Annotated in this window: 55 protein-coding genes, 1 tRNA gene and 2 pseudogenes (2 of these 58 only partly in view); 33 read left to right on the top strand and 25 right to left on the bottom strand. The window is 73.4% G+C overall.

The features are described from left to right. On the top strand, window positions 1-377 hold the 3' end of the coding sequence (locus ACZ3X1_RS01380; RefSeq protein ID WP_467275495.1) for a UbiA family prenyltransferase. 493 nt of this gene lie to the left of the window's left edge; only the last 377 of its 870 coding nucleotides appear in the window; the start codon falls outside the window, past its left edge; it ends in the stop codon at window positions 375-377. Between the two features lie 130 nt (window positions 378-507). Here ACZ3X1_RS01380 and ACZ3X1_RS01375 read toward each other — a convergent pair whose 3' ends face one another. Continuing rightward, on the bottom strand, window positions 508-1,542 hold the full coding sequence (locus tag ACZ3X1_RS01375; RefSeq protein WP_467275493.1) for a PHP domain-containing protein: 1,035 nt from the start codon (window positions 1,540-1,542) through the stop codon (window positions 508-510). A 62-nt stretch (window positions 1,543-1,604) separates the two neighbouring features. Continuing rightward, on the bottom strand, window positions 1,605-2,093 hold the full coding sequence (locus tag ACZ3X1_RS01370; protein ID WP_467275491.1) for a MarR family winged helix-turn-helix transcriptional regulator: 489 nt from the start codon (window positions 2,091-2,093) through the stop codon (window positions 1,605-1,607). Between the two features lie 131 nt (window positions 2,094-2,224). Here ACZ3X1_RS01370 and ACZ3X1_RS01365 point away from each other — a divergent pair, with 131 nt between their 5' ends. Together ACZ3X1_RS01365 and ACZ3X1_RS01360 are read left to right on the top strand one after the other, a co-directional pair. Further along, on the top strand, window positions 2,225-2,635 hold the full coding sequence (locus ACZ3X1_RS01365) for an organic hydroperoxide resistance protein (RefSeq protein ID WP_356815798.1): 411 nt from the start codon (window positions 2,225-2,227) through the stop codon (window positions 2,633-2,635). Window positions 2,636-2,754: 119 nt separating this feature from the next. Further along, entirely contained in the window at window positions 2,755-4,395 is a 1,641-nt protein-coding gene (locus ACZ3X1_RS01360) for an FAD-dependent monooxygenase (RefSeq protein WP_467275489.1), read from the top strand. A gap of 96 nt (window positions 4,396-4,491) precedes the next feature. On the opposite strand, the gene ACZ3X1_RS01355 is transcribed toward ACZ3X1_RS01360, so the two are convergent. Continuing rightward, window positions 4,492-4,857 (bottom strand): DUF6204 family protein, encoded by a 366-nt coding sequence (locus ACZ3X1_RS01355; protein WP_356815801.1) that lies wholly within the window; start codon window positions 4,855-4,857, stop codon window positions 4,492-4,494. 104 nt (window positions 4,858-4,961) lie between these two features. Between ACZ3X1_RS01355 and ACZ3X1_RS01350 the strand changes: the two genes are divergently transcribed. The 3 genes from ACZ3X1_RS01350 (at window position 4,962) to ACZ3X1_RS01340 (ending at window position 8,458) form a co-directional block, all read left to right on the top strand. Continuing rightward, window positions 4,962-6,242 (top strand): VWA domain-containing protein, encoded by a 1,281-nt coding sequence (locus ACZ3X1_RS01350; protein WP_362631956.1) that lies wholly within the window; start codon window positions 4,962-4,964, stop codon window positions 6,240-6,242. Then, window positions 6,242-7,048, top strand: a complete 807-nt coding sequence (locus ACZ3X1_RS01345) for a hypothetical protein (protein WP_467275485.1) — start codon at window positions 6,242-6,244, stop codon at window positions 7,046-7,048. Before ACZ3X1_RS01350 ends, ACZ3X1_RS01345 begins: the two co-directional genes overlap by 1 nt. A gap of 219 nt (window positions 7,049-7,267) precedes the next feature. Continuing rightward, window positions 7,268-8,458, top strand: coding sequence for a S8 family peptidase (locus ACZ3X1_RS01340; RefSeq protein WP_467275483.1), 1,191 nt, complete (start codon window positions 7,268-7,270; stop codon window positions 8,456-8,458). Window positions 8,459-8,571: 113 nt separating this feature from the next. Here ACZ3X1_RS01340 and ACZ3X1_RS01335 read toward each other — a convergent pair whose 3' ends face one another. Continuing rightward, window positions 8,572-11,184, bottom strand: a complete 2,613-nt coding sequence (locus ACZ3X1_RS01335) for a D-alanyl-D-alanine carboxypeptidase family protein (protein ID WP_467275482.1) — start codon at window positions 11,182-11,184, stop codon at window positions 8,572-8,574. A gap of 222 nt (window positions 11,185-11,406) precedes the next feature. Between ACZ3X1_RS01335 and ACZ3X1_RS01330 the strand changes: the two genes are divergently transcribed. Next, entirely contained in the window at window positions 11,407-12,066 is a 660-nt protein-coding gene (locus ACZ3X1_RS01330) for a lysophospholipid acyltransferase family protein (protein WP_362631950.1), read from the top strand. Window positions 12,067-12,073: 7 nt separating this feature from the next. Here ACZ3X1_RS01330 and ACZ3X1_RS01325 read toward each other — a convergent pair whose 3' ends face one another. Next, the gene (locus ACZ3X1_RS01325; protein ID WP_467275480.1) at window positions 12,074-12,814 is read right to left on the bottom strand and encodes a hypothetical protein; all 741 of its coding nucleotides are present in this window, start codon (window positions 12,812-12,814) and stop codon (window positions 12,074-12,076) included. A 118-nt stretch (window positions 12,815-12,932) separates the two neighbouring features. Continuing rightward, the gene (locus tag ACZ3X1_RS01320) at window positions 12,933-13,364 is read right to left on the bottom strand and encodes a GNAT family N-acetyltransferase (RefSeq protein ID WP_467275478.1); all 432 of its coding nucleotides are present in this window, start codon (window positions 13,362-13,364) and stop codon (window positions 12,933-12,935) included. A gap of 143 nt (window positions 13,365-13,507) precedes the next feature. Here ACZ3X1_RS01320 and ACZ3X1_RS01315 point away from each other — a divergent pair, with 143 nt between their 5' ends. The 3 genes from ACZ3X1_RS01315 to ACZ3X1_RS01305 all read left to right on the top strand — a co-directional run bounded on the left by ACZ3X1_RS01315 (window position 13,508) and on the right by ACZ3X1_RS01305 (window position 15,488). Continuing rightward, window positions 13,508-13,924 carry a YciI family protein gene (locus ACZ3X1_RS01315; protein WP_356815224.1) on the top strand — a complete coding sequence of 139 codons (417 nt, stop codon included), beginning with the start codon at window positions 13,508-13,510 and terminating at the stop codon, window positions 13,922-13,924. Between the two features lie 48 nt (window positions 13,925-13,972). After that, window positions 13,973-15,226, top strand: coding sequence for an RNA polymerase sigma factor (locus ACZ3X1_RS01310; protein ID WP_467275476.1), 1,254 nt, complete (start codon window positions 13,973-13,975; stop codon window positions 15,224-15,226). Window positions 15,227-15,305: 79 nt separating this feature from the next. Then, complete coding sequence (locus ACZ3X1_RS01305; RefSeq protein WP_467275474.1) at window positions 15,306-15,488, top strand: hypothetical protein; 183 nt, start codon at window positions 15,306-15,308, stop codon at window positions 15,486-15,488. 77 nt (window positions 15,489-15,565) lie between these two features. Here ACZ3X1_RS01305 and ACZ3X1_RS01300 read toward each other — a convergent pair whose 3' ends face one another. Beyond that, window positions 15,566-16,576 carry an alpha/beta hydrolase gene (locus tag ACZ3X1_RS01300; RefSeq protein ID WP_467275473.1) on the bottom strand — a complete coding sequence of 337 codons (1,011 nt, stop codon included), beginning with the start codon at window positions 16,574-16,576 and terminating at the stop codon, window positions 15,566-15,568. Between the two features lie 268 nt (window positions 16,577-16,844). Here ACZ3X1_RS01300 and ACZ3X1_RS01295 point away from each other — a divergent pair, with 268 nt between their 5' ends. After that, entirely contained in the window at window positions 16,845-17,411 is a 567-nt protein-coding gene (locus ACZ3X1_RS01295; RefSeq protein WP_356815220.1) for a hypothetical protein, read from the top strand. 65 nt (window positions 17,412-17,476) lie between these two features. Here the strand turns inward: ACZ3X1_RS01295 and ACZ3X1_RS01290 are convergent, their stop codons facing one another. Beyond that, window positions 17,477-17,767 (bottom strand): hypothetical protein, encoded by a 291-nt coding sequence (locus ACZ3X1_RS01290; RefSeq protein ID WP_390074369.1) that lies wholly within the window; start codon window positions 17,765-17,767, stop codon window positions 17,477-17,479. A gap of 43 nt (window positions 17,768-17,810) precedes the next feature. Beyond that, the gene (locus ACZ3X1_RS01285; RefSeq protein WP_467275471.1) at window positions 17,811-19,325 is read right to left on the bottom strand and encodes an AMP-binding protein; all 1,515 of its coding nucleotides are present in this window, start codon (window positions 19,323-19,325) and stop codon (window positions 17,811-17,813) included. Between the two features lie 118 nt (window positions 19,326-19,443). On the opposite strand from ACZ3X1_RS01285, the gene ACZ3X1_RS01280 reads away from it, so the two are divergent. Together ACZ3X1_RS01280 and ACZ3X1_RS01275 are read left to right on the top strand one after the other, a co-directional pair. Beyond that, window positions 19,444-20,181 carry a class I SAM-dependent methyltransferase gene (locus tag ACZ3X1_RS01280; protein WP_467276274.1) on the top strand — a complete coding sequence of 246 codons (738 nt, stop codon included), beginning with the start codon at window positions 19,444-19,446 and terminating at the stop codon, window positions 20,179-20,181. Window positions 20,182-20,285: 104 nt separating this feature from the next. Further along, on the top strand, window positions 20,286-20,699 hold the full coding sequence (locus ACZ3X1_RS01275; protein WP_356815215.1) for a rodlin: 414 nt from the start codon (window positions 20,286-20,288) through the stop codon (window positions 20,697-20,699). A 210-nt stretch (window positions 20,700-20,909) separates the two neighbouring features. Here the strand turns inward: ACZ3X1_RS01275 and ACZ3X1_RS01270 are convergent. After that, window positions 20,910-21,171, bottom strand: a pseudogene (locus ACZ3X1_RS01270) (cyanase); the annotation flags it as partial. Window positions 21,172-21,212: 41 nt separating this feature from the next. On the opposite strand from ACZ3X1_RS01270, the gene ACZ3X1_RS01265 reads away from it, so the two are divergent. The 3 genes from ACZ3X1_RS01265 to ACZ3X1_RS01255 all read left to right on the top strand — a co-directional run bounded on the left by ACZ3X1_RS01265 (window position 21,213) and on the right by ACZ3X1_RS01255 (window position 23,333). Beyond that, entirely contained in the window at window positions 21,213-21,710 is a 498-nt protein-coding gene (locus ACZ3X1_RS01265; protein WP_467276271.1) for a LysR substrate-binding domain-containing protein, read from the top strand. Between the two features lie 86 nt (window positions 21,711-21,796). Further along, window positions 21,797-22,084 (top strand): hypothetical protein, encoded by a 288-nt coding sequence (locus ACZ3X1_RS01260; protein ID WP_356815214.1) that lies wholly within the window; start codon window positions 21,797-21,799, stop codon window positions 22,082-22,084. Between the two features lie 139 nt (window positions 22,085-22,223). After that, window positions 22,224-23,333: a serine hydrolase domain-containing protein gene (locus ACZ3X1_RS01255; protein WP_356815213.1), complete on the top strand. Its 1,110-nt coding sequence runs from the start codon at window positions 22,224-22,226 to the stop codon at window positions 23,331-23,333. Window positions 23,334-23,707: 374 nt separating this feature from the next. On the opposite strand, the gene ACZ3X1_RS01250 is transcribed toward ACZ3X1_RS01255, so the two are convergent. The 4 genes and pseudogenes from ACZ3X1_RS01250 to ACZ3X1_RS01235 all read right to left on the bottom strand — a co-directional run bounded on the left by ACZ3X1_RS01250 (window position 23,708) and on the right by ACZ3X1_RS01235 (window position 25,631). Further along, window positions 23,708-24,538, bottom strand: coding sequence for a class I SAM-dependent methyltransferase (locus ACZ3X1_RS01250; RefSeq protein ID WP_467275467.1), 831 nt, complete (start codon window positions 24,536-24,538; stop codon window positions 23,708-23,710). Window positions 24,539-24,690: 152 nt separating this feature from the next. Continuing rightward, complete coding sequence (locus tag ACZ3X1_RS01245) at window positions 24,691-24,921, bottom strand: antitoxin MazE7 (RefSeq protein WP_356815232.1); 231 nt, start codon at window positions 24,919-24,921, stop codon at window positions 24,691-24,693. Between the two features lie 156 nt (window positions 24,922-25,077). Beyond that, a pseudogene (locus ACZ3X1_RS01240) lies at window positions 25,078-25,257 on the bottom strand (mannosyltransferase family protein); the annotation flags it as partial. Window positions 25,258-25,557: 300 nt separating this feature from the next. Beyond that, window positions 25,558-25,631, bottom strand: a tRNA-Met gene (locus tag ACZ3X1_RS01235). A 288-nt stretch (window positions 25,632-25,919) separates the two neighbouring features. Between ACZ3X1_RS01235 and ACZ3X1_RS01230 the strand changes: the two genes are divergently transcribed. After that, window positions 25,920-26,123, top strand: coding sequence for a cold-shock protein (locus ACZ3X1_RS01230; RefSeq protein ID WP_030384970.1), 204 nt, complete (start codon window positions 25,920-25,922; stop codon window positions 26,121-26,123). A 108-nt stretch (window positions 26,124-26,231) separates the two neighbouring features. Here ACZ3X1_RS01230 and ACZ3X1_RS01225 read toward each other — a convergent pair whose 3' ends face one another. Further along, window positions 26,232-27,545, bottom strand: coding sequence for an MFS transporter (locus ACZ3X1_RS01225; RefSeq protein WP_467275465.1), 1,314 nt, complete (start codon window positions 27,543-27,545; stop codon window positions 26,232-26,234). 50 nt (window positions 27,546-27,595) lie between these two features. Here ACZ3X1_RS01225 and ACZ3X1_RS01220 point away from each other — a divergent pair, with 50 nt between their 5' ends. Further along, window positions 27,596-28,003 (top strand): MerR family transcriptional regulator, encoded by a 408-nt coding sequence (locus tag ACZ3X1_RS01220; RefSeq protein ID WP_356814537.1) that lies wholly within the window; start codon window positions 27,596-27,598, stop codon window positions 28,001-28,003. A 14-nt stretch (window positions 28,004-28,017) separates the two neighbouring features. Further along, entirely contained in the window at window positions 28,018-28,713 is a 696-nt protein-coding gene (locus ACZ3X1_RS01215) for a ribonuclease H family protein (RefSeq protein ID WP_467275463.1), read from the top strand. A 324-nt stretch (window positions 28,714-29,037) separates the two neighbouring features. Here the strand turns inward: ACZ3X1_RS01215 and ACZ3X1_RS01210 are convergent, their stop codons facing one another. After that, the gene (locus tag ACZ3X1_RS01210; protein ID WP_356814535.1) at window positions 29,038-29,796 is read right to left on the bottom strand and encodes a LamG domain-containing protein; all 759 of its coding nucleotides are present in this window, start codon (window positions 29,794-29,796) and stop codon (window positions 29,038-29,040) included. Between the two features lie 150 nt (window positions 29,797-29,946). On the opposite strand from ACZ3X1_RS01210, the gene ACZ3X1_RS01205 reads away from it, so the two are divergent. From ACZ3X1_RS01205 to ACZ3X1_RS01190, 4 genes are all read left to right on the top strand, one after another. Then, complete coding sequence (locus ACZ3X1_RS01205; protein WP_467275461.1) at window positions 29,947-30,180, top strand: GNAT family N-acetyltransferase; 234 nt, start codon at window positions 29,947-29,949, stop codon at window positions 30,178-30,180. 86 nt (window positions 30,181-30,266) lie between these two features. After that, a complete protein-coding gene (locus ACZ3X1_RS01200) occupies window positions 30,267-31,118 on the top strand; it encodes a hypothetical protein (RefSeq protein ID WP_362631905.1) in 852 nt (283 codons plus the stop codon). After that, window positions 31,118-33,277 carry a protein kinase domain-containing protein gene (locus ACZ3X1_RS01195; protein WP_467275459.1) on the top strand — a complete coding sequence of 720 codons (2,160 nt, stop codon included), beginning with the start codon at window positions 31,118-31,120 and terminating at the stop codon, window positions 33,275-33,277. The genes ACZ3X1_RS01200 and ACZ3X1_RS01195 overlap by 1 nt, the downstream gene beginning before the upstream one ends. A 6-nt stretch (window positions 33,278-33,283) precedes the next feature. Continuing rightward, a complete protein-coding gene (locus ACZ3X1_RS01190; RefSeq protein WP_467275457.1) occupies window positions 33,284-35,437 on the top strand; it encodes a bifunctional serine/threonine-protein kinase/ABC transporter substrate-binding protein in 2,154 nt (717 codons plus the stop codon). A gap of 47 nt (window positions 35,438-35,484) precedes the next feature. Here ACZ3X1_RS01190 and ACZ3X1_RS01185 read toward each other — a convergent pair whose 3' ends face one another. Continuing rightward, window positions 35,485-36,105, bottom strand: coding sequence for an L-threonylcarbamoyladenylate synthase (locus tag ACZ3X1_RS01185; RefSeq protein ID WP_030819830.1), 621 nt, complete (start codon window positions 36,103-36,105; stop codon window positions 35,485-35,487). 184 nt (window positions 36,106-36,289) lie between these two features. On the opposite strand from ACZ3X1_RS01185, the gene ACZ3X1_RS01180 reads away from it, so the two are divergent. From ACZ3X1_RS01180 to ACZ3X1_RS01165, 4 genes are all read left to right on the top strand, one after another. Continuing rightward, on the top strand, window positions 36,290-38,422 hold the full coding sequence (locus ACZ3X1_RS01180; protein WP_356814530.1) for a SpoIIE family protein phosphatase: 2,133 nt from the start codon (window positions 36,290-36,292) through the stop codon (window positions 38,420-38,422). Between the two features lie 43 nt (window positions 38,423-38,465). Further along, window positions 38,466-39,695, top strand: a complete 1,230-nt coding sequence (locus ACZ3X1_RS01175) for a serine hydrolase domain-containing protein (protein ID WP_467275454.1) — start codon at window positions 38,466-38,468, stop codon at window positions 39,693-39,695. 35 nt (window positions 39,696-39,730) lie between these two features. Next, window positions 39,731-40,255 carry a GNAT family N-acetyltransferase gene (locus ACZ3X1_RS01170; protein ID WP_467275452.1) on the top strand — a complete coding sequence of 175 codons (525 nt, stop codon included), beginning with the start codon at window positions 39,731-39,733 and terminating at the stop codon, window positions 40,253-40,255. Window positions 40,256-40,446: 191 nt separating this feature from the next. Then, window positions 40,447-40,845: a Cif family virulence factor gene (locus tag ACZ3X1_RS01165; protein ID WP_356814527.1), complete on the top strand. Its 399-nt coding sequence runs from the start codon at window positions 40,447-40,449 to the stop codon at window positions 40,843-40,845. A gap of 12 nt (window positions 40,846-40,857) precedes the next feature. Here ACZ3X1_RS01165 and ACZ3X1_RS01160 read toward each other — a convergent pair whose 3' ends face one another. Further along, window positions 40,858-41,148, bottom strand: coding sequence for an amidohydrolase family protein (locus ACZ3X1_RS01160; RefSeq protein WP_467275450.1), 291 nt, complete (start codon window positions 41,146-41,148; stop codon window positions 40,858-40,860). Between the two features lie 435 nt (window positions 41,149-41,583). On the opposite strand from ACZ3X1_RS01160, the gene ACZ3X1_RS01155 reads away from it, so the two are divergent. Continuing rightward, on the top strand, window positions 41,584-42,474 hold the full coding sequence (locus ACZ3X1_RS01155; RefSeq protein ID WP_467276265.1) for an aminoglycoside phosphotransferase family protein: 891 nt from the start codon (window positions 41,584-41,586) through the stop codon (window positions 42,472-42,474). A gap of 42 nt (window positions 42,475-42,516) precedes the next feature. Here the strand turns inward: ACZ3X1_RS01155 and ACZ3X1_RS01150 are convergent, their stop codons facing one another. Next, window positions 42,517-43,122 carry a sigma-70 family RNA polymerase sigma factor gene (locus tag ACZ3X1_RS01150; RefSeq protein WP_467275448.1) on the bottom strand — a complete coding sequence of 202 codons (606 nt, stop codon included), beginning with the start codon at window positions 43,120-43,122 and terminating at the stop codon, window positions 42,517-42,519. Window positions 43,123-43,200: 78 nt separating this feature from the next. On the opposite strand from ACZ3X1_RS01150, the gene ACZ3X1_RS01145 reads away from it, so the two are divergent. Continuing rightward, a complete protein-coding gene (locus tag ACZ3X1_RS01145) occupies window positions 43,201-44,034 on the top strand; it encodes an alpha/beta fold hydrolase (protein ID WP_467275446.1) in 834 nt (277 codons plus the stop codon). Window positions 44,035-44,196: 162 nt separating this feature from the next. Here ACZ3X1_RS01145 and ACZ3X1_RS01140 read toward each other — a convergent pair whose 3' ends face one another. The 3 genes from ACZ3X1_RS01140 to ACZ3X1_RS01130 all read right to left on the bottom strand — a co-directional run bounded on the left by ACZ3X1_RS01140 (window position 44,197) and on the right by ACZ3X1_RS01130 (window position 47,330). Beyond that, window positions 44,197-45,381, bottom strand: a complete 1,185-nt coding sequence (locus tag ACZ3X1_RS01140) for a cytochrome P450 (RefSeq protein ID WP_467275444.1) — start codon at window positions 45,379-45,381, stop codon at window positions 44,197-44,199. After that, window positions 45,371-46,078, bottom strand: a complete 708-nt coding sequence (locus ACZ3X1_RS01135) for a cyclodityrosine synthase (protein WP_356814521.1) — start codon at window positions 46,076-46,078, stop codon at window positions 45,371-45,373. Before ACZ3X1_RS01135 ends, ACZ3X1_RS01140 begins: the two co-directional genes overlap by 11 nt. A 283-nt stretch (window positions 46,079-46,361) precedes the next feature. Then, window positions 46,362-47,330: an endonuclease/exonuclease/phosphatase family protein gene (locus tag ACZ3X1_RS01130; RefSeq protein ID WP_467275442.1), complete on the bottom strand. Its 969-nt coding sequence runs from the start codon at window positions 47,328-47,330 to the stop codon at window positions 46,362-46,364. A gap of 252 nt (window positions 47,331-47,582) precedes the next feature. On the opposite strand from ACZ3X1_RS01130, the gene ACZ3X1_RS01125 reads away from it, so the two are divergent. After that, window positions 47,583-48,527 carry a TAXI family TRAP transporter solute-binding subunit gene (locus ACZ3X1_RS01125; protein ID WP_467275440.1) on the top strand — a complete coding sequence of 315 codons (945 nt, stop codon included), beginning with the start codon at window positions 47,583-47,585 and terminating at the stop codon, window positions 48,525-48,527. On the opposite strand, the gene ACZ3X1_RS01120 is transcribed toward ACZ3X1_RS01125, so the two are convergent. The 3 genes from ACZ3X1_RS01120 to ACZ3X1_RS01110 form a co-directional block, all read right to left on the bottom strand. Then, a complete protein-coding gene (locus ACZ3X1_RS01120; RefSeq protein WP_467275438.1) occupies window positions 48,524-49,942 on the bottom strand; it encodes a sensor histidine kinase in 1,419 nt (472 codons plus the stop codon). The genes ACZ3X1_RS01125 and ACZ3X1_RS01120 overlap by 4 nt on opposite strands. Further along, the gene (locus tag ACZ3X1_RS01115; protein WP_467275436.1) at window positions 49,939-50,616 is read right to left on the bottom strand and encodes a response regulator transcription factor; all 678 of its coding nucleotides are present in this window, start codon (window positions 50,614-50,616) and stop codon (window positions 49,939-49,941) included. Before ACZ3X1_RS01115 ends, ACZ3X1_RS01120 begins: the two co-directional genes overlap by 4 nt. Window positions 50,617-50,680: 64 nt before the next feature. After that, complete coding sequence (locus tag ACZ3X1_RS01110) at window positions 50,681-52,114, bottom strand: MFS transporter (RefSeq protein ID WP_390074397.1); 1,434 nt, start codon at window positions 52,112-52,114, stop codon at window positions 50,681-50,683. 312 nt (window positions 52,115-52,426) lie between these two features. On the opposite strand from ACZ3X1_RS01110, the gene ACZ3X1_RS01105 reads away from it, so the two are divergent. The 3 genes from ACZ3X1_RS01105 to ACZ3X1_RS01095 form a co-directional block, all read left to right on the top strand. Continuing rightward, window positions 52,427-53,767, top strand: coding sequence for a phytase (locus ACZ3X1_RS01105; RefSeq protein WP_467275434.1), 1,341 nt, complete (start codon window positions 52,427-52,429; stop codon window positions 53,765-53,767). 108 nt (window positions 53,768-53,875) lie between these two features. Then, window positions 53,876-54,208 (top strand): hypothetical protein, encoded by a 333-nt coding sequence (locus ACZ3X1_RS01100; protein WP_467275432.1) that lies wholly within the window; start codon window positions 53,876-53,878, stop codon window positions 54,206-54,208. A gap of 75 nt (window positions 54,209-54,283) precedes the next feature. Then, on the top strand, window positions 54,284-54,288 hold the 5' portion of the coding sequence (locus ACZ3X1_RS01095) for a PaaX family transcriptional regulator C-terminal domain-containing protein (protein WP_467275430.1). Its footprint extends 391 nt past the window's final position; the window shows 5 of its 396 coding nt (coding positions 1-5); the start codon lies at window positions 54,284-54,286; its stop codon lies beyond the right edge, outside the window.

Genomic DNA, 54,288 nt, shown 5'->3' with positions numbered 1-54,288 from the left:
CCCTCGGCCTGCCCGGTGCGCCCTGGCCGCCGCCGTGGCTGATGGCGGCCGCGGCCCTGCTCGGCGCGGGCGCGCACTTCGCCAACGTCCTGCCCGACATCGACGACGACCTGGCCACCGGCGTGGTGGGACTGCCCCAGCGGCTCGGTGCCCGGCGCTCGGCCGCCCTGGCCGGGCTGCTCGTCCTGGGCTCGGCCGCGGCCCTCGTGGCGGGACCGCCGGGGCGGGTGACGGCGTACGGCTGGGCGCTGCTGGCCGCGACGGCCGCGGCCCTGCTCCTCGCATCCCGCAGACCCGCGGGCAGGATCCCCTTCCGCACGGTGATGGCGGTGGCCGGAGCCGATGTCATCCTGCTGGCGGCCGAACTCCGCCCCTGAGCGTCGTGCCACGGGAACGCGTCGCGCAGCGGCAGGGTGAGACCCCTGGCTCGTGTCGTCAAAGTCCCGCCTGGTCGGCGGGGCGCCGACCCCGCCCTTCGGGCGGCCGACGCCACTTCGACGACACTCCCTAAGGCGCGCGCCGGGTGCGGGTCCAGGCCAGGAGGTCGTCCGCCGGCCAGGTGTTGACGACGCGTTCCGTCGGGACACCGCATTCCACGGCCCGTTCGCAGCCGAGGACCTGCCAGTCCAGCTGGCCCGGGGCGTGCGCGTCCGTGTCGATCGCGAAGAAAGTTCCGGCCGCCACGGCCAGCCGCAGCAGCCGCCGCGGCGGGTCCAGACGTTCGGGCCGGCTGTTGATCTCCACGGCGGTACCGGCCTCCGCGCAGGCCGCGAACACCGCCTCGGCGTCGAACTGCGACTCCGGACGGCCGCGGCCGGTGACCAGCCGGCCCGTGCAGTGGCCCAGGACGTCCATCAGCGGATTGCTTACGGCCGCCACCATCCGCCGGGTCATCGCGGGCGCGTCCATCCGCAGTTTCGAGTGGACCGAGCCGACGACGAGATCGAGCCGTTCCAGCAGCTCCGGCTCCTGGTCGAGCGCCCCGTCGTCGAGGATGTCGCACTCGATCCCGGTCAGCAGCCGGAAGGGCGCCCAGCCGGCGTTGAGCTCGGCCACCACGTCGAGCTGTTCGCGCAGCCGGTCCGGGGAGAGGCCCCGGGCGACCGTCAGCCGCGGCGAGTGGTCGGTCAGCACCGCCCACTCGTGGCCCAGACCGGCCGCCGCCCGGCCCATCGCCTCGATCGGGCTGCCGCCGTCCGACCAGTCCGAGTGCAGGTGGCAGTCCCCGCGCAGCGCCGCCCGCAGCGCGGCGGCGGCGGGCGGGGCCGCAGGCCCCTCGGGAAGCGCGGCGGCCTCGTCCTCCAGGGCCTGCAGATAGGACGGCACCGTGCCGGCGAGAGCCTCCTGCACGACCTTCGCCGTCTTGGGGCCGAGGCCCCTGACTGCTTCCAGGGAGCCGGCGGCGGCCCGCTGGGCCACTTCCTCCCGGCCCATGCCCGCGACGACGGCGGACGCCGTCCGGAAGGCCCGCACCCGGTAGGTGGGTGCCAGTGAGCGCTCCAGCAGGAACGCGATCCGGTCCAGCGCCGCAACCGGGTCCATCGGCCACCTCCTGCCGCACGCCGCTCGGGTCGGGTGGCCCCAGTGTCCGTCGCGGACGGCGGCTACGCCTCCCGTGCCTCCTCAGTGGGCACCGCGGCGTCCAGCGCGGCGGTGAGGCGGCTCAGCCGGGCCTGGAGGTCGACGACCTCGGCCAGGTCGAAGCCGGTGGCCGCCGCGATCCGCCGCGGCACCTCCACCGCACGGGCGCGCAGCGCCGCGCCCTCCCCGGTCAGCCGGGCGCGCACGGAGCGCTCGTCCTCGGTGCTGCGCTCGCGGCTGATCAGCCCGGCCGCCTCCAGTCGTTTGAGCAGGGGCGACAGGGTGCCCGAGTCCAGCCGCAGGTGCCGGCCGATCTCCTTGACCGGCATCTCGCCGTGCTCCCAGAGCACCAGCATCACGAGGTACTGGGGGTACGTGAGCCCCAGATCCTTGAGGACCACGCGGTAGAGGGCGCCGAAGGCGCGGCTAGCGGCGTTCAGCGCGAAGCAGATCTGGCCGTCGAGGCGCAGGAAGTCCTGGTCGGCGCGGGTCGTGGTGGGCTGCTCGGTCATGTCCGCCAGTGTACCGGGGCGAAGCTTGAGCGGCATTGAATTGCGCACAACTGAATTGCGTGCTCTACTGGTGGAGCGCGGTCGGGAACCACCGGCCGCCGCCACGGTTCATTTCTGCGAGAGGAACTCTCATGGACGCGCTCTACACCGCTGTCGCCACCGCCAACGGCCGCGAGGGCCGCACCGTCAGCTCCGACGGCCAGATCGACCTCGCCCTGGCCATGCCCCCGGCGCTGGGCGGCAACGGGCAGGGCACGAACCCCGAGCAGCTCTTCGCCGCCGGCTACGCCGCCTGCTTCGCCAGCGCGCTCGGCCTGGTCGGCCGTCAGGCCAAGGCGGACACCAGCGAGGTCTCGGTCACCGCGGAGGTCTCCATCGGCAAGGACGGCGCCGGCTTCGGGCTCGGGGTCACCCTGCGTGTCGAGCTCCCGGACTCCCTGGCCGGCGAGACGGGCGCCCTCCTGGTGAAGCAGGCCCACGAGGTCTGCCCGTACTCCCGCGCCACCCGCGGCAACATCGACGTCGAGCTCGTCGTCGAGTAACCGACACCGTACGAAGACCGCACGAAGATCGAAGATCGCACGGAGATGCCGGACGCCCGGCGGACGGCCACCATGGAGTCAGACCGACTCTGACGGGGGCCGCACGCCGGGAGACGCCAGTGGGGCACAGCAGCACGACGGACGTTCTGGTCGTAGGCGCCGGCCCCATCGGGCTGACCGCCGCCGCGGAGCTCCGCCGGCGCGGCGTCTCCTGCCGCATCGTCGACCGGCTCCCCGCCCCGCTGCCGTTCGCCAAGGCCGTGGGCATCCAGCCGCGCACCCTGGAGATCTTGGACCGCATGGGGACGGTCCGCGCCGTCCTGGACGCGGCCGTCCCCATGCGCGGACAGATCACGTACGTCAACGGCGCCGAGCAGCCCCGGATCGACCTCGTCCTGCCGCCCGAAGTGCCCTACCGCTTCGCGGCCCTGCCGCAGTACGAGACCGAGCGCATCCTCGCCGAACACCTGGGCCGCTGGGGGACCGCCGTCGAACGCGGCACCGAACTGGTGTCCTTCAGCCAGGACACCGACGGCGTCACCAGCAGGCTGCACACCCCCTCCGGCGCCGAGGAGGAGCTGCGCACCCGGTACCTCGTGGGCTGCGACGGCGCCCACAGCATCGTCCGCAAGGGGCTCGGGCTCTCCTTCGAGGGCGGCGCCTTCCCCGAGGAGTACATGCTCGCCGACGTCGAGGCCGACTGGGACCTGCCGTACGGATACTCCCTGCGCGCCATGCACCTGGACGGCGCCGGCGCCGTCGACGACGTCCTCGTGTGCATCCCGCTGCCGGGCCGCGGCCGCTACCGGATGTCCATGAAGGTGCCTCCCGAACTGTCCACCGCCCAGCAGGCGGCGGCCGCCGCCGACGGTGTCGTCCACGGCCTCCAGGGCGGACGGGCCCCGCAACTGGCCGACATCCAGACCGTCCTGGACCGCCTCTCGCCGACCCCCACCACCGCCTCCGACATCCGCTGGTCATCGGTCTTCCGCATCAGCCACCGGATCGTCGACCGGTACGGCCACGGCCGGGTCTTCATCGCCGGGGACGCCGCGCACATCCACCCGCCGACCGGCGCCCAGGGCATGAACACCGGCATCCAGGACGCCTGGAACCTCGCATGGAAGCTCGCCCTGGCCGTCGACGGCGCCGCCCACCCCGGCCTCCTGCCCAGCTACGACACCGAACGCCGGCCGGTCGGCGAGGAGGTCGTCGGCCGCACCGTGCGCCACGCCTCCGCCCAGGGCGTCCAGTCCGACCCCGAGGACGCCGACACCCTGATGCTGCGCGAGGCCCAACTGCTCGTCGGCTACCGCGGAAGCCCCGTCGTCGACCCGCCCGGCGAGGGCCCCGGACCCCGCCCCGGCGACCGGGCCCCCGACTGCGGCGGCCTCACCTCACCGATCGCCGCCGTCCCGCTCCGCCTCGCCGACCTCCTGCGCGAGCGCGAACACGTCCTGCTGCTCTACGGGACCGGCCTCGACGAACTCGCCCGGACTGCCCGGGAATCCTCCGGCGGCCGCGTCGGGACGTGTGTCGTCCTGCCGGCCGACACCCCGCCCGACACCCCTGCGGGCCCGGCCGCACTGGCGGCCTACCACGACACCGGCGGCGAATTCGCCCGTGTCTACGCGGCCGAACAGCCGACCGCCTTCCTCGTCCGCCCGGACGGACACCTCGGCGCCCGGCTCTGCCCTCCCACCCCGCAGCGACTGGCCGCACACCTCGCGACCGTCTTCGCCCCGACCGCCCGGCACTGACCGTCCGTCACCGGCTGCTCGGCACTGACAGTCCGTCACCGGTCGCTCCGTCACTGTCCGTCCGTCACCGGCCGCTTTGGCCGGTTCACGTCGCGGTCAGGCCTGCGCCGCGCCGCGCGCGGCCTCCCGGCGCTGCCGCTTGCCCAGCGGAGCCAGCGAAAGGTCCTGGGCCTGCGACCGCAACTGCTTGAAGCCGTATCCGCGTTCCGTCAGCCAGCCCTCCGCGGCCAGCTCCGCGCGGGCCGTCGCGTCGAGGACATCCTCCTCCGCCTCGCCGGAATCCAGGAAGCGGAAGGTGAAGAACGGACGGGCCGCCAGGTCGTATGTGAGGTGCCCCTCGGCGGTGAACTCCGCACGCAGCATGTCGTGCGCGGGCGCGGCCGCGAGCAGCTCGGCCCGCTGGTCGTCGGTCAGCCCGTCGAACGCGCCGCGGACGGTGATACGGAAGGTACGGCTACTCATCCGGGCAGCCTAGGCCGCGGGCTCCGTCCCGCGCATCTGGATATCGACCGGTCCGCGCCGCCCCGATTTTTGGATTGCCGGACGATCCTCAATACGATCCGGCGATGATCACTAGAAAACGGCTTGCGGCCAGGGCGTGCGGCCTGTTCGCCGCACTGGCCGTCGGGCTCTTCCCGGCGGGCGCCACAGCCGCCGACGCACCGACGGCGAAGGAACCCCCCAAGGTCGACCTCGTCCTGGACGTCAGCGGCTCCATGCGGGCCAACGACATCGACGGCGGGTCCCGCATGGCCGCTGCGAAGCAGGCTTTCAACGAGGTCATCGACGCCGTACCCGCCGAAGTCCAGCTCGGCATACGGACCCTGGGCGCCGACTACCCCGGTGACGACCGGACGCTCGGCTGCAAGGACACCAAGCAGCTCTACAAGGTGGGCCCCCTCGACCGGACCGAGGCCAAGACCGCCGTCGCGACGCTCGCCCCGACCGGCTGGACCCCCATCGGACCGGCCCTGCTCGGCGCGGCCCAGGACCTGGAGGGCGGCAACGCCACCAAGCGGATCGTGCTCATCACGGACGGCGAGGACACCTGCGCCCCGCTCGACCCGTGCGAAGTCGCCCGCGACATCGCGGCCAAGGGCATCCACCTGGTCATCGACACCCTCGGCCTGGTCCCGGACGCCAAGACCCGGGCCCAGCTGACCTGCATCGCCGAGGCCACCGGCGGTACGTACACCTCCGTGCAGCACAAGGCAGAACTCTCCGGCAGGGTCCGCCAACTCGTCGACCGGGCCGCCGACCCGGTCGTCAACCCCGTCGCGACCGAGGGCGCCAAGCAGTGCGAGGGCGCCCCGCAGTTGAAGGCCGGCCTCTACAGCGACCGCGAGACCTTCGGCGAGCACCGCTGGTACCGGGTGGACGTCCTGCCCGGCCAGGAACTGCGCGCCTCGGTGAGCATCGGCGCCGACCGGGCCGTCAACAACGACTACGGCGTCCTGCTGCGCGCCACGACCGTCCACGGGCGGGAGATCGTACGCGGCTCGGAGGCGGGCGACGGCCGGACCGACGTCCTCTCCACCGGCCTGCGCTACCCCAAGGCCGAGACCGACGACGACTCGGACTCGGACGCGAAGCCCGCGGCGGAGACCGTCTGCCTCCAGGTCAGCAACTCCTTCTCCGCTCCCGCGTCCGTCAAGACCACCCCCGGCATGCCCGTCGAGCTGACCATCGACCTGGTGAACGGTCCCGACAGTGCCTCCGACGCCGCGGCATTCGGCCTCGGGCGCGGCTGGTGGACGCTGGCCGTGCTGGTGCTGGCCGGACTGCTGGCCGGTCTGGTGTGGGGATGGATCTCGCGCTGGCGCATCTCCGTCTGGAGGACCAACTGATGCGTACCGTACGCACACTGACCGCGGGCCTGCTCGCGGCGGCCGCCGCCCTCGCTGTGGCCGGTACGGCCGCTGGCACGGCCTTCGCGGACACCCCGTCGCCGAGCGCCACCACCGGTAAGGGCGGCGCCGGAGCCGAGTCCGCCCCGACCGAGGCGGGCACGAGCTTTCGTACCGCCACGCCGTTCCGGCCCGGCCAGAAGGCCACGGCCGGCGCCTCCAGCGGCGACTACCTGTACTGGGTGCTCCCGGTCGACGCCCAGCAGCGCGTCACCGTCAAGGCAGCCGTCACCCTGCCCGAGTCCGCCGCCCGGCACGGCGCCTCGACCTGGCAGCTCGACGTGTACGACGGCCTGCGCCGCCGACAGGCCTGCACCTACGGCACGCAGAGCCGGTCGGCGGCCAAGGACGCCGCCTCGGTCGAACTGTCCTGCACCCTGCGCACGGTCCGCGCCGGAGCGGAGCCGTGGGCCAACGACCCGCTCCCCGGCAGCTACTACGTCCGGCTGACGGTAGTGGACCTGCCCGAGGAGGACCTGGGCCTGCCGGTACGCGCGGCCGTCGAGGCCGACGAACATGAGGCCGGAGGCGCCTACGCGGTGGACGGGGCCCTCGCCGCGCCGCTGGTCGCCGGCACTGTGACCGGCTCCCTGCGCGAGCCGGAGGACGGCTGGTCCGGCGGCCGGTGGTCGGACCGCTGGCTCTGGACCGCGGCCGGGGGAGTACTCGGCGCCCTCGCGGGCATCTTCGGGTACTGCCTGACGCGCGGCACGGGCCGCCCGTCCCGGGTGCCGCCCGGCGCCTGACCCGGCGCACCCGGCCGGGCAGGGCGGTCACGGACTGTGCCGTGACCGCCCTGCCCGCAGCCGCGGCGGCGGACGGGTCCGGCGGCAGGCGCTGGGCCATGTGAGGACCGGCTGCTCAAGCGTTCCCGGACCCCGTCCGAAGGAGAGGGAGGCCGCGACCGACCACGGCGAGGACGCGGCCGTCTCCTGACGACCGCCGACCTCCCGGGGAGTACCTCCATGCGCCTGCTCGCACGTCTGACCACCGCGGCCCTGATCGCGGCGGCCCCCGCACTCGCCGGCGCCGCGGCCGCGGACGTCCCGGAACCCGTGCGGGCTCCGCTCCTCGTGTCCACCGCCGCCGTCCCCGGCAAGTACATCGTCAGCCTCGACGAGGGCGTGGACGCCACCGGGCTCGCGGAACGGCTGCGGCTGGAGCCCACGTTCGTGTACGGGTCCGCGATGAACGGCTTCGCGGTACCGCTGACCCCGCAACAGCTCGACGACGTCCGTACGACCCCCGGCGTCCGCTCGGTGGAGGCGGACGCGGAAGTCTCCGCCCCGCCGACCCCGGCCGGCCCCGCAGCCCTCTCCGCCGCCGGGGTTCCCGCCGCGACCTGGGGCTTGGACCGCATCGACCAGCGGACCCTCCCGCTCGACGGCGGCTTCTCCACGGCCGGCGACGGCGCCGGGGTGACCGCGTACATCCTCGACACCGGGATCGACTACGACCACGCCGAGTTCGAGGGCCGCGCCGAGCCCGGATTCGACGCCGTCGGGGACGGCGGCAACGGCCGGGACTGCGAGGGCCACGGCACGCACGTCGCGGGCACGGTCGGCGGCCGGACCTACGGCGTCGCACGCGCCGCCCGCCTGGTCAGCGTCCGCGTACTCGGCTGCGACGGGCGCGGCGAGTACTCGGCGGTCGTCGCCGGCCTGGACTGGGTGGCGGAGAATGCCAGGCAGCCGGCCGTCCTGAACGTCTCCCTGGGCGGGAGCCGCTCCGATGCCGTGAACAGGGCCGCGACCGCCGTGGCCGAGTCGGGCACCCTGCCGCTCATCGCCGCGGGCAACTCCGCGGCCGACGCCTGCACGGTCTCCCCCGCCTCGGCCGACCGGGTGGTGACGGTGGCCGCGAGCAACCAGGCCGACGAGCAGTCCGGATTCTCCAGCCGCGGCGAGTGCGTCGAGATCCACGCCCCCGGCCAGCAGATCGACTCGGCGATGCTCGGCGGCGGCAGCGTAGCCCTGGACGGCACCTCCATGGCCACCCCGCACGTCACCGGAACGGCGGCCCTCTACAAGGCCGCGCACCCGGCCGCCACGCCCGAGGAGGTCGCCGGCTGGCTCGTCGAGACGTCCACCGAAGACCTCCTGACCGGTACCGGTACCGGCACCCCCAACCGGCTGCTGTTCACGGACGGCGTCTGACGGCCGGCCGCCGCCCGTCCTCAGCCGCCCGCCCGCCGGTTCGGTGACCGAACCGGCGGACGGCACCGGCCCAGCCGGTGGTCGGGGGCCGCTGGCCGGGGGGCACCGGCCGCTCAGCCGAGACGCGTGAGCCTCGTACCGAACGAGGGCTCGGCCAAGGCCCCCTTGACGGCCACCGGGACGCTCTTGGCACCCTCGCCTTCACCCGCCGTCAGCACACCGACCTCCGTCCCGTCCTTCGCGGTGTGCGGCAGCGGCGAGGCACCGGCGTTCAGGGACAGCTCGAACCGCTGGCCGGGCACGCTGAGCACGTTCAGGTCCTTGACGGCCACGAGCGGAGTACGGCCGCCGAGCCCGTCGTCCACGTACCCGACGACGTCGCCCTTGCGGACGAGCGGGGCGGAGGCGAGGGCCGTCCGTACCGCCTCGATGATCTTCTTGCTGTTCGCCTTCACGAGGGCCAGGCTGTTGAGGGCGTCCTTGTCGGGGGCGGGCGCGCGCTGCTCCATCAACGAGCCGACGATCAGCGGGTTCTCGTCACCGACCTCCTTGTAAGCCGCCCACACGAAGGTTCCGCCGGCGGGTGTGCTGGAGCCGGTCTTGATGCCGCGGATGCTCAGGCCCTGCACCGTGAGCAGGTCGTTGTTGTTGACGAGCTTCTTGCCCAGGCCCTTGATGGGGGCCTCGGGCAGGGCGACGATCACGCGGAACGCCTCCTCCTTCATCACCGCCTCGGCGAGCTTCAGCTGATCGGTGGCGGTGCTGACGGTGCCCGCGTCCAGACCGCTCGGATCGGTGTACGTGGTGTCCTTCATCCCGAGTTCGCGGGCGGCGGCGTTCATCTTCTCCACGAACGCGGCCTCGGTGTCGGTGCCCGTGTCCCAGCGTGCCAGCAGGCGGGCGACGTTGTTGCCCGAGGGGATCATGAGCATCTTCAGCATGTCCTGCTGGCTGAACCTGGAGCCGACGGTGAGGCCCGTGATCCGGGACTCGTGCTCGGAATTGCCGTCCGCCACGGTCTTCGCGTCGACCGTGATGTCGGGACCGGGCTCGTTCTTGCGCAGCGGGTGGCCCTTGAGGATCACGTAGGCCGTCATGATCTTGGCGACGCTGGCTGTCGGGACGGGCCTCTGATCGCCGAAGGTGCCGATGTCGCCGGAGCCGGAGACGCGAACGGCGCCCTGGCCCTTGGCGGGCCACGGTATGGAGAACTGCCCGTCGACGGTGTGGTCGGTCTCGGCGGCGACGAGCCGGGGGGCGGGCAGGGGCCGCAGCATCTGGCCGCCGATGCAGGCGCCGACGAGCAGCAGCAGGATCGGCGTCCACACCTTGACGCGGCGCAGCGCGGTCCGCCGGGGGGTCTGCGGCGGGGGAGGGGTGTTGGTGAGGTCGGCCAGCAGGTCCAGCGGCGGCAGGGGCGGCGCGGTGGCCGCCCGCGCGGGTGCGGGTGCCTGCGGCTGGGGGCGCGCCGGGACGGGCGGCGGGACGTCGAGGTCCTTGAGCGCGACGAACTGGCTCGTCCGCTCGGAGTCCTTGTCCTTCGCCGCTCTGGCCCATCCGGGCACCCGCGGCCCGTCGCGGTCGTCACCGGCGGTGTCCGGGCCGGCGGAGCGACCCGCTCCGGGATCGGCCCCGTCGCGCGACGCGTCGGCGTCCGTCTTCAGCAGGGGCCGGGCGGCCTTGTCCGCGGCGGACCGCTCCTGGGCTGCGCCGTCCGTCTCCTCGTCGGCCCGGCCGCCCGGCTCGCCGTCCTTGGCGTCGGTGCGGCTCGTCCCGGAAGCCTTGGCCTTGGCGGCGGGGCTTTCCGGGCCGCGCGGGACGTCGGCCGTGGCCCTGGGCTCGGTGGAGGCCGGCGCGGGAATCTTGAGCACGCGTGTGGCGTCGGAAGCCTCTGTGGCCTCGTCCTCCGCGTCGGTGCCGCTCGGGACGTCGGCCGTGGCCCTGGGCTCGGTGGCGGGGCTTTTCGGGCCGGTCGGGGTTTCCGTGTCGGCGTCGTCGGGCGCGGCGGTGGTAGGCGCCGGCATCTTGAGCACGCGTGTGGCATCGGAAGCCTCCGTGGCTTCGTCTTCCGCGTCCGTGCCCTCGGGCTCGCCGGCGGCGTCGGCCGTGGCCTCCGGAGCGTCGGCGTCGGCGTCGGCCTCGGGTTCGGCGGCGCCGGCTGCAGGTCCCGTCGGGGCTTCCGGGGGCGCGGACGTGTCGTCGGCTCCCTCGACGCCGTCGTCGGGAGTGGTAGCGGTGGTGGTACGCGCCGGCATCTTGAGCACGCGCGTGGCATCGGAAGCCTCCGTGGCTTCGTCCTCCGCGTCCGTGCCCTCGGGCTCGCCAGCGGCGTCGGCGTCAGCCTCGGGTTCGGCGGTGCCGGCTGCAGGTCCCGCCGGAACCTCGGCGGGCGCGGACGTGTCGTCGGCTCCCTCGACACCGTCGTCGGGAGTGGTAGCGGTGGAGGCCGGCGCGGGCATCTTGAGTACGCGTGTGGCGTCGGAAGCCTCCGGGGCCGCGTCCTCCGAATCGGTGTCCGCGGGCTTGTCCGAGCCGGGCTCGGGCTCGGGCCCGGCCTCGGGCACCGGCTCGTCGTTCCCCGCCGCGGCGCCGTCGGCCTCGGCCGACCCCGCCTGGTCATCGGTGTCAGGTTCCGTGGACGTGTCATCACGGTCCGCCCCCGCGACGGTGGTTCCCTCGATCTTCGGGTCGTCCGAGGAACCGCCCGTCACCCTTGCCGTCTTCATCCCAGCCCCGCCTTGCCGCTCACACTGTGCAGATACCGTTCGGCGGCGCCCGAAGAGGGCCCCGCCGCACTTCTAGATGCGGGCCGTGAACCACGCGTTCCCCGACCCCGATCTTGTGACCGTTCGGTCATATTCGGTGAGTACGGCTACTCATGACCGCGCCCCCACCCCCGCCGACGATGGACCGCAACACCACCGCACCACCACCGAACGGGGCCGTCCATGCTCAGCCGAATCGCCTCCGCCCTGGTCCCCGCCTTCGGGCGGCTGACCGTCACCGCCGACCCCGGTGCCCGACCCGCCACCGGTTCCATCCTCGTGGCCAACCACACCTCGCTCGCCGACCCGGCCGTCGTGGTCGCGGCATTGCGCCGGCACGGGATCGAGCCGGTCATCCTGGCCACCGCCGGCCTGTGGCGCGTACCGCTGCTCGGTCCGGCGCTGCGCCGCGAGGGGCACATCGCCGTCCACCGCGGTACCGCCCGGGCCGCGGACTCCCTGGACGCCGCTGCCGTGGCCCTCGCCTCGGGCCGCAGCGTGCTGCTCTACGGCGAAGGCGGCCTGCCCGCGCGCCGCGACGCCGGGGAGTCCGCCCCGGGCCCCTTCCGCAGCGGACTGGCCCGTCTCGCCGCCGCCACCGGAGCCCCCGTCGTGCCCGTGGGCCAGGCCGGCTCCCGCCGACTGTGCTCCGGCAGCCGCACCAAGCAGCTCGCGGGAGTCTTCACGGCGCCGCTGCGCAGGCCCTGCCTCCACGTGCACATCGGGTCGCCGCTGCAGCTCCCCACCCGGGTGCCGGAGGCGACGGACCGGGCCCGTGACGCCGTCACCGCGGCCTGGCGTACTGCGGCGTCCGCCGTCGGGGAGACCTGCGCTGCCGCCTGAGGACGGCTCAGCCGGTGCTGTGCCCGAGCAGGACATGGGCCGCGGCCTCCCGGTCGGCGTCGGTGTCGATGAAGGACATGACCACCGGGCTGCTGCCCGTCGGGCCGCCGGTCGTCGCGCGCAGCCGGTAACGCTCGATACGGACCGCCCCGCGGGCGAGCGGCTCGCCGCCCGTGAACAGCGACAGCGGCTTAACGTCGTTCGCGACACGCAGCTCGGCCGACCGCCAGATGCCCGAGGCCCGGTCGAACCGCTCCAGCAGGAATCCCGGCCCGCTGCCCGCCCTGTCTCCCGGTTCACCGACGAGGATCTCCATCTGGAGGGCGACCAGCAGATGCCGGTACTCGGCGGAGTTCCCGTTCCGCAGGGTGACGGTGAACTCCTGCGCGGCGCCGCCCCGTACGAGGGCGAGCCGGCCGCCGCGGGTCTCCACCGCGACGGTCAGCCGGGTCGGAGCCGCAGGCGGCGTCGTTGCCGCCCCGGCCGTGGGCGCGGCCGACGCAGTGGCGGTACCGGGCGTGGAGGCAGCCGCGGAGGGAGCCCCGGAAGCAGTGGACGCAGTGGAATTCGTGGCGGTGGCGGTGGCCGTGGACGTGGCCGTCACGGGAGCGGAGGCCGCAGCCGAGACCGAGGACCCCCCGCCGTCCTCCGTGCCGCATCCGGAGGAGCCGGCGAGCAGGACGGCGGCCACGGCCGCGGCGCACAGGCCGCTGCGGGGCACTGTACGGGGCACTCGGGCTACGGGCATGGGATCGGTTCCCCCGGGGTCGGCGACGTCAGGAACCTAACAAGCGGGTGCCGGGCCGACGAGCCCGATCGGGCCTCGGGGCGGCGACGGTTCGGTCACGGAAAAGGGGACCGCCCCCTCAGCGGAGCGGCTTCTCGAAGCTGAAGGCGGTCACGGCCATGCGCTCGCGGAAGTAGAAGCGGTGCGCGTCGGTCCGCTGGGTGCCGGAGTCCAGGGTGAGGGCGGTGCACCGGGTGGCCAGGGCGTGTTGCTCCAGGTGTGCGAGCAGGGCGCGGCCCACACCGGTGGACCGGGCGGTGGCGGACGTGACGAGATCGTCGACGTAGAGCTTGCGGACCATGGCCGTGGTGGCGACGATGCGCCAGCCCGCCGCGCCCACGCACACCCCGTCCGCGTCATAGGCCGCGGTGAAGCGCAGCCCCTGGCCCTGCCCCTCCGCGAGGACCGAGAGGAAGAGCTCCTCAGTGAGGTGGGGACGCAGTTCGAGCAGCACGGGCAGCAGGTCGGCGGTGAGCCGGGCGTCGCCGGGCTCCATGTCGATGATCTTCATAGCGGCAGGCTACGTGCTCACCCGGCGCGGCGTTCTCGCGCGGTCGCGGCCCACGTGTCGAAATGGGAGGGACGGCTCCGACGTCCCGTGCGAGAGGCTCCCCACCCAGGAGCCCGCGACCAGAACAGAAGGAGTGGCACCCCATGAAGTACATGCTGATGGTCCTCGGGAGTCAGGCGGACTACGACGCCATGGGCGGTCGGGCGAGCACCGGCAACCCCGCATGGTCGGAGGCGGAGCTGAAGGCGATGTTCGACTACATGGCCGCCCTCAACGACGACCTCGCCGAATCCGGCGAGTGGGTCGACGGGCAGGGGCTCACCGAACCCCGCCTGGCCCGGCTGGTGACCGCGGGCGCCGACGGCACACCGGTGGTCTCCGACGGGCCGTACGGCGAGGCCAAGGAGGTGCTCGCCGGCTACTGGATCGTCGACGTCCCCGACTTCGCCCGGGCCGCCGAGATCGCCGCCCGCGCCCACGCCTGCCCGGTGCCCGAGGGGGCACCGAACTACCCGGTCGTCGTCCGGCCCGTCGACTCCGCCGCGGGCACCGAAATGTGACGACGCCGAGACGCACCTCTGCTCCCGCACCTCTGCTCCCGCACCCCGATGACGCACCCCGCCCCCGAACCCGCGAGTGAGGACCTGCTGCGCCGGCTGGCGCCGCAGGTCCTCGGCGCGCTCGTTCGCCGCTACGGGCACTTCGACGCCGCGGAAGACGCGGTGCAGGAGGCCCTGCTCGCCGCGACCCGGCAGTGGCCCGAGGAGGGCCGCCCCCGCAATCCGCGCGGCTGGCTGATCCGCGTCGCCTCCCGTCGGCTCACCGACCAGCTGCGCAGCGAGGACGCCCGCAGGCGGCGCGAGGAGACGGCCGCGGCGCTGACGCCCCGTGACGAGTTCGTCGCACCACCACCCGGCGAGGACCGCGCGCCCGCCGAGGACGACACCCTCACGCTGCTCTTCCTCTGCTGCGGTGCCGACCTGCCCGCCGCCGGCCGGATCGCCCTCACCCTGCGGGCCGTCGGCGGCCTCACCACGGCCGAGATCGCCCGCGCCCTCCTCGTACCCGAAGCCACGATGGCGCAGCGCATCAGCCGCGCGAAACGACGCATCAAGACCTCCCCGTCGCCGTTCGGCACCCCCGACGGGCAAGAGGACGCGGCACGGCTCGCCGACGTGCTCCACGTCCTCTACCTGATCTTCAACGAGGGCTACACCGCCACCTCCGGCCGCGAGCTGCAACGCGCCGACCTCGCCGCCGAGGCGATCCGCCTCACCCGCGCCGTCCACGCACTGCTGCCGGACGACGGAGAGGTGGCCGGCCTGCTCGCCCTGATGCTGCTCACCGACGCCCGCCGCGCCGCCCGCACCGGGCCCGACGGCAGCCTGATCCCCCTCGCGGAGCAGGACCGTACCCGCTGGGACCGCGCCACCGTCGCCGAAGGGGTCGCCCTCGTCAGCGACGCCCTCACCCGCACCCCGCTCGGCCCGTACCAGGTGCGCGCCGCGATCGCCGCAGTCCACGACGAGGCGGCGAGCGACGAGGACACCGACTGGGCGGAGATCCTGGGCCTCTACGAGGTGCTGGTCCGGCTGGTCCCCGGGCCCGCGGAACGCCTGGGCCACGCCGTCGCCGTGGCCATGGTGCACGGCCCGCGACGGGCCCTGGACCTGCTCGCCGCACTGGACGAAGACGACCACCTCGCCGGCCACCACCGCCTGGAAGCCGTACGGGCCCACCTGCTGGAGATGGCGGGCGACCGGGCGGCGGCCCGCGCCGCCTACGCGAAGGCCGCGGGCCTCACCCTCAGCACCCCGGAACGCCGCTACCTCCGGTCCAGGGCCGCCCGTATCGCCGAATGAGTCCGTCATTGCGGGGCCCGCCGTCCGCATGCCGGACATCGGCCACGGTTGTCGGACCCCGGCCCCTACTCTTGATCACGTGAGCCCGACGCCTGACGACCACCCGGCCCCCGAACGCTCCCTCGCCGAGATCAACGCCGACATCCGCTGTCTCTTCGCGCGCGCCGAGGGCCGCCTCTCCGACGCGGAGCGGATCCGCCACGCCACACTGCTCCAGGAATGGGCCGCGGCCATGCGCGCATCGGTGGTCCCGGCCGCGTAGCGGAGCAGCCGGGGCGCGAGCCGGCCCTGGGTACCCGGCGGTCGAGGCGTGGGAGGCGGCGAACGACGTGACACTGCCTAGCGGCCGAGGACGCGCCGGAGCCAGCGGACGCGGGCGTCACGGGCGTCCCGGGTCAGGGCCGCGCCCGGTGCGAAGGAGTCGAAGCCGTGGAACGCCCCGGGCCACACGTGCAGTTCGGCCTCACCGCCCGCCCGCCAGAGCGCGTCGGCGTACGCCACGTCCTCGTCCCTGAACGTCTCGGCCGACCCGACGTCGATGTACGCCGGAGGCAGCCCGGACAGATCCGTCGCCCGCGCGGGAGCCGCGTACGGCGGTACGTCCGAGGTGCCGTACAGGTCGCCCAACAGCGCCTGCCACGCCGTCGCGTTGGAGGTGCGGTCCCAGATGTCGACGCCGGCCATCTGGTGGCCGGAGACGCTGTCGCCGCGGTCGTCGAGCATCGGGCACAGGAGCAGCTGCCCGATGGGTGTGGGCCCGCCCCGGTCGCGGGTGAGCAGGGCGAGCGCCGCGGCGAGGCCGCCGCCCGCGCTCTTCCCGCCGATCACGATGCGTTCCGGGTCGATGCCCAGCTCCTCCGCGTGTGCGGCCGCCCAGACGAAACCGGCGTAGCAGTCCTCCACCGGTCCGGGATGGCGCACCCGGGGCGCCAGCCGGTACTCGACGGAGATGACGGCCAGCTCCAGGGGGAGGGCCCACTCGCGGAGCAACTGCGGAAGCACGCACGAGGCGTTGCCCATGATCATGCCCCCGCCGTGCATGTAGTACAGCAGCGGCAGCGGCCCGTCGAGGCCGGCGGGCCGCGCGCTCACCAGCGTCACCTCGGGCTCACCCGGCGGCCCCGGCACGCACAGCTCGTCGACCTCGAAGCGGCCGCCGTCCCGAAGGTCCCGCACGGACGGTCGAGGCCGCACGGCGGCGTCCCGCTCCTGCCGGGCCGCGAGGTTCTCCGGGGTGAACGGCTCCCCGACCACCCCGCCCCTCAAAGCCGCCAGCGCCAGCGCCAGTTCGGGGTCCAGCGCAGGCGCACACCACGCCACGGAGTCGGGCCCGGTTCGCGTGAAATCCATGTCCCCAGTCAACCACCCACCCCTGAGCGTCAGCCGAGTTGGAGCCGTCCGAGCCGTCGGCCGACCGCCTGGCCTGCAGCTGGAACCGCAGAAGTTCTGTGGGTCCCACAGCCGAACGGTGCCGCCTGTTGAGTGGTCAATTGAATAGTCCACGTCCTCGACTTGCAAGCCGATCGGCCGGTGGCAAGCTATAAGCGAACCGCGTGTTCGGAATCGGATCCACCTTGACGATGCAACCATTGCATGAATGAGCGGAAGGTTGGATTTCATGGAAAACAAGCTGTCGCGCATCGATGATGCCGTTGTGGAAGGAGACTGCGTGGTCTCCGGAAGTCGCGACTCGGTGATCGAGCTGGTGAAGCAGGTGGTTGAGTCTGGGATCTCGGCGTCGTTCTACGTTCCCCGCAGCATCGCCGAAGCTGTCTTGGCCTGGTACTGGACTGCCGAAAGAATTCGGGAAGTCGGAGTGGAGGTGGTGTCGAGCGAAGAGCAGAGAAGAATTGAGAAGGAGCTCGGGCTCGAGGGCGTCATCCACTTCGCGAATCGCACCGAATGCGAGAACTGCGGTCACGTGTATGGGGCCTTCGAGTTTGTGGAGCAGGGAATTCGGACGCACGGGAAGGAAGCGGTCGAAGCTGTCCTGGAGCTCAAGAGTGCTGTCCTCATTCGCGTGAACCCCACCGAGGTCTCCGTCTGCCCCGATTGTGAACAGCGGATCACGCAGGGCGGCCTCAAGCTGGGGGAAAGAATTGTCGGCGGTACTGAAGTCCCTCACTACTATGGCGGGACATCTGCGTATGCGGGCTGCTGCAGAGGAGGACAACTTCAGAGGTAGCCCTCCTTGCGCCACCGCACCGCGGACCTGGACGCGCCGGTCGGCCCCGTCCGCCGACGGGCCCGTCAGGCCCCGTCCGGTGGGGGGACGTGCCCCGCAGCCCGCTGCACCATGGCCTCCAGCTCGTCGCGGTCCAGACCGGTTGCCTCCGCGTAGTTCTCCAGGGCCGTGTCCAGCAACCACCAGGGCTCGCGAGCGTCTTCCCACGCGTCCCGCCAGGTCACATGCTGCTCGTCGGTCCACTGAGACGTTTCGCCGAGCTCTTTCTGAAGGAGCATCAACGCGGCATGCGCCTCGTCGGACGCCTCCTGCAACTCCACCAGTTCGTCCAGTGCGTCAGACAGTTCGATTTCCACCCCGGGATCTTAACGGTGAGGGCGACGGATTGCCTCGCCCTCGCTACGCACGCCCGCCGTCGGTGGCGGGAGCCGTCGCCGCGTCGCTGCGCAGGCGGCGCTTGTCCGGTTTGCCGCGGGGGGTCAGGGGGATCTCCCGGAGCCAGAACACCGCGGTGGGGCGGTGTGCGCGGGCCAGCTCCCGTTCCACCGCGTCGCATACCTCGTCGGCCACGCCCGGACCCGGCGCGTACCCTGCCGCCGGGACGAGGAAGGCGCACACCTCCTCCCCGGTGAGGTCGCTGTGCCGGCCCACCACCACGGCCTGGGCCACGGCGGGGTGCCGGGTGAGGGCCGCCTCGACCGGCAGGCAGTACACGTTGTCCCCGTCGACCATCACCACGTCCGCGATCCGGTCGTCGAGGTACAGGTAGCCGTCCCCGTCGAAGTGCCCGAGGTCCCCGGTCCGCAGCCAGCCGTCCCGCAGCACCTCGGCCGTCAGCTCGGGCCTGCCCCAGTAGCCGGCCATCACGGCCTGCGACCGGGCCCACACCTCACCGGTTCGCCCTGCCGCCACCGTCGCGCCCCGCTCGTCGCGTACCTCGGCCTCCACCCCGTCGACGGGCCTCCCGACCGACGCCAGCAGCTCCGGCCGCCCCCGCACCGCCGCGTCGTGGTCTGCCGGGGTCAGCCGGCAGACCACTCCCGCCTCGTTCGTGCCGTAGCCCTGCCGCCAGCGCCCGCCCCAGCGCGTCACCGCCTCCCGCAGCCGTTGCGGATGGACCGGCGAATCCCCGTACGAGATCACCTCCAGCCCGGGCACCCCATGGGCGGTCACCGGGTCGTCCAGCAACCGGTACACCATCGATGTCGTCAGGTACGTGGACACCGGTCCCAGGCGCAGGCAGGCCGCCGCGAACTCCCGCGTTCCGAACGGCTCCAGGATCTCCACCCGTCCCCCGGCCCGGAACTGCTCCAGGCACCGGCCCCCGGACCGCTGCGCCAACGAGGTGACCGACAGGTAGTCCGTCCTGGCCCAGCCGGCCGGCCGTACGGTGTTCCGCGCGGCCATCGCGCCGAAGGTCGAGGCCACCCCCTTGGGCCGCCCCGTCGTCCCGCCGGTGTACGTCACCCGCGCCACGTCGTCGTCCCGCGCCCCCACGGACACCGGCCCGGCAGCCGCGCGTCCGCCGGCCTCGCGGACCGCGTCGTCCAGGTCCAGCTGCCGCGCCCCCGCAGCGGGCACCGGTACGTCGTGCACCACCAGGTCCGGCCGGCAGTCCCGCAGGATGAAGTCCAACCCGTGCAGGGCGGGTCCGGCGAGGACCTGCGTCAGCCGCGCACCGAGCAGGTGCGCGGCGATCCGCACCAGCAGCACCTCCGGCCGGTTGGTGCCCGCGACACAGGCCAGCCCCGAACCGCGCCCGATCCCCGCATCGGCCAGCACCCCGGCGAGCCGCCAGGACGCGTCGAGCACGTCCTGGAACTCCAGCACGACGGGTCCGGTCCCGAGCGCCGGCCGCCCCGCGTGGCGCTCGAACGCCCCGACCAGCTCCGTGACATACCGCGCGGCCACCATCCGCGATCCACCTCTCCACGTACTGCTGATGATCGTACGGGGCCTGCCGGGCCGCGCCGGCCCCACCACACCGGCGGCCCACTCCACGGACGGGCGGCCCACCGGCATCATGGGCGGCATGACGACCGAATCCCGTGCTCGTTCATTCAGCTCCGCGGCCGCGCGCTACGCCGCGAACCGCCCCTCGTATCCGCCCGAGCTCTTCGACGCGCTGGAGCAACTGGCCGGGTTTCCCCTGGCCGGCGCCCGCGTCGCCGACGTGGGCGCGGGTACGGGAATCGCCACCTCGCTGCTGGAGGCCCGCGGCGCCCGCGTCGTCGGCGTGGAGCCGGGCGAGGGCATGGCCGCCGAGTTCCGGCGCCGCAACCCCCGCACACCACTGGTCCGCGCGGACGGCAACAGGCTGCCGTTGACGTCCGGATGCCTGGACCTGCTGACGTACGCGCAGTCCTGGCACTGGACCGATCCGGACCGCGCGGTCCCCGAGGCGCTGCGGGTCCTGCGGCCCGGCGGGGCGCTCGCGATCTGGCACAACGACCCCGACGTCACGGTCGGATGGATCGCGGAGCAGCAGGCGCGCATCGAGGCCCGGTTCGGGCCCGGCTGGTACATCAACGAACGCGCCCGCTCACAGGACGGGCTGCGGTTCACCGACCGTCACCTGCCGTGGTCGCGCCGGGTTCCGGTCGGCACGCACCTGGCCAAACTGTCCACCCACTCCCTCTTCCTCGTCGGCGAGCCCGGCACGGACGCCTTCCTGTCCGACGAACGCGCCCTCCTCATGGGCCGCTTCCCCGACGGCTGGGTGGAGGAGCACTACGTGGTCGAGCTGAACGTTGCCGTCCGAGGAGGGTGACGGGCAACATGCCGCCGAACGGGTGAAGCACCGGAACCCGGCGCCGCCCCGGCCGTTGATCAAGGCGCTCACCCCCACGCACTCGTGTGACATAAGGACCTCTGATGCTCAAGAAGATCATGGCCACCGCCGCCGCCACCGCATCCATCGTCGGCGCGGGCGCCGCGGTCGCCGCCCCGGCCATGGCCATCGGCAACGACAACGGGATCAACACCGTCAACGGCAACGGCGCCCAGCAGATCTACGGCAACCAGAAGACCCACGGCGACCAGAGCCCGCAGCTCGGCCTGGTCCAGGGCACCCTGAACAAGCCCTGCATCGGCCTGCCGGCCAAGGTCAACGTCCAGTCCGTACTGGCGCTCATCGCCAACATCGGCGTTCAGGACATCAACGTCCTGTCCAACCCGCAGAACCAGCAGTGCACCGAGAACTCCACCCAGGCCAAGGGTGACGAGCCGCTCTCCCACATCCTGGACAACATCCCGGTCCTGTCCGGCAACCTGTCGGCCGGCAGCTGACGCAGGCCCCTTGTGCGAGCCGGGGCCTCCGACGCCTGCGCGAGTGCCCACGGGGCCCCGGCTTGTTCCACCCGGATCCGCCGATCCGACGCTTCCAACGGCGCGCGCCGGCCATACGGCCTCGACGTGGGCACCGAACCTCGCAGCACAGAGCCTCCAGCCCGACCGGGCCGGAGGCTCTGTCGCGTTCCGCGAACCGCGTCAGCAGGACCTGAAGTTGCTGGCGCCGATGATGCCGTCCCCGAACGGTTGGTGGACCGAGGCCTTCAGGGTGGTGCCTTAGACCGGGAGCATGTCGAGGAAGCGGGAGATCGTCGGATCGCTCGGGATGCCGCCGTGGACGGATCCGCGGGCCGGGACGGTCAGCAGCAGGCGCACCGCGTCCTCGTCCAGGACCGACAGCCCGGCCACCGCGCTCGCGGCGGACCGCGGCAGGGCGTGCTGGGCCCAGCAGGGCCGCGGTGACGAAGGCACGGCGCCCTACGGGACCTCGCGGACCTCTCCCGCGGCCACCTGCGCCTCGCGCTGACCCCGGCCCTTCACCGCGTACCTCGTCGCCGGGCTCCACGAAGCCACCCCGGTATCAGCGCGACCCCCCTGTACCCGGAGACCCTGGGCCTGGTCGTCACCGCCGAGGACGGCGGCCCGGATGCGGGGCTCCCGCCCCTGCCCGTACGCGACCTCGCCGCGCGCCGACTGGCCCTGCCCAGCGGGGACTTCCCCACCCCCGGTCACATCGACGACTACCTCGCCGCGCACGGCATCCGGCCGCACACCGCGGTCGAGGCGAACTCCGCCCAGGCGCTCACCGAGATCGTCCGGCGCACCTCGCTGGCCACCGTCCTGCCCAACACCGTCACCCTGCTGCACCGGGCAAGCGCGCAAGAGAGCGCCGCGTCGCGCACCTTCACCGAGTCGGCCGCCCGCCTGGTCCGCACCCGCGGGTATCCGCGTCCGACGGGTTGGCCGGGTGGCCGGCCCAGTGCGTGGCGTGCTCAGCGGGGGGCGTGACCCGGTCCCGGCGGCCGGTGATCGTGGTGCGGCGCCGCGACGTGTGAAACCGGCTGCGCGCTTCCCCATCCGGTAGCTTCGGTTCCATGACCACTGAGCCGCAGAGCTTCGAGATCCTGGTGGTGCCCGAGCACATCGAGAACCTCCGTGGCGCCTCCCCGGCGGACCGCGCACTGAGGTCGGCCGTGGTAGAGGCGACCGGCGAACAGGGGGCCTCCGGGTACCCGCGCTACCGGGGGCAGGGCGTGGAGGCCGACATCGACCCCGACACGCGCACCATCGAGGCCCTGCTCATCGACGGCGCGGAGCTGGACTACGGGCTGATCGCCATGATCGCCCCCGAGGAGAAGGGCCGGGGAGGCCGCCGGACGTAGCGGCGTACGGCCGGGTGAACCGGGGCGTTTCGGTCGTATTGATGTTGGCCGGGAGCGGGCCAGCGCGGGCCGGGTGCGGCGCCGTAGCGTCTTTCCCATCGGGAAGAACGTGACTGGCGCGCATCGAGGAGACCGACGGATGACCAAGCCCGTTCCCCAGCAGACGAGTTCGCGTGCCGCCGTGCGGGAGGTCCTGGATCGGGCGGTGAGCGGGGCCGGCCTCCCCGGCATGGTCGCCGAGGTCCTGGACCGCCGGGGCCGGTGGTTCGGAGCGGCGGGGGTGGCCGACACGGTGACCGGGCGCGAACGGCTGCCCGAGGAGCAGTACCGCATCGGGAGCACCACCAAGACCTTCACGGCCACCCTCGCCCTCCTGCTCGCCGCCGAGCGCAAACTCTCCCTGGACGACACCGTCGAGCGATGGCTCCCGGGCCTGGTCAAGGGCAACGGCAACGACGCCGGCGCGATCACCGTCCGGCACCTGCTCGGCATGACCAGCGGGCTCTTCAACTACTCCGTGGACGAGGGGCTGCTCTCCCGGCACTACGGCCCGGCCTTCCTGGAGCACCGCTACGACCGCTTCAGCCCCGAGCAGCTGGTGGAGATCGCGACCTCCCACGCCCCGGACTTCGCCCCGGGCGAGGGCTGGACGTACAGCAACACCGGCTACGTCCTGGTCGGACTGATCATCGAGCGGGCGACCGGCCGGACCTTCGCCCACCAGGTGGAGCAGCGCATCGCCCGCCCGTTGGAGCTGACCGGCACCTATGTCCCGGGCGACGACGAGCACGGGCTGCGCGGACCGCACGCCCGGCTGTACAGCAAGAACTTCCTCACCGCGCCCGACGCCGAGATCCACGACGTGACCGAGCTCGACACCAGCTTCGCCTGGTCGGCCGGCGGCATGGTCTCCACCGCCGGTGACCTGAACCGCTTCTTCGCCGAGCTGCTGGGCGGCCGGCTGCTGCCGCCCGCCCAGCAGGAGGAGATGTTCGCGGCCCGCCCGACTCCCGAGGGCAAGTGGATCCCCGGCGCCTCCTACGGCCTGGGCATGTCGTCGATGACGGTGCCCTCGGGCGCGACGGTCTGGGGCATGGGCGGCGCCATCAACGGCTCGTTCTGCTACACCTACGGCACCCGCGACGGCGAGCACCTCGTGGCCCAGAGCGTCAACGGCGACTGGAACGACCCGATCGGACTCTTCACGCAGGTCCTCGAAGCGGAGTTCGCCGCCGACGGCCCCGCCTGACGGCCCCGCCTGACGGCCACGCCTGACGGCCCGGCGTGACGGCCCGGCGTGACGGCCCGGCGTGACGGCCCCGCGTACGGAGGCCGGTGCGCGGGCGCCCCGGTGACAAGCGTCCGGCCCGGCCCCCGTGGGTGAACCGGTCGTAGACGACGCTCCCGTCCTCGTCCGTGTCGATGTGCAGGAAGAAGCCGAGCCGGTACGAGGCGCAGGCCGAGGGGATGGATGGGGACCGCGAGGCGCTGTCCGTGTGGGTGGACCCGTATCCGTTGAGCCAGGCGTCGTAGCTGCCGCCGTGCGGGGCCTGGCCGGACTGGTTGGTGATGACGTGCATCCGGTCATCGACTGACCGGCCGGGTGCCCCCGGGGCGGGCGTCTCAGCTGCGGCGGTGTGCGGTCAGCAGGAGGTACTCCCACTCCATGACGCCGTCCGTGGTGTGCTCGGCGGCGAGGGCGTCGAGCGCCGCGTCCAGGGCCGCGACCTTCTCCGGATCGTCGCCCACCGCGCGGTACACGGCGATGGTCGGCCCGTAACAGGCCTTGAAGAACTCCCGGAAGTCCGACGGGTTCTTGAAGAGGGTCACGGGGACCGTCCGGCGGCGGGCGACCACGTCGGTCACAGCGTCGCCGAGCAGCTCGTGGACGTATTCCTCGTTGCCCCACAGGGGCGGCGGCTGCACACCGGGCGGGGGCGGCGGGGCGTACGGCTTCATCGCGGCGAAGAGTCGGCCGACGAAACCCTCGGGGGTCCAGCTGAGCAGCCCGACCGTCCCGCCGGCCCGGCACACGCGGAGCATCTCATCGGCGGCGGTGCGGTGGTGGGGAGCGAACATGATGCCGATGCAGGACATGACGACGTCGAACTCGCCGTCCGCGAAGGGCAGGGCCTCGGCGTCCGCCTCCCGCCACTCCAGCTTCGCGCCCTGCACGGCGGCCAGGTGCCGTCCGACCTCGAGCAGTTCGGGGGTCAGGTCCGACGCCACGACGTCCGCCCCGGCCAGCGCGGCCGGGATGGCGGCGTTGCCGGAGCCCGCCGCGATGTCGAGGACCCGGTCGCCGATCTGGATCCCGCACTCCTTCACCAGCAGGGGCCCCAGGGGGGAGACGACATGGGATGCGACGGACGGATAGTCGCCCAGTGCCCACATCGCCCGGTGCTTGGCCTTCAGGGTGCGGTCGGCCTGCCCCGCCTCGCTCGTATCGGTCACGACAGCCGTCCTCCAGCGCTCGAAGCGGTCCTTCCCCGAGCCTAGGGACGGTCGCGCGGACCGGCCCGTCGGCGGAGCCGCCCGGGTGACGGGTGCCTGCGGCGGACCGCGCCGGGCCACGGCCCGTCAGCCGTGGCCGTCCGCCGTGGCCGTCAGTCACGGGCCGCGAGGCCCCCGAAATCGCGGGCGAAGCCTTCGCGGAAGCCGGGGCGTTCGAGGGCCTCCTCGAAGGCCCGGGCGGCGCGCGCGAGCGCGGTCGCGTTCTCCTGGGCGGCGGTGAGTTCGGCGAGGTACGCGCGCAGGCTCAGTCCGCGGTCGGCGGCGAGCACGGCGAGCCGGTCGCGCACGTCGGTGTCGACCTCGACGGTGGTGGTGTCGGCCATCCTCCGAGTATGCGCGCCCGGCGCCCGCCCGGGGGCCCGTTCGCCCCCGCCGGCCCGCACCCCTGGGGAGTGTCGTCGAAGTCCCGCCTGGCGGGCGGGGTCTGGCACGCGGGTCCCGCCCTTCGGCGGCCGACGCCACTTTGACGACACTGCCTGGCCCGCCCAGCGTCCGGTGAGGAAGGTGACGGCCACCACGGTGCACAGCGGCCGCGCGACGTACAGGTAGGCGCTGCGCACCCAGGGGCGGCGCATGCGCCAGCCCGCCAGGGCGATCCACAGCGGCCACCACAGCAGGGTGGAGCGGGGCAGGGAGGTGTACCAGTAGGACGTGCCCAGTCCAGTCGCCGGTCCACGCGTGCAGGTACCGCATCGGGCATACGCCCGGCGCACCGCATCCGGTCGGCATCGGACGACGGGTTCTTCTGTGACTGCGGTCACATGGCGTGCGGCCGGCTCATTGTCGCGTCGGCCGTCCCGGGGGCGGCGGCGCCACGAGGCCGGACAGGGCCTGGCGGGTGAGGCGGATCCGGATCCGGACCCGCGGGAAATGCGGGGTCTGTTGCGGCCGCGGCTCCGCAGCTGCCCGGAAACGGCGGAAGGGCCCGGATCCACAAGGATCCGGGCCCTTCCGTGCAGTAGCGGGGACAGGATTTGAACCTGCGACCTCTGGGTTATGAGCCCAGCGAGCTACCGAGCTGCTCCACCCCGCGTCGGTGGACCTCACCCTACGGCATCCGGGGGACGCCCTTCGACGAATTTCCCGGCCGTGACGCCCGGCAAGTCCGTACAAGGGCGAAATCCCGCCGCGCAGGCGTGATCATTCCCCCTGGTGACAGTGCGTGCAGGCGTGTACCTTCTCCGGTAGCTGTCGTGGTTCCGAGTGCCTTGCCCGCGCCTTCTGGTGTGGGCAGTTTTGCTGTGTTGTGCCGTAGGACCAGGGCGATCACCTCCGTCCTCCACGCCGTGTGGAGGACGTACGTCAACGGGAAGGCATGAACATGGCTACGGGAACCGTGAAGTGGTTCAACTCTGAAAAGGGCTTCGGCTTCATCGCCCAGGACGGTGGCGGCCCGGACGTCTTCGCCCACTACTCGGCGATCAACGCCTCGGGCTACCGTGAGCTCCAGGAGGGTCAGGCCGTGACCTTCGACATCACGCAGGGCCAGAAGGGCCCGCAGGCGGAGAACATCACCCCCGCCTGATCCCCGGCCGGCCCGGGCTGTGGCCCGGGCTCCGGAGAACCGTTTCCTCCTCCGGTGTGAACCGGGGGGAGTGGACGATGAGGGCCGTGCGGCACCGCCGCACGGCCCTCATCCGCGCACGGGCCGGGACGCCGGCCGGCGCGTGCTCCGGAGCCGGACCGCCGCCCCGACGGCGGCGAGTGCGACCGTCGCGATCCCCGACGCCGCCAGCACCCCCCGGGGGCCCATCAGCGCGGTCAGGGGCCCGCCGAGCGCCGTGCCCACCGGCCCGGCGGTCAGGAGTGCCGCGCTACGGGCCGCGAGGACGGTCGTCAGCCAGGCGGCCGGGGTGCGTTCCTGGAACAGGGTGTACGACAGCGCCGTGAACGGGCCGTAGATCAGGCCGCCCAGGGTGAAAGAGGCCAGCGTGACGGGCGCGGACGCGCCCAGGCCGAAGGGCACGAGAGCGAACCCCCAGCCCGCGACGATCCCCAGCGTCACCGGCCAGAGCGGGAACCTCCGCAGCGCGCCGGCGGCCAGCCCGCCCAGCACGGCGCCCGCGCCGAACAGCGCCCAGTACAGCCCGAGAAGAGCCGCCCCGGCATGCAGGTCGTCGGTGACGTGCAACGGCAGCGCGACCTCCGCCGGCCCGTACAGGAAGTTGAAGAACCAGGTCAGGGCCAGGACGCCGAGGAGTTCGGGCTGCTTCCGCAACAACCGCAGGCCGGCGGACGGCCGCTCGGCGCCGGCCCCGGCACCCGCCTGCGGCCCTGCCTCCGCCTCTGCCTCCGCCTCCGACTCCCACTCCGTCTTCGGCTCACCGCCCGGGGCCCGGACTCTGCCCACCTGCACGGCGAGCACGGCGAAGGACAACGCGTCGAGGCCGATCAGCCAGGCGGGGCTCACCCCCGCGGCCAGGAACCCGGCCAGGGCCGGCCCGACGACGATCGAGGCCGCGACGCTCGACGACAGGAGGGCGTTGGCGGCCAGCCGCTGGTCCGGCGGGAGCATCTGCGCGACCAGCGAATACCGCCCCGCGTTGCCCCATGCGTGCAGTACGGACGAACCCGCGAGCAGGGCCACGTACAGCACGGGGTGCAGCAACCCGGCGGCCCAGGCCAGGGGTACGCAGCCGAGGAGGACCGCGCGGATCCGGCTGTCGGCCGCGAGCAGCCGCGCCGCGGGAAGGCGGCGCAGCAGGCGCCCGAACAGCAGCGCGCCCAGGGCGCCGGGAAGTGCGTACGCGGCGAGCGCGGCCCCCAGGAGCAGGCCCGAACGACCGGGAGGCGCGATCTCGATGGCCAACCAGGCCACCGCCACCACGCTCATCCCGTCACCGAGATCGGAGGCCGCCAGGGCCGGCAGCAGGCGTCTGAAACCGGTGTGGGCGAAGAGCGGACGGTAGGCCTGCGGCAGGAGGCGGGTTGTCTGTGCGGGAGTCACCAGGTCAGACTCCTGGTTCAAGCGCACTTGAGGTCAAGGGGGAGCGGTCGGTGCGACAGCTCGGGATAGGAGAGCTCGCGCGACGGGTCGGTATGCGGCCCTCGGCTCTGCGCTACTACGAGAGCGTCGGGCTGTTGCCGTCCGCCGAGCGGACGGCGGGCCGACGGGTCTACCCGGTCGCCACCGTGCGCCGGATCGCCCTGATCAAGATGGCGCAGCGGGCCGGCTTCACCCTGGCGGAAATCCGAGCCCTGCTGGACACCGACGGGGACCGCGGCACCACCCGGCAGTGGCGCGCCCTCGCCGAAAGCAAGCTCCCCGAGCTGGACCGGTTCATCCGGCAGACGCAGATGCTGCGCGACGCCGTCGCGGACTGCCTCGCCTGCGGATGCATGAACTTCGACAAGTGCGGGCTGCTCGCCGAGGACGGTCCGGGGACCGCGCAGCCCCGGGGATGAGGCATGATCGGGGGATGTCTGATCGCATCATTGCCGCCTGTGACGGAGCGGCGAAGGGTAACCCCGGGCCAGCCGGCTGGGGATGGGTCATCGCCGACGCCGAAGGACGCCCGGAGCGCTGGGAGGCCGGTCCCCTGGGGCGGGCCACCAACAACATCGGAGAACTCACCGCGCTCCAGCGGCTGCTGGAGGCGCTGGCGCCCGGTACGGCCGTCGAGGTGCGGATGGATTCGCAGTACGCGATGAAGGCCGTCACGCAGTGGCTGCCCGGCTGGAAGCGCAACGGATGGAAGACCTCGTCCGGCCAGCCCGTCGCCAACCGCGAACTCGTCGAGGAGATCGACCGGCTGCTGGCCGACCGCGACGTGACCTTCCAGTACGTTCCCGCGCACCGCGAGGACGGCGACCACCTGAACGCGATCGCCGACCAGGCCGCCAGCGACGCGGCCCTGCGGCAGGAGGCCGCGGGCACGGCCCTCGGGAACGCGGACATGCCCGTACCGGCGCCCGCCGCACCCGCGCGGAGCAAGTCCGGGACGGCGAAGAAGCGATCGGCCGCCGGCTCCGCGACGGGCCGGGGGAACCGGGCCATCAAGGCGAAGTTCCCCGGCAGCTGCCCCTGCGGGAAGCCGTACGCCGTCGGCGACATGATCGCCAAGAACGGCAGCCGCTGGGGTCACGAGAGCTGCGCGACCGCCGTGACCGACTAGGTCGCGGTCAGGCCGCGGCTCGTGTCCCACAGCCGGGCCGCGACGTGGGGGCGGCGACGTGGTCCCCCACCGGTTCGCGCCGCTGCTCGCCCCGCAGGCCGAACGCCCGCGTCCGCCGCGTCGAACGGGGCGAGGGCGGCGAGGTCCAGCCGTACGGCCCGGACCCGCGCGGCCGGGACCCCGCGTACGGATCGATGCCGCGGCGGCCTCGGCCCCGGCGGGGTCCCGGCAGCCGAGCACGACGGTGGCCCCGAGGGACGGCCGCCCCCGGCGGGCAATACGGTCCCCACGCTGCCGCCCCCCGCCGACGGCCCGGCGCCACCCCTACGGGCGGATCACGCGGAGGTAGGCCACCTCGAAGGACATCTCGGACACGTCCCGGTCGGGCGCGGGGTGGTAGCGGCCCGCGCAGACCGAGAGGTTGACGATGAGGTACGCGCGCCAGCGGCGGCCCACCCCGCGCCGGTCGGCGAAGACCTGCGTGCCGTTGACCCACCACACGACCGAGCGGGACCCGAACTCGACCTTGAGGTCCACCCAGCGGCCGGGTCCGACCGCCGCGTCGCGGTGGTAACGGGAGCCGCCCTTGACGTGGTTGGACAGTTCGAGGAGGTCGGGGTTGTCCGGGTGGTACTCGAAGACGTCGATCTCGTTGCCGCCGTCCAGCCAGGTCCAGATCGCGGGCCAGGCCCCGAGCTCGGAGGGAAGCCGTACGCGGGACTCCAGCACGTCCCCGGTCCGCACCATGAACCCTTCGTCGCTGCCCTCGGTGGTCAACAGGCCCGTGTTCCAGTTGCCGTCGGGGCGGCGGACGGCCCGGAAGGTGCCGCTGCGGCTGTAGGAAGGGTCCTGGACGAGGTGGTCGAGCTTGTTGTCGCCGGGGTTGGTGGGGCCGCCGTTCGGATAGGCCCAGGAACGGCCGGCGACCCACTGGCGGGTCGAGCCGAAGTCCGCCGTGAAGACCGGGGTCCGGGCGTTCGCCGGGCCGGCGCCGTCACGTTCGGGAGCGGAGGCGGAGGTAGAGGAAGAGGAGGAGGGGCGTCCGAGGAGCCGTCGGATCCGGTCGAGAACCTGAGTGAGCACATCGCTCCTTCCCGAGAACGCGAGCCCTTGCAGCATGCCCGTCTCCCGGGCCATACATACCGGTCCACCGGTTTGTGTTTCACCCACCCGGGCGTGTAATAATCCAAATGCATTTGCAACCATTACGTTAGAGGGTGGGTCCGCCGGGCGGTGGCACGTGTCCGGGGCGCCGACTCGACCTACCTCGCCGACCTGGCCGTCGACGTCGCCCACCAGGGCAGGGGCGTGGGCCGCGACCTCATCCGGGTCACCGGGGAAGCGGTCCCCGAGGCGAAGGTGGTCCTGCTCTCCGCACCCGCCGCGGTCGACTACTACCCGCACATCGGATTCACCCGCCACGCATCCGCCTGGACCATGGACCGCCTGTCCCAGGGGCAGTCCTGAGCCGCATGCCATGCGCCAACAACGCTTGTGCATAAGACAGTTGCGCACGCCCACGGCGGGGTACGATCCGTGCCGTGGGGGGAAACGTGACACGACGTGATGTCGCGCTGCGCGCCTGCGGCTGCGCGGCGACAGGCTTGTTCTTCATGGTCATGGCCGGGTGCACGGCCGACGGAACGGCCGGAGGCGGGGCGACGAGCCGCGCCCCGGCCGCGTCACCGGCATCACCCACCTCACCCGCACCGCCGCCGTCCACCGCCCAGCCCTCACCAGGGGCCTCGCCCCTCTCCCTCGTACCGGAGCTGGACGAGTCCAAGCAGCCGAAGACGGCCGCCGAGGCACGGGCGCTGCTCGACCGGATCGTCATCACCGAGGACGCCTTCGGCCCGGACGTCGTGCGCCGCACCCCCTTCGAGAGCCGGCCGGACCGCTGGCCCGTCCTCGACGAGCAGTGCGTGTGGCAGACCGCCGACCTGCCGCGGGACGTACTCGCCACCAACACCCGCTACTTCCAGATCCCGGCCGGGAGCGGCCACGGCCGCGTTCAGATCAACGCCACGGTGACCGTCCACCACAACCGCGCGGAATCGGGCTGGGAGACCGCCCGCGCCATGGAGGAGGTCGTGCGCTGCCCCGACCAGAAGCTGCGCGAGGGCGAGGACATCAAGGGGCTGCTGGGCACCGCGAACCACCAGGGCGAACAGATGAACAACTGGAGCGAGGACGCCTTCAGCGAGTTCGGCACGTACGTCAGCGCACAGGGGGGCGAACCCCAGCGCTACTTCTGGTACCAGGCGCAGTTCGGCCCCGTCACCGTGGCCATCGCCGGCAAGGGCGCCGAGGGCTTCAAGCAGGAGACCCTCACCCAGCTCGTCGTGCAGGGCAACAGCCGCATGATCGCGCAGGCCAAGCAGGCCCTCGGAAAGGCGGCCGGCTGATGGAGCAGCTGCACCCCTCGGACCCGTCCCGGATCGGCGGCCACCGCCTCCTCGGACGGCTCGGCGCCGGCGGCATGGGCGTCGTCTACCTCGGCCGCACCGACGACGGTGCGCTCGCCGCCGTCAAGGTCATCCGTGCTGAATACGCCGAAGAGGCCGACTTCCGGGCCCGCTTCCGCCGCGAGGCCGAGATCGCCGCCGAGGTCGACACCCCGTGGGCCGTACGGATCACCGGCGCCGACCCCGACGCCCGCGAACCGTGGCTGGCCACCGCCTTCGTCGCGGGACCCTCTCTGGCCGAGGCCGTCTCCGCCCACGGGCCGCTCCCGCTGCGCGCCGTACGGATCCTCGGCAAGGCCTTGGCCAAAGCCCTTCAGGTAATGCACGCGCAGGGCCTCGTCCACCGCGACGTCAAACCCGGCAACGTACTCCTCGGCATGGACCGGCCCCGGCTCATCGACTTCGGCATCGCCCGCGGCGGTGAGCACACCGCTCTGACCTCCGCCGACGCCGTACTCGGCACACCCGGCTTCATCCCGCCCGAGCAGGCCGAGGGCCGCCCCGCCGAACCGTCCGGCGACATCTTCTCCCTCGGCTGCCTCCTCGCGTACGCCGCCACCGGCCGGCTGCCCTTCGGCGCCGGCACCGTGGAGGCCGTGCTCTACCGCACCGTCCACGACGAGCCCGACCTCGGCCCGGAACTCCTCGCCGACCCCGAACTGACCGGCCTGCTGCGGACCTGCCTCGCCAAGCACCCCGACGTCCGCCCCACCGCGGCCGGGCTCGACGAGGCCCTCACCGAGGACACCCCGGGCGAGGGCACCGACTGGCTGCCCGACCCGGTCGTCGCCACCATCGCCGAACGGGCCGCCGCCCTGCTCGCCCTGCCCGGCATCGAGGAGACCGCCGCCGACCCGAAGGCCGCCCCGGCACCCGGCAGCACCGGCCCGGCGCCGTCCCGCAGGCGTTTCCTGGGCTTCGCCGCCGGCGCCGTACTGGCGATCGGCGGGGGCACCGCCACCTGGCTGGCCCTGGACGAGGACGACGACCCCGAAGGCACACCGGCGGCCGCTCCCCGGCCGTGGGTGATCGGTGTACAGGCCGACCTCTCCGGCCCGCAGAAGGCCGCCGGACTCGCACAGGAGCGCGGGGTGCGTCTCGCCGTCGACGCCTTCAACTCCCGCAAGGACAAACCCTTCACGCTCACCGTCGCCACCGCCGACGACGCGGGCGCGGCGGACCGCGCCCCGGCCGCCGCCACCAGCCTGATCTCGAACGCGGACGTGCTAGCCGTGATCGGACCGACCGGCAACGCCACGGTCACGCCCTGCCTGGAGCTGTACGGGGAGGCGGCCCTGCCCCTGCTCACGGTCTCGGCCCTGGCGAGCGCCTTCAGCGTCGCCGACCGGCGCAGCTTCTTCCAGGTCAGCCCCATCTCCTTCATCCAGGGCTCGGCCCTCAACACGGCGCTGGCCCGCCAGCAGGGGGTGAGCAGGCTGGGCGTCCTGTGCGACCGGGACGGTGACGGAGAAGGCTGGCAGGCGATCCTGCACGCCAGCCGCACCATCGCCGGCTACGTTCCCGGAGCCACCGTCTACCCGCGGGTCGTCCCGCGCGGTACCCAGGACCTCTCCCCGGTCGTCACCGACATGCTCACGCACGGCGTCGACGCCTTCTTCTACTCCGGCACCCCGCAGGGCGCGGCCAGGACCGCCACCCTGCTGGCGGCCGCCGGGTACCGGGGGCACCGGGCCGCCGACTACGCCAGCATGGGCCCGGAGTTCCTCGCCGCGGCGGGCCCGGCCGCCGAGGGCTGGCAGTTCGTCGCCCCGTACACCGGCCCCGAAGCCCCCGAGACGGCCGAGCTGGCCCGCGCGCACAAGGCCGCCTACGGCACGGCGCCCGACGTGTGGACGGCGGAGGCCTACGACGCGGCCGGCCTGGTCATCGACCGGCTCGTCACGGCGGCCCGCGGCGGGAGCCGCCCGGCCCGCGCCGAACTGCTGACCGCCCTGGCGCAGGGCACCTTCCGCGGCCTGACCAAGGAGTACGCCTTCGGCGAGGACCGGACGGTGAAGGGCAACACCTACTTCCTCCACCGGGTGGAAGGCGGCCGGATCCGCTACGTGGGCCCGGCCGCCGAACCCCCTGCGGGATAGCGGCCGATGCGCCCCCTCCTGCCCGCCGATCCGGCCGCGATCGGCGGGAACCGGCTGCTGGGCCGCCTCGGCTCGGGCGGCATGGGCACCGTCTACCTGGGCCGTTCCCCCGAGGGCGTCCTCGTCGCCGTCAAGGTGATCCGCGCCGACCACGCCGCGGACCCCGCCTTCCGGGCCCGGTTCCGCCGTGAGGCGCAGGCCGCCGGCGGGCTGACCGGGCGCTGGGTCGTGCCGGTGATCGCCGCCGACCCCGAGGCCCGCGAACCGTGGCTGGCCACCCCGTTCGTCCCCGGCCCCTCGCTGGCCGAGGCGGTGGGCGGGTACGGGCCGCTGCCCGTCCGGACCGTGCGGATCCTCGGCGCGCGCCTCGCCGAGGCCCTGGCCGAGGTGCACACGGCCGGGCTGATCCACCGCGACGTCAAGCCGGGCAACGTCCTACTGGCCCCCGACGGGCCCCGCCTGATCGACTTCGGGATCGCGCGGGTGGCCGGCGCGACCACGCTCACGGCCGTGGACGCCGTCGTCGGCACCCCGGGCTACCTGGCCCCCGAGCTGGCCCGCGCGGGCGGTCCGGTCGCGGGACCGGCCGGCGACGTGTTCTCCCTCGGCTGCGTGCTCGCGTACGCGGCGACCGGGACCGGCCCGTTCGGCGGCGGGCACGCGGCCGCGGTGGTCTTCCGCACCGTCCACGAGGAGCCGCACCTTGGCTCGCTGCCGGAGGAGTTGCGGGAGGCCGTCGGCGGCTGCCTGCTGAAGGAGCCGGCGGACCGGCCGACGCTCGGCGAGCTCACCGCACTCCTCGGACCCGACCTGGGCGGTGCGGGCTCAGCGGCGGCCGCGGACTGGCTGCCCGCCCCGCTGCCCCGGATCATCGCCGAACGCTCCACCCGGGCCCTGGACCTGCCCGCGCCCGAACCCACCCGGATCGACGCCCCGGCGCCCGCCCGGCAGTTCACCCGCAGGCGCCTGCTCGCGGCCGGCGGAGCCCTGGTCGCCGCCGCCGCGCCGATCGCCTGGTTCACCGCCCGGGGGCCGGGCGGCCGCGGCGCACCGCCCGTCGACGCCGACCGGGACCTCCCCGTCCTCACCCTCGGCCTGCAGGCCGACCTGACCGGACCCGGCCGGGCGACCGGCCGGGCACACGAGCGGGGCATGCGGCTGGCCGCGGACCGGCACAACGCCCGGGCCGACGCCCCCTTCCGGCTGGCCCTGCGGGTCGCCGACGACGGCGGCGACATGCAGCGCGCCGCCCCGGCCGCCAAGGAGCTGGTCGCCGACCCGGCCGTGCTCGCCCTCGTCGGCCCCACCTGGGACGCGGCCGTACCGGAGCTGGCCGGGGCCTGCCTCGCCGCGGACCTCGCCCTGGTGCTGGTGTCGGTGAACAGTCCGGAGAACACCCAGACGCTGTGGCGCACGGCGTGCGCCACCCGCCCGTCCGACGAGGGCCTCGGCCTGCCGGTCCTGCACTACCTGTCCCAGGTGCGGATCTCGCGCCGCACGGCGGTCGTGGAGGACGCGGCCGACGGATCGACGGCGTGGCAGGTCACCAGGGTGCTCCAGCAGAGCCCCCCGGCGCAGGGCACGGTGAGCGTCCACCGCGTCCCCGAGGGGGGCTCCGACTTCGCGGGCACCGTACGCGCGCTGACCGAGGCCCGCGCCGAGGCGGTCGTGTACGCCGGTACCTCACCCGAGCGCGCGGCCGAGCTGGCCCGCGCGCTGACCGACGCCGGCTTCCGGGGCCCGCGCGTGGGCCTCCAGCAGGCCATGGAACCGGCCTTCCTCACCTCGGCCGGCCAGGCGGCCGAGGGCTGGGTTTTCAGCGCCTTGTACACCGACCCCCTTGCCACGCCCCCGGCCGCAGAGTTCGTCGCGGCCCACCGGAGCGCGTACGGCGAACCGCCCGCCCGGTGGGCCACCGAGGCGTACGACGCGGTGGGGCTGCTGGCCACCGCCCTGGCCGGGCTGGAGGGGGAGGGCCGGGACCGGGCGGGTCTTTCCCGCCGGATCTTCCGCACGACGTACCAGGGCCTCGCCAAGGCGGTCGCCTTCGACACCGGGACGCGCGCCCTGACCGGAGACGCCCTCGGCCACCTCTACCGGGCCGAGGCGGGCGCCTTCCGGTACCTGGGCCGCTACGCGGACGTGAGGAGCGACCCGTGAGCACCGACCTGTGAGCACCGACCCGTGACCTGCGACCCGTGAGCGGCCTACTCGAACCGTGAGGTGTCTCCGGCCCCCCGGCGCACGATCTCCACGTCACCACCCGAGAAGTCGATCACCGTGGTGGGCTCGGTGCCGCAGTCACCCGAGTCCAGTACGGCGTCCACCTCGTGGTCGAGCCGCTCCTTGATCTCCCAGCCCTGCGTCATCGGCTCCGCCTCGTCCGGCAGCAGAAGCGTGCTGGACAGCAGCGGCTCGCCCAGCTCCGCGAGCAGGGCCTGGGTGACCACGTGGTCGGGGATCCGGACGCCCACGGTCTTCTTCTTCGGGTGCAGCAGCTGGCGCGGCACCTCCGAGGTCGCCGGGAGGATGAACGTGTAGCTGCCGGGCGTGGCCGCCTTGATGGCGCGGAACACGTTGTTGTCGATCTGCACGAACTGCCCCAGCTGGGCGAAGTTCTGGCACACCAGGGTGAAGTGGTGGCGGTCGTCGAGGTTGCGGATCGACCGGATCCTGTTGATGCCGTCCCGGTTGCCCAACTGGCATCCCAGCGCGAAGCAGGAGTCGGTCGGGTACGCGACGAGCTTGCCGGAGCGGATCATGTCGACCACGTTGTCGATGGTGCGCCGCTGGGGGTTCTCGGGGTGCACGTCGAAGTATTTCGCCATCCGCCGAGCCTACGCGGTCGTGGCGGGGCCCGGTCACGGCCGCTCGGGACGCTTCCCGGCGCTTTCGGGGGCACGATGAGAGGTAACCGTGCGCCCTGGACCGGCCCGGACCACCCCGAACGGGGGAGGAGCGGCCCGGGGCGGGTGGCCGCCGGGCCGACGGTGCCGGAAGGGAGCATCGCCGATGGGTGCGATCGACGGGTCGGGGGCCAACGGGAGGCGGCCCGCCGCGGCCGGACTCGCCCCGCCGAGCGGGCTGCTCGACGTCCTGAACGTCGCGGCCGTCGTCCTCGACGCCGAAGGCCGGGTAGCCCTGTGGAGCCCGCAGGCCGAGCAGCTGTTCGGCTGGACGGCGGCCGAGGCCCTGGGCCAGCCCGCCGCCCGGCTGCTCGCCGCCCCCCAGCACGTGGGCCTGGTGTCGGAGCTGTTCGCCCGGGTCATGGGCGGTGCCGGCGACTGGGCGGGCGCCTTCCCGGTGCGGCACAAGGACGGCAGCACACGCCTCGTGGAGTTCCGCAACATGCGGCTGCTCGACGAACGCGGAGACCTGTACGCCCTGGGCATCGCCACCGACCGCACCACGCTGCGGCAGCTGGAGCGGGACCTCGCCCTGTCCGCCCGCCTGGTGGCCCAGTCCCCGATCGGGCTCGCGGTCCTGGACACCGAGCTGCGCTACGTCCTGGTCAACCCCACGCTGGAGCGGATCAACGGGCTGCCCGCCTCCGAGCACATCGGCCGGGGGGTTCGGGAGGCGCTGTCCTTCCTCGACGACACGGAGGCCGCCGAATCGGCGATGCGCCAGGTCCTGGCCACCGGCACGCCGCTGCTGGAGCAGTTCACGGCCGGCCGCACCCACGGCGGGCACCGCGCCGAACACGCCTGGTCGGTGTCCTACTACCGGCTGGAGGACGCCACCGGCCGGGTCCTGGGCCTGGCCACCTCCGTGGTGGACGTCACCCAGAGTCACCAGGCGGCCCTGGAGATCGCCCGCAGCCGCCGCCGCCTCGCCCTGATCGCGGACGCCACCGTCCGTATCGGCACCACCCTGGACCTGGACCAGACCGCGCGCGAGCTCGCCGACGTCGTCGTGCCGGAGCTCGCGGACATCGCCGCCGTCGACATCCTCGACTCGGTCCTGGAAGGCCGGCCAACCCTGAGGTCCTCGGCCCACGAGCCCGCGGTGTTCCGCGCCCTCGCCGTCGCGGCCGCCTACCCGAGCGAGGCCGTCCGCGCCGCCGACCCGCCGGGGGACATCGCCCGCTACGCCGCGGACCGGCTGGTCACCCAGTCCGTGACGACCGGCCATCCCGTGCTCGTCGCGCACGTCCAGGCCCGGGACATCTCCCGGATCGCCCGTGACAGCAACGCCGCCTCCCTGCTGACCCGCGCGGGCCTGCGCTCCTACCTGGCCGTGCCGCTGATCGCGCGCGGCGAGGTCCTCGGCGCCCTCGACCTCAAACGCACCCGCAACCCGCTGCCCTTCAACGACGACGACATCGTGCTGGCCGGCGAACTGGCCGCACGGGCCGCCGTGTGCATCGACAACGCCCGCTGGTACCGCAACGCCCACCACACCGCCCTCGCGCTCCAGCACCACCTCCTGCCCCACCACCCGCCGACCACCCCCGGCCTGGAGGTCGCCTCGCGCTACCGGCCCGCCGCCGCCAGCAGCGAGATCGGCGGCGACTGGTTCGACGCCATCGCCGGACCGGACGACACCACCGTCCTCGTCATCGGGGACGTCATGGGCAGCGGCATCAACGCCGCCGCCAGCATGGGACAGTTGCGCACCGCGACCCGCACCCTCGCCGAACTCGCCCTGGACCCGCCCCAGGTGCTCCAGCAACTGGACCGCACCACGGCCGCCCTCGAGGAGACCATCGCCACCTGCGTCTACGTCGTCCACGACCCGCACCGGGCACAGTGCCGCATCGCCGTCGCCGGCCACCTCCCTCCCGTGCTCATCCGCTCCGGCCACGCACCCCGGCTGCTCGACCTGCCCACCGGCGCACCGCTGGGCGTGGGCGGCATCCCCTTCGAGGCCACCACCGTCGCCATGGCGCCGGGAGACCAACTGGTGCTCTACACCGACGGCTTGGTGGAGACCCGGGACCAGCCCATCGACGAACGGCTCGACCTCCTCCTGGACCTGCTCGCCGACACCGGCCGACCGCTGGAGGAGACCTGCGACCGGCTCCTGGACTCCCTGCGCCGCCCCGACGACCACGACGACGTCGCCCTGGTCATCGCCCGCGCCAGGTCCCTGACGCCGGGCGACGGCTCGCCTCGCGGCCCCGCCGGTACGGGCCTAGGCTGACCGTGCATGCCTTGCCCTGGTCCTCGTACCGAAGGAGGCATTGGTGAAAACGACGCACACACGGCTTCGCCGGGCCTGCGCGGCCACCGCCGCGGCGGGCCTGCTCCTCACCGGGGCCGTCACGGCCACCGCGTACGGCGCCCCCACCCCCGGACCGTCCGTTTCCGCCACCCCCTCCCCGGACACGGCCGGGGAGTTCAAGCAGCTCACCCCGGCCGTCGCGCTCCGACTCGACGCCGCCGTCCGACAGGTCATGCGCGAGGCGCAGGTCCCGGGCGTGATCGTGGGGCTGTGGGCACCCGGCAAGGGAAGCTATGTGAAGGCCTTCGGCGTCGCCGACAAGGCGACCGGCGCGCCCATGCGGACCGACTTCAACACGCGCATCGGCAGCCAGACCAAGACGTTCACGGTCACCGCCCTCCTCCAGCTGGTCGACCAGGGCAAGGCCGGCCTCGACGACCCGATCGGCGACTACATCTCCGGCGTGCCGAACGGCGACCGCATCACCCTGCGGGAACTGGCCGGCATGCGCAGCGGGCTGTTCAACTACAGCGAGGACCCGGACTTCGACAAGGCGTTCACCACCGACCCCGACCGCCGTTTCACCCCGCAGGAGTTGCTCGACTACTCCTTCAAACACCCGGTGCAGTTCGCGCCGAACGCGCAGTTCCAGTACTCCAACACCAACCTGGTCCTGCTCGGCCTGGTGATCGAGAAGATCACCGGCCGGCCGCTCGCCGAGGTCATCGACAAGAACGTCGTGGAACCGGCGGGCCTGGGCCGCACCTTCTTCCCGACCGGCGCCGAGTTCCCCCAGCCGCACGCGCAGGGCTACACCGACCAGACCGCCACCGGCAAGGTCGAGGTGGCGACCGACTGGGACCCGTCCTGGGCCTGGGCGGCCGGGGCGATGATCTCCGACCTGCAGAACCTGCGCAGCTGGGCGCGCACCCTCGCCACCGGCACGCTGCTGACGCCCGCGACACAGGCCCAGCGCCTGAAGACCACGTCGGTCGGCATCCCCGGCGCCGGCTACGGCCTGGGCCTCTTCAACGTCCAGGGCTGGATCGGCCACAACGGGTCGCTCCCGGGCTACGAGAGCCTCGGCGTCTACCTCCCGCAGGCGCAGGCGACCATGGTCGTCATCCTCAACACCGACATCCTGCACGACGGCCAGGAACCCAGCACGCTCTTCGGCGAGGCGATCACCAGCATTGTGACCCCCGGCAACGTCTACCCCGGTCACAAGCCGTCCGAGCCGAAAAGCGGCTGACCGGGTCGGATGATCCGACTGTTAGGGTCCGAGGTATGCCCGAGCTCATCGCCCCCACCCCCCGCCTGCACCGATCCTGGACCGCCGCGCAGGAGGAATGGGGGCCCGACGCCCACATGGACGGCGCGGGGCTCGGCTCCGAGGACGACGTCGACAGCCCCGAGGGCTTCGCCGCCTGGACGCAGAAGCTGCGCGGGTACGCGGACCGCTCGGTGCCGGTCGACCACGGCCGCGTCCACGCGACGTACTGGTGGATCGCCGAGGGCGACACCTACCTGGGCGCCATAGACCTGCGCCACTACCTCAACGGCTTCCTCCTCGACGCCGGCGGCCACATCGGCTACAGCATCCGGCCCTCGGCCCGCAGGCGGGGCCTCGCCACCTGGGCCCTGTCCGCGGTCCTCCACGAGGCGCGCGTCCTGGGAATGGACCGCGTCCTGCTGACCTGCGACCCGGGCAACGAAGGGTCCGTCCGCACCATCGAGCGCGGCGGCGGCGTGCTGGAGGACGTGCGCGAGACCCTGATCGGACCGAAGCGGCGCTACTGGATCACCCTCTGACCACCCCGGCCGGCCCGGGCGCACTGGCGGCCTGACCGTCCGGCGGCACGTGGGCGGCCCGTCGGCAGCACCGGCATCCCGGTGCGCTTCGGCCGACCCTGCGAGCCGTTGCCGCTCCCTGACGGCGCCGCCGCCCAGACCTGCTCCCCGGGCGATTGGCGACGGCGACCCGGCCACATAGTGTCGCGTCCATGTCCAAGGCCGAGATCGACAGGGTGACCGCCGAGTTCTTCGGGTCGTTCGACAACCGGGGCGGCAAGGCCGCCGACGTGGCCCGGATCCGCAGGCTCGCCCTGCCCGGCGCGGTGATCGTCATGACCGGCCCGCGGTTCACGGTCTACACCGTCGAGGAGTTCATCGAACCGCGCCGGGAACTGCTGGCCGGGGGCCGGCTGGTGGAGTTCTCCGAGTGGGAGACCTCCGAACGCACCGACATCTCGGGCGACATCGCCTCGAGGTTCGGGGAGTACCGCAAGTCGGGGGTGCTGGACGGCGAACCGTTCGAGGGCGGCGGCACCAAGACCATCCAGTTCGTACGCACCGCGGAGGGCTGGCGGATCGCGGCGTTCTCCTGGTACGACCGGCCCTGACCGGGCGGCCCGCTACACCCCGCCCTCCGCGCCGCCGCAGCAGCCGTCGCGGAGCATCTGGTGCGGCACCCCGCGCCAGTCGTCGGCCGCCGCGCCCGCCGGCGTCCCGTAGCCGGTGAAGGCCCGCTCCAGTACGGGGCGTTGGTGCAGGAACCCGCCGCGGAGGGTCGCGCGCACCCGGACCAGGTCCGCGAAGTCGGCGAAGGGATCGCCGTCGACGAGGGCAAGGTCGGCGATCCGCCCCGGTTCGACCGTGCCGAGCCGGTCCGCGACGCCGAAGACGCGGGCCGGAGTCCGGGTCACGGACCTCGGCGACGACCCGGTCCCCGCCCGCGGTGGCCGTCGCGGCGCCGTTGGCCGCACGGGTGAAGCGGAGTCCGACCGGGGCCGCGTCGGGCGCGGCCGCGCGGGCGTCCGCGGGGGAACGCCCCAGCAGTGCCGCAGCGGCGCCCGACGACGCCGCCTGGAGCACGGTTCTGCGCGCGACTCGCATTCCGACCACTCGCCTCACGTGTAGAGGCAACCGGTGGCGACGGCCCGGACGGCCCGTCCGCCTGTGAACGATCAAGACCCCTTCCGGGCAACGGCGCCACGAAGGGACCGGTCGGGACCCGCCGGGACCGCCGGGACGAGTCGGGACGGGTCGGGACGGGTCGGGACGGGCGGTGATCGGTCGGGGAAACCGTTTGACCCCGGCCGTTGCCGACGGGTCGGATGACCGTCGTGAGCACAGGACAGATGCACCCCGGGCAGTACCCCGTCGACGAACACCTCGTACGGCGGCTGCTCGCCGGGCAGTTTCCGCAGTGGGCGGGGTTGAGGGTGGAGAGGTTCCCGTCCGGCGGCACGGTCAACGCCATGTACCGGCTCGGCGAGGACATGGTCGTACGGCTGCCGCTGTACGAGGGCGGGGCCGAGGACGTGGTGACGGAACGGGACTGGCTGCCCCGCCTCGCTCCCCGGCTGCCGACGGCCGTCCCGCAGGTGCTGGGCGACGGCGAGCCGGCGGAGGGGTATCCCTGGCGGTGGTCGGTCTGCCGGTGGCTGGCGGGGGAGAACCCGGAGGCGGGGGCGCTGGGCGAGCCCGCCGCCCAGGACCTGGCGCGGGATCTGGCCGCCTTCGTCGCGGCGATGCGGAGCATCACCCTGCCCGGGGCGCCCCTGGCCCACCGCGGCGGGCCGGTCGCCTCGCTGGACGAGTCGACCCGGGCGGCGATCGGGGAGCTGCGGCTGGTCCCGGAGGAGGGCGTCGACTGCGATGCCGTGACGGCCGTATGGGAGGACGCGTTGCGGGTCCCGGAGTGGGGCGGGCCGCCGGTGTGGCTGCACGGCGACCTGATGCCGGGCAACGTCCTGGTGGACGGCGGCAGGCTGACCTCGGTCATCGACTTCGGCTGCACGGGGGTGGGGGACCCGGCGTGCGACCTGTTCCCGGCGTGGAACCTGCTGCCCGCCGCTGCGCGAGGGGTGTTCCGCGAAGCGCTCGGCGTGGACGACGCGACCTGGATCCGCGGCCGGGGACGGACGCTCTCCCAGGCCGTGATCGCCCTGCCCTATTACCGGACGACGAATCCGGCGATGGCGCGCAACGCCCGGCACGTGATCCGGGAGGTCCTGGCGGAGGGCTGACGGGCGGGGTCGGCCGGGCGGGGGAGGGGCGGTCGCGTGCTCTCAGGCGCCGCCCCTGAGGCGGTCGCGCTGGAGCTGGCGGGCGACGGCCCGGCGTACCGACGCCGGGGCCGACCCGGGGGCGGCCGGCTCCGGGCCGACGTCGAGGCCGCGGCTGATCTCGTCGTACGCGGCCCGGAAGGCGGCGGGCAGCTCCGCGGCGCCCAGCCGGAGATCCTCTTCGAGGAGGCGCCGCAGCTCGTCGGAGCTCTCCGGCGTGAACCGCTTCCGCCCCCTGGCGAGCGCGCCGACGAAGCGCGTACAGCGTGCGGCGTCCAGGGTCTCGGCGACCTCCTCCGCCAGCGCCCACAGGCGCCCTTCGAGCCATGCGGCGTCGGGCTGGTCGAGGGCGAGTCCCAGGTCCGGCGCCGGTCCGTCGGCCGCGAACCGCGAGATCTGCTTGGACACGGCGGGTTGGCTCATGTCCGCGATGCGGGCGATCTTGTCCTGCGTCCAGCCGAAGCCGGCGAACAGTTTGATCATCTCGGTGCGCAGCCTGCGCATCTCCTCACCCGCGCGGATGACCTCGTTCATCCCGGCGAGCATCCGCGCCGCCTGTTCCTCGGTCAGGGCCCCCGGCCCGTGCCGTACTCCGTCTTCCGCGTTCACAACCCGGTTATACACCCGAAGCGCACGCCTGCCATAACCAGGTTGTACAACCTGGTTATGGATGTCAGGATCCGCGTCATGCCGACATCCGCGTTCACCGCACCTGACGGAACCCTCCTCGCCTACCGCACCCACGGCAGCGGCGAGCCGCTCCTCTGCGTCCCCGGCGGACCCGCGGACTCCGCCTACCTCGGCGACCTCGGCGGCCTGTCCGCCCACCGCCGCCTGGTCGTCCTGGACCTGCGCGGCACCGGCCGCTCCGCGGTCCCGCGGGACACCTCGTCCTACCGCAGCGACCGTCTCGTCGACGACATCGAGGCCCTGCGCGAGCATCTCGGCCTCGGCCGGATCGATCTGCTCGCCCACTCGGCCGGGGCCAACCCCGCGACGCAGTACGCGGCCCGGCACCCCGACCGCGTCGGCAGGCTCGCCCTGATCGCACCCGGCACCCGCGCCGTCGGAACGGTGATCACGGGGGGCACCCGGCGGGAACTCGCCCGTCTGCGCGCGCACGAACCGTGGTTCCCGGCGGCGTTCGCCGCGCTGGAGGACCTCATCGAGGGCACCGGCGGCGACCGCGACGCCATCGCCCCCTTCTTCTACGGCCGTTGGGACGCCGAAGCGCGGCGCCACCACGCGGCGGGCCGCCCGGACAATCCGGCGGCCGTCGCCCACTTCGGAGCCGAGGGCGCCTTCGACCCGGGAGCCACCCGCGGCGGTCTCGCGGCCCTGCGCGCCCCGGCCCTCCTGCTCGCCGGCGAGTTCGACCTGAACAGCCCGCCCCGGACGGTCGCCGAGTGCGCGGAGCTGTTCCCCAACGCCACGCTCGTCGTGCAGCCGGGAGCGGGCCACTACCCCTGGCTCGACGACGCCGGCCGGTTCGTGGCGGCCACCGCGGCGTTCCTGGGGTGAGCCCGCCGGCGGCGCGCGCAGCGCCCCAGCCCGCCGCCGCCGTCGGCCGAGCCGCCCGTACGCTGCCGCCCGTACGCCCCCCGTACGCACGGCGACGGCCCCGGCCGGATTCCCCCCGGCCGGGGCCGTCTTCAACGTGCGGGCGCGCCGCCGCCGGCGCCGCTACCAGAGGACGGGGAGCCGCTCCGGCAGACGCTTCATGAAACGGGTGCGCCAGACGAGCTGGTCGAACGGCACGGCCAGCCGCAGGTCGGGCATCTTCTCCAGCAGTACCTCGATGGCGATCTCCGTGTGCCGCTTGCCGAGGGCGGTCGCCGGGCAGTAGTGCGGTCCGCCGCCGAAGGACAGGTGCGTACCCGCGTTCGCCCGGTCGATGTCGAAGACGTGCGGGTCGGTGTAGACGGCCGGGTCGGTGTTGGCGGCCTCGACCAGGACGAGCAGCAGCTCGCCCTTCTTGACCTCGACGTCGCCGAGGGTGACGTCCTCCAGCGCGAGCCGCGGCAGGCCGTCGGCGATCGACAGGTTGACCCGCAGGAGCTCGTCCACGGCGGACGGGATCTTCTCCGGGGACGTGCGCAGCTGCTCCCACACGTCGGGGTTCTGCAGGAGCGAGACGATCGCCATGGTCAGGAAGCCCATGGTCGAGATGACTCCCGCGCCGAACAGCGTGACGCCGACGGTTGCCAGCATCTCGTCCGTCAGGTGCGCGTAGTCGGGGTCCTCGCGCAGCGCGGCGAGTTCGGCCATCAGCCCGACGGTGGCCGGGTCGTCGAGGCGCTCCACCATGTAGGCCATGTCGCGGTCCCAGTTGAGCTTGGCGCCCGTGACGGGGCAGGCAGAGTTCATGAACGCGATGTCCAGGCTGGCGGCCAGGCGCGGGGCGTCGGCCTCCGGGATGCCGAGGATGCGGCAGTGGAGGTTCTCCGCGTACGGGTTGGTGAACGCGCCGCGCAGGTCGACCGGCGCACCGCTGCGCAGGATGTCGTCGACGAGGGTGTTCGCCTGGTCGCGCATCCAGCCCGTGAGGTTGTCGGTCTTCGGGTTGATCGCCTTGAGCACGGCCTTGCGCAGGCCGGCGCCGGTGATGTTGCCCATGTTGTTGACGACCTCGGGCGGGATCGTCAGGGCGTACTGACGGGGCACGCCGGGGGCGGAGGTGTCCTTCAGACTGAACCGCGGGTCTTCGAGGACCTGCTTGCAGAGCGAATAGGACGAGACGAGCCACGCTTCGTCGCCGGCTATCGTGCGGACGCGCTTGACCGGCTCGTCCCGCAACTGTTCGACTTCAGCGGGAAGTTGGTCGCCGCGTGCGGAGAACGGGAAGTCGAGGAGGGTGTCAGCGGTCATCGGAGTCTCCTTCGGCGGGGGTGATGATGGCGTGGCCCTGGTTGCGTGAGGCACGAAGCCCCGAGCCGCGCGAGTAGAGCAGTTCCGCCATGGGCAGGAGCTGGTGGTAGCAGTTCAGGGAGGACGGCACGCCCAGGATGGCTGGCGTGTCCAGGAACAGCGGCGCCTCGGCGCAGACGTATTCCAGGCAGACCTCGCGCTGACGGGTGGTGGCTGCCTTGCCGTTCAGCACCTTCGAGGAAAGGAACGCGTCGACGAGGGAGTTGCAGGTCTCGCGGAACTCCGGGTCGATGTCGAGCAGGTTGTTCAGGTGGTTGTGGAGCGTCCGGTACGCCGGGATGTCGGTGAGGGACGACATCGGACGGGCCCGGAGGCGGGTGCCGGTGGGGTCGGCTTCGGCGGCGGCGTTGTTGACCTTGGCGCGGACGCCGCGCAGGTTCTTCACCGCCTTGCGGCGTGCTTCGTCCTCGCCGTATCCGAGGGCCTCGTACATCTCCGCAACGTGCATGTCGGTGTAAATGAGGTCGACCTGCGCGAAGTTGCGCAAGCCCCACTGGGCGAGGTCGTTGACCCGCTGGGCCGAGAAGTAGCTGTTGCCCGGCGAGATGCCGATGACGGCGTGATCACCTTCGTCGTTGATCACCTGGCAGTGCGGGGTGTACGGACGGACTGTGAAGACTTCGGTTGCTGTCGTCAACAGGGGTCGGGTCCTTTGCGCCGCAAGTCCCGTGGGGCCCTGTGCCCCGGGTGTGGCGGCGACGTGATGGAAGGTACCCGAACTCTGAGCGACGTTCCATGTCTTCTGGGTAGTAACTCATCTGGCGGACAGAGCAGTTGACCAGGGCATCCTTCCTCGCCCCGGGCGGGCGGCCCGATGCCGGCGACCTGCTGCTTGTCCGATCCGGTCGCCTCGGGCGTCTCCTTGGACGGCTGGGCTCCGTTCCGTACCCCGAAGTGTTCATCAGGACTTGACCCGGGGCTCAGTATTCGAGTTCCGCGAGGACCGGTGCGTGGTCCGACGGACTGTCGTGCGCGGCGGCCGGACGCGCCTCTTCCACGGTCGGCAGCCGCTCGGGTCCTGTGAAGACCTTCTCCACACGGTCCAACACGCCCCGGCTCACGAGGATGTGGTCGATGAGTTCCTTCTGGCCCTCGAAGATCCGGGAGAACCCGCCCTTCTCAAGGATGTGCGGAGCGAGGTTCCACAGCCGTCTCGGGTCCCCGAGGTCGGTGTCCCTGAAGCCCCCGGTCCCGATCTGGGAGCCGGGCGGCCCGTACAGGATCTGCGTGGTGGCGGCCTCGAACGCGTCGTTGAGGTCCCCCATCACGATCACCTCGTGCGCGGCGCCGTCGCCTTGGAGCAGCCGGTCGGCCATGGCGCGGAGGGTGACGGCCTCCGCCGCCCGCCGGTACAGGGCGTACGCGGCGTAGCGGGCGCGCAGTTCCTCGTCGTCGGTGCTGTGCCGGTTGCCGGGGAAGGTCAGCAGCTTCGACTTCAGGTGGCAGACGACCACGTCGACGCTCTGCCCGGCCGCCGGACTCCACCGCACGGCCAGCGCCCCGCGGCCCATCCGCCTGATGGTGGTCCCGTCGTCCTCGACCTGGACCCGGGGCAGGTGCTCCGGGAAGGCGGTGCGGTCCTCGGTGACGGTGAGCGGCCGGCGGCTGAGGAAACCGACCCGGATGCCGCGGCGGTCGGCGTGCTTCGACAGGGCGGTGTGCCACTCGCCGTCCAGCCGCTCCACCAGGTCGGCCAGCGCCTCGGGAGCGCCCACCTCCTGCACGCCGAGCAGATCGGGCGCGAGGTGGCCGACGGTGGCGGACAGACCCTCCAGCTTCGCCTCGTACGCGGCCCGGTCCTTGGCGGCGCACCTGCCGGAGGGCGGGCTGCCGGGGGCGAGGGGGCGGCAGAGGTTCTCCACGTTCCACGTACCGATGACCACACCCACAGCGGCTCCCGCCCTCCTCGACCAGGTCCCCCGTCCCCGCCAGTCTTCCGGCCGCCTCGGCGGCAGGCGGGCAAGCGACCGGGACTCGCTCACGTGTTCACCCGATCGCCGCGCCGACGCGGCCGGCCGTCCGGCCCCGGGTCGAGGAGGCGTCGGCGTGGTGACAGTGCACTGGCTCGATGCAAGGGGTGAATCGTGTGCCGCATCATGGTGAGCCCGGGTCATCCCCGACGAGACCTCCGGAGGCCGGCAGTGGAAGGACCGTCGCGCCGCGCCGTGCTGGGCGCCGGGCTCGGTGCCGTCGCGGCGCCGCTCGGCGGATGCTCCGGGGCCACGGGCCCCCTGCGGCGGCTGCGGCTCGCGACGGGCCCCGAGGGCGGCCCGTACAACGCCTTCGGGAAGGCCCTGGCGATCGCCGTCGGCGCGAGCGGTCTGCCGCTGGAGATCGTCCCCGTGAGCACCGCGGCGAGTGTGAACAACCTGCGCGGCCTCGACGAGGGCTCCGCGGAGCTGGCCCTGGCCATGGCGGACACCGCCGAGGACGCGGTGCTCGGGCGCGACACCTTCACCAGGCCGGCCGCCGTGACGGCACTGGCCCGCGTCTACGTCAACTACACGCACCTCGTCGTCCCGGCGGACGGGCCGGTGCGCGCGGTGACGGACCTGGCCGGACGTCCGGTCGCGGCCGGTGCCACGGGATCGGGCGTCCGGGTGGTGGCCCAGCGGGTCCTGCGGGCGGCCGGACCGGCCGACGAGCGGCCACTGGGCCTCGCCGCGTCGGTGACGGCCCTGCGCGAGGGCACGGTCGACGCGCTGTTCTGGTCCGGCGGCGTGCCCACACCGGCGCTGGCCGCGCTGGCGCGCGAGCTGCCCCTGCGGTTCCTCCCGCTGGACGCCTACGTGGCCCCGCTGCGGGAGCGCTACGCCCCCGTCTACACGGCGGTGACCCTGCCCGCCGGGGTCTACGGGCTGCGGGAACCGGTGGGCACCATCGGCGTCGGCAACTACCTCCTGGCCCGCACCGATGTGGACGCGGGCGTCGTACGGGGCCTGCTGCGGGTCGTCTTCGACCAGTGGCGCGACCTCCTGCGGGAGGTGACGGCGGGCGCCCGCCTGGAGCCCCGCTTCGCCATCTCGACCGGCCAGGTCCCCCTCCACCCCGGCGCGGCCGCGTACTACCGCTCGGTCTACGGCTAGGCCGTGTCTCGCGGAGGCGGGAGGCGGACTTGCGCGACCAGGCCGTGCGGGGTGTTGGCGGCGAGGTCGAGGCCGCCGCCGCTGATGCGGGCGATCTCGTCGGCAATGGCCAGGCCCAGACCGCTGCCGGGGACGTTCTGGTGTCCGGGCGCGCGGGTGAAGCGCCGCAGCAGCATCCCGAGCTGCTCCTGCGGCACGCCCGGGCCGTCGTCCGCGACCCGGATGGCGGTGCTCCCGTCCGACGCGCGCGAGGCGCCCACCTCGACCCGGCCGCCGCACGGCACGAACTTGACCGCGTTGTCCAGGAGCGCGTCCAGGATGCGGCCGGCCGCGTCGGGCAGGGCGCGGGCCCACAGGCCCTCCGGGACACCGTCGGCCGTCAGTTCCAGCCCCGCCGCGTGGAAGACCGGGGTCCATGCCGTCACCCGGTCCCGTACCGCCCGTGACACGTCCTGCCGGGTCGGTTCGGCCGTGCCGGATTCGACGCGCGCCAGGGCCAGGAGACCGTCGAGGAGCTCCTCCAGGCGTTCCGCCTCGTCCAGGGCGCGGGCGTGTTCGGCGAGGCCGGGCCCGGGGGCGACGTGCGGTTCGACGTTCTCCAACTGCAGCACCAGGGTGGCCAGGGGATTGCGCAGCTGGTGGGAGGCATCCGCGACGAAGTCGCGCTGGCGGCCGATGGAGTCGGCCACGGCCTCCGCCATGGTGTTGAAGTGCTGCCGCAGCCGGCGCAGTTCGGGCGGACCGGTGTCCGAGCCGGCGCGGGCCTGGAGGCTGCCGGCCGCCAGCCGTTCCACCGCCCGGTCCAGATCCAGGACCGGCCGCATCAGCCAGCGGGCGATCCCCGCGGCGACCAGGGCGGCCGCCGCGAAGGAGGCGAGCGCCCCGGCGGCGATGAGCGACCAGCGGACCGTGACGTCCCGGCGTGCGGCGTCGGTGGGGACCGCCAGCAGGACCGCCCCGCTGACCCGCTCGTCGCGGCCCACCGGCTCGGCGAGCACGACACTGTCCGGCCCCCAGGGGCGCAACGTCGGCAGCCGGTCGGTCGAGCGGCCGGTGAGGGCGCGGCCGCGGGCCTCCGCCGCCCCTCTCCCGTCCGCGCCTGTCCGGTCCGCGCCTGTCCGGTCCGCGCCGGGGCCGGTCCCGGCCCGCAGCAGCGTCGCGCCCGCCGTGTCGACGACCGCCACGCCCGCCCCGTACAGATCGGCGTACCGACCGATCTCGGCCGCCAGTTCGGCCCGGTCGGCCTCGGTACGCATCCGCTCGGCGAGATCGGCGAAGCGCACGGCCTCCGAGCGCCGCTGCAGCAGCAGGTGCTCGGTCCGCCCGCGCGCGTACCCCTCGGCCAGGGGGAGGCACAGGAGCAGCGCCGCCACCCCCATGAGCACCGTCAGCACGGCGAGGAGCCTGCGCCTCACCGCTCCCCGCCGAGCTGGTACCCGTACCCGCGGACGGTGCGCACCAGCCCGGAGCGGCCGGTCTTGGCGCGGATGCCCGCCACGTGGACGTCCAGCGACCGCGAGGCGGCGAGGAAGGCGTCGCCCCAGATCCGGTCCAGGATCTCCTCGCGGGAGTGCACCTCCTCCGGCCGGGCGGCGAGGAAGGCGAGGACGTCGAACTCCCGCCGCGTCAGACGTACCTCGACACCCGCGACGGTGACCGTACGGCCCGCCGGGTCCACCTCGACGTCCCCTCGGCGCACGGCCGCCGCCGCAGCCGGAGCGGTGCGGTCGGCGTGTGCGTCCGTACGACGCCGTACGGTGTCGATGCGGGCCATCAGCTCGGCCATCCGGAACGGCTTGACGACGTAGTCGTCGGCGCCCGCCCGCAGCCCCTGCACGATGTCGCGCTCCTCGCAGCGCGCGGTCACCACGATCAGCGGCACGCCGCAAACGGTCCGCAGCCGCCGCAGCAGCTCAATCCCGTCCAGGTCGGGCAGCCCCAGATCGAGCAGCACGAATTCCGCCTCGCGGGTGTGGCGCAGCGCGTCCTGGGCCCGCGCGACCCGGCGGACGGTGTGCCCGCGCTGGGCGAGGGCGGTGCCCAGCGCCCGGGCCATCCTGTCGTCGTCCTCGACGAGGAGCGCGTGCATGGGGTGCCTCCTCGCGGCGGGGCGTGCGGCCCGCGCGGCCGCCGCCCCAGGCTACCGCCGCCTCTCAGCGGACGGGCTCGACGGGAGCCGCTGCCGTATCCCCCCGGCCGGCAGCGCGATCGGCGTCCGCCCCGCCGTCCGCACCGGCCTCCGCGCGGCTGAGGGCCGCGTCGCGGGTGTCCGGCATCAGCACGTAGGTCACGAGGGAGATCAGCGCGCAGCCGGAGACGTACCAGAAGAACATGGTCTCGTGACCACTGTTCTTGAACCAGAGGGCCACGTACTCGGCCGTGCCGCCGAAGAGCGCGTTGGCGATGGCGTACGGCAGTGCCACGCCCAGGGCGCGCACCCTGGTGGGGAACAGTTCGGCCTTGACCGCCGCGTTGATGGACGTGTAGCCGGTGATGATCACCAGGGCGAGCAGGGACAGGCCGAGCGCGGACCAGTACGAGGACGCCGAGCCCAGGGCGGTCATGATCGGATACGTGCCGAGGGTGCATCCCACCGCGAAGGTGATCAGCAGCGGGCGGCGGCCGATCCGGTCGGACAGCATGCCGGCGAAGGGCTGGAGCACGGCGAAGAGGGTCAGTGCGGTGAAGCTGACCAGGGTGGCCGTCGTCTTCGGCATGCCCGCGCTGCCGACCAGGTACTTGGTCAGGTAGGTGGTGTAGGTGTAGTAGGCCACGGTGCCGCCGAGGGTGAGGGCCATGACGAGGCCGGCCTGCCGCCGGTAGTGCCACAGGGCCCGCAGCGTGCCGCGCGTGCTGTCGTCGTGCGCGTCCTCTCCGGACGCAGCCTCCTCCTTGAAGGCGTCGGTCTCCTGGAGCCGGCGCCGCAGCCAGAAGACGACCACCGCGAACAACGCCCCGAGCACGAAGGGGATCCGCCACCCCCAGCTCTCCAACTGCGCGGTGGTGAGGGTGTGCTGCATCGTGATCAGGATGCCCAGGCCCAGCAGCTGGCCGCAGGTCATCGAGACGTACTGGAAGGACGAGCCGAGGCCGCGCCGGTTGCGGGCCGAGGCCTCGGTCAGGTAGGTGGCGCTGGCGGCGTACTCGCCCCCGATGCTCATCCCCTGGAGCAGGCGGGCCAGCAGCAGCACCAGCGCGCCGAAGTAGCCGGCCTGGCCGTAGGTCGGGGCCACGGCGATGAGCAGCGCGGCGACGGACATCATGGTGACGGTGAGCGTGAGCGCGCTCTTGCGTCCGTGCCGGTCGGCGGCGCGGCCGAGGATCCAGCCGCCCACGGGGCGCATCAGGAAGCCGACGGCGAAGATCCCCGCCGTGTTCATCAGCTGCGTGGTCGGGTTGTCGCCGGGGAAGAAGGAGTCGGCGAAGTAGATGGCGAAGCTGGCGTAGACGAACCAGTCGTACCACTCGACGAGATTGCCGAGCGATCCGCCGACCAGTGCCAGACGGCGCTTCGCGCGCTCGTCTCCGGGCGGCGGGGCGGGGGTCCGACCGGGCTGGGATCCGGGCGCGACGGCGGACGGGGACATGGCGGCTCCAGAGGGAAGTCCCTGAGGGGAGAGAGGGCACTGGCCCCGGCGACGGGGGAGTGTCCAGAGCATGCGGGCGTCGTCGGACCCGGACAAGCTCCGCCGCGCAGATCTAACGTTCCGCTAAGGAAGCGGGCCGGTACGGGATTTCACGGCGCGCTCATGTCCACGTCATGTCCGCTCCATGGTCCTCACCCGCGGAGGGCCCACGGTGGGGGCGGCCCGTCCGCGGAGCACCCGTGGGACCCGACTCCGCGGCCGGCCGCACCCCGTGACCCCCGTGACCCCGTGACCCCCTCACCAGGAGGCAAGATGACCGCGATCTCGAGAAGGCGGGCGACGGCCGTCGGCGTGGCCGCCGTCGTGGCCCTGGGCGTGATCGCCGTGCCGGCGCACGCCGGCGGGGACCGCGGCGCCCCGCCCTCACTGCCCCACGTGCCCGCCTCCGTCGAGACGCCCTCCCTCTTCGACGACGAGGCCGGCGGCAACGCCAACGCGGACGACCCCGCGATCTGGCGCAACGGCAAGGACCCCGACCGCAGCCTGGTCATCGCCACCGCCAAGGAGGGCGGGCTGCGCGTGTACGACCTGGACGGGCGCCAGGTGCAGTCGCTGCCCGCCCCGCCGCCGCCCCGGGAGGGGGGCGCCCCCGGCCGGTTCAACAACGTCGACCTCATCGCCGGACTCCGCTTCCCCGACGGCCCCCACGACGTGGCCGTGGTCTCCGACCGGGGCCGCGACCAGCTGCGCGTCTTCCGGATCGACGCCCGGCGGGCCGGCGCGCCCCTGGTCGACGTCACGGACGAGACCGCGGCCCCGCTCGTCTTCTCGACCGGTCCGGACGAGGTCGCCGACCAGCGGACCGCCTACGGCCTGGCCGCCCACACCGACCGCCGCAGCGGCCGCTCGTTCGCGGTCACCAGCCGGCGCCACGAAACCGCGCTCGCCCTGGCCGAACTCCTGCCCACCGCGCAGGGGAAGGTCGGCTACCGCACCGTCCGCACCACCTCGCTGCCCGCCGCCTTCCCGCTGCCCGACGGCAAGACCTGGACGCCCTGCGGCGAACCGGGCGAGCTGCCCCAGGTCGAGGGGATGGTCATCGATCCCGACACCGGAGACCTGTACGCGGGCCAGGAGGACGTCGGCATCTGGAAGCTCGACGCCGACCTGCGTTCGCCCGCCCGGCTGATCGAGAAGGTCCGCTCCTTCGGAGTGCCCGGCACCTGGAACCCGCAGACCGAGGAATGCGACGCGGGCGCCGACCCCGGCTACGGCGGCCGGCACCTCACCGCCGACGTGGAGGGCCTGACCATCTGGCGCGATCCCGAACACCCGCGCCGCGGCGGCTACCTGCTCGCCTCCAGCCAGGGCGACGACACCTTCGCCGTCTTCGACCGCGAGCGCGGTGACGCCTACGTCCGCGGCTTCCGCATCACCGCGGGCGGCGGGGCCGCAGCGCCCGACGGCTCGCAGGAGTGCGACGGCGCCGCCGTCACGAGCGCCCCGCTGGGCAGGAGGTTCCCCCACGGCCTCCTCGTCGTCCAGGACGGGGCCAACACCCCCGCGGGCACCGGCCCCGACGGGGAGGCCCGTACCGACACCGACTTCAAGTTCGTGGACCTGGGCCGCGTCCGGCGCGCCGTACGCCTGTGACCGGGGCCGGGCGGCCGCGCGGAACCGCGGCGGCCCGGCTCGGTAGGCTCGCCACCGCACCCGACGGAAGGTGATCATGGCGGACAGGGTCCGCTCAGGCCCAGCTCGTTGATCAACACGGTCTACGGGGCGTTCCTGCGACGCCTCGGCGGCTGGATCTCCGTGGCCGACCTGCTGACCCTGATGGCGGAACTGGACGTCGACGGACCGGCCGCCCGCTCGGCGATCTCCCGCCTCAAGAAGAAGGGCGTCCTCGAAGCGGAGCGCCGCGGCGCCACCGGCTACCGGCTCAGCCCGGCCGCGCACCCCGTCTTCGACGAGGGCGACCGGCGCGTCTTCGGCAGCCTGGAACCGGCGAAGCTCAGCGACGGCTGGGCGATGGCCGTCTTCTCGGTGCCGAATCCGAGCGGTCGTACCGCTACCAGCTGCGCACCCGTCTGACGTGGCTGGGCTTCGGCAACATCGCCCCCGGAGTGTGGCTGGCGCCCGCCCGCGCTCCTCGACGACGCCCGCGACATGCT

The sequence above is a fragment of the Streptomyces sp. NPDC023541 genome (genome assembly GCF_055559995.1).
Note: the sequence above shows the minus strand (reverse complement) of the source record. Positions and strands in the feature narration are given on the sequence as shown.

Bases quoted from the DNA above. Each gene is read 5' to 3' on its own strand.
- ACZ3X1_RS01375 (WP_467275493.1), bottom strand. From the start codon at position 1,542: ATGGACCCGGTTGCGGCGCTGGACCGGATCGCGTTCCTGCTGGAGCGC.
- ACZ3X1_RS01370 (WP_467275491.1), bottom strand. From the start codon at position 2,093: ATGACCGAGCAGCCCACCACGACCCGCGCCGACCAGGACTTCCTGCGC.
- ACZ3X1_RS01365 (WP_356815798.1), top strand. From the start codon at position 2,225: ATGGACGCGCTCTACACCGCTGTCGCCACCGCCAACGGCCGCGAGGGC.
- ACZ3X1_RS01355 (WP_356815801.1), bottom strand. From the start codon at position 4,857: ATGAGTAGCCGTACCTTCCGTATCACCGTCCGCGGCGCGTTCGACGGG.
- ACZ3X1_RS01350 (WP_362631956.1), top strand. From the start codon at position 4,962: ATGATCACTAGAAAACGGCTTGCGGCCAGGGCGTGCGGCCTGTTCGCC.
- ACZ3X1_RS01345 (WP_467275485.1), top strand. From the start codon at position 6,242: ATGCGTACCGTACGCACACTGACCGCGGGCCTGCTCGCGGCGGCCGCC.
- ACZ3X1_RS01340 (WP_467275483.1), top strand. From the start codon at position 7,268: ATGCGCCTGCTCGCACGTCTGACCACCGCGGCCCTGATCGCGGCGGCC.
- ACZ3X1_RS01335 (WP_467275482.1), bottom strand. From the start codon at position 11,184: ATGAAGACGGCAAGGGTGACGGGCGGTTCCTCGGACGACCCGAAGATC.
- ACZ3X1_RS01330 (WP_362631950.1), top strand. From the start codon at position 11,407: ATGCTCAGCCGAATCGCCTCCGCCCTGGTCCCCGCCTTCGGGCGGCTG.
- ACZ3X1_RS01325 (WP_467275480.1), bottom strand. From the start codon at position 12,814: ATGCCCGTAGCCCGAGTGCCCCGTACAGTGCCCCGCAGCGGCCTGTGC.
- ACZ3X1_RS01320 (WP_467275478.1), bottom strand. From the start codon at position 13,364: ATGAAGATCATCGACATGGAGCCCGGCGACGCCCGGCTCACCGCCGAC.
- ACZ3X1_RS01315 (WP_356815224.1), top strand. From the start codon at position 13,508: ATGAAGTACATGCTGATGGTCCTCGGGAGTCAGGCGGACTACGACGCC.
- ACZ3X1_RS01310 (WP_467275476.1), top strand. From the start codon at position 13,973: ATGACGCACCCCGCCCCCGAACCCGCGAGTGAGGACCTGCTGCGCCGG.
- ACZ3X1_RS01300 (WP_467275473.1), bottom strand. From the start codon at position 16,576: ATGGATTTCACGCGAACCGGGCCCGACTCCGTGGCGTGGTGTGCGCCT.
- ACZ3X1_RS01295 (WP_356815220.1), top strand. From the start codon at position 16,845: ATGGAAAACAAGCTGTCGCGCATCGATGATGCCGTTGTGGAAGGAGAC.
- ACZ3X1_RS01285 (WP_467275471.1), bottom strand. From the start codon at position 19,325: ATGGTGGCCGCGCGGTATGTCACGGAGCTGGTCGGGGCGTTCGAGCGC.
- ACZ3X1_RS01280 (WP_467276274.1), top strand. From the start codon at position 19,444: ATGACGACCGAATCCCGTGCTCGTTCATTCAGCTCCGCGGCCGCGCGC.
- ACZ3X1_RS01275 (WP_356815215.1), top strand. From the start codon at position 20,286: ATGCTCAAGAAGATCATGGCCACCGCCGCCGCCACCGCATCCATCGTC.
- ACZ3X1_RS01260 (WP_356815214.1), top strand. From the start codon at position 21,797: ATGACCACTGAGCCGCAGAGCTTCGAGATCCTGGTGGTGCCCGAGCAC.
- ACZ3X1_RS01255 (WP_356815213.1), top strand. From the start codon at position 22,224: ATGACCAAGCCCGTTCCCCAGCAGACGAGTTCGCGTGCCGCCGTGCGG.
- ACZ3X1_RS01245 (WP_356815232.1), bottom strand. From the start codon at position 24,921: ATGGCCGACACCACCACCGTCGAGGTCGACACCGACGTGCGCGACCGG.
- ACZ3X1_RS01230 (WP_030384970.1), top strand. From the start codon at position 25,920: ATGGCTACGGGAACCGTGAAGTGGTTCAACTCTGAAAAGGGCTTCGGC.
- ACZ3X1_RS01215 (WP_467275463.1), top strand. From the start codon at position 28,018: ATGTCTGATCGCATCATTGCCGCCTGTGACGGAGCGGCGAAGGGTAAC.
- ACZ3X1_RS01195 (WP_467275459.1), top strand. From the start codon at position 31,118: ATGGAGCAGCTGCACCCCTCGGACCCGTCCCGGATCGGCGGCCACCGC.
- ACZ3X1_RS01190 (WP_467275457.1), top strand. From the start codon at position 33,284: ATGCGCCCCCTCCTGCCCGCCGATCCGGCCGCGATCGGCGGGAACCGG.
- ACZ3X1_RS01185 (WP_030819830.1), bottom strand. From the start codon at position 36,105: ATGGCGAAATACTTCGACGTGCACCCCGAGAACCCCCAGCGGCGCACC.
- ACZ3X1_RS01180 (WP_356814530.1), top strand. From the start codon at position 36,290: ATGGGTGCGATCGACGGGTCGGGGGCCAACGGGAGGCGGCCCGCCGCG.
- ACZ3X1_RS01170 (WP_467275452.1), top strand. From the start codon at position 39,731: ATGCCCGAGCTCATCGCCCCCACCCCCCGCCTGCACCGATCCTGGACC.
- ACZ3X1_RS01165 (WP_356814527.1), top strand. From the start codon at position 40,447: ATGTCCAAGGCCGAGATCGACAGGGTGACCGCCGAGTTCTTCGGGTCG.
- ACZ3X1_RS01155 (WP_467276265.1), top strand. From the start codon at position 41,584: ATGCACCCCGGGCAGTACCCCGTCGACGAACACCTCGTACGGCGGCTG.
- ACZ3X1_RS01145 (WP_467275446.1), top strand. From the start codon at position 43,201: ATGCCGACATCCGCGTTCACCGCACCTGACGGAACCCTCCTCGCCTAC.
- ACZ3X1_RS01140 (WP_467275444.1), bottom strand. From the start codon at position 45,381: ATGACCGCTGACACCCTCCTCGACTTCCCGTTCTCCGCACGCGGCGAC.
- ACZ3X1_RS01115 (WP_467275436.1), bottom strand. From the start codon at position 50,616: ATGCACGCGCTCCTCGTCGAGGACGACGACAGGATGGCCCGGGCGCTG.
- ACZ3X1_RS01110 (WP_390074397.1), bottom strand. From the start codon at position 52,114: ATGTCCCCGTCCGCCGTCGCGCCCGGATCCCAGCCCGGTCGGACCCCC.
- ACZ3X1_RS01105 (WP_467275434.1), top strand. From the start codon at position 52,427: ATGACCGCGATCTCGAGAAGGCGGGCGACGGCCGTCGGCGTGGCCGCC.